The organism is Wujia sp. (genome assembly GCF_056872695.1).
Window position 1 is genome coordinate 57672 of the sequence record NZ_DBMFCD010000001.1, and the last position, 57671, is coordinate 115342.

Annotated in this window: 60 protein-coding genes and 1 tRNA gene (2 of these 61 cut by a window edge); 52 read left to right on the forward strand and 9 right to left on the reverse strand. The window is 45.5% G+C overall.

The genetic code is table 11. The features are described 5' to 3' along the window. A protein-coding gene (locus ACZQK9_RS00260; RefSeq protein WP_483269279.1) for a citrate/2-methylcitrate synthase crosses the window boundary here: on the reverse strand, nt 1–794 show its 5' portion. Its footprint begins 571 nt before the window's first position; only the first 794 of its 1365 coding nucleotides appear in the window; the start codon lies at nt 792–794; the stop codon falls past the left edge of the window. A 448-nt stretch (nt 795–1242) separates the two neighbouring features. Between ACZQK9_RS00260 and efp the strand changes: the two genes are divergently transcribed. From efp to ACZQK9_RS00395, 27 genes are all read left to right on the forward strand, one after another. Beyond that, nucleotides 1243–1803 carry an elongation factor P gene (efp, locus tag ACZQK9_RS00265; RefSeq protein WP_178016800.1) on the forward strand — a complete coding sequence of 187 codons (561 nt, stop codon included), beginning with the start codon at nt 1243–1245 and terminating at the stop codon, nt 1801–1803. Between the two features lie 174 nt (nt 1804–1977). Beyond that, complete coding sequence (gene spoIIIAA / locus ACZQK9_RS00270) at nt 1978–2940, forward strand: stage III sporulation protein AA (RefSeq protein WP_483269280.1); 963 nt, start codon at nt 1978–1980, stop codon at nt 2938–2940. Further along, a complete protein-coding gene (locus ACZQK9_RS00275) occupies nt 2937–3476 on the forward strand; it encodes a stage III sporulation protein AB (protein ID WP_483269281.1) in 540 nt (179 codons plus the stop codon). Before spoIIIAA ends, ACZQK9_RS00275 begins: the two co-directional genes overlap by 4 nt. Before the next feature lie 19 nt (nt 3477–3495). Next, nucleotides 3496–3690 carry a stage III sporulation protein AC gene (gene spoIIIAC, locus ACZQK9_RS00280; RefSeq protein WP_021985008.1) on the forward strand — a complete coding sequence of 65 codons (195 nt, stop codon included), beginning with the start codon at nt 3496–3498 and terminating at the stop codon, nt 3688–3690. A gap of 11 nt (nt 3691–3701) precedes the next feature. Continuing rightward, nucleotides 3702–4088 (forward strand): SpoIIIAC/SpoIIIAD family protein, encoded by a 387-nt coding sequence (locus ACZQK9_RS00285; protein ID WP_178016437.1) that lies wholly within the window; start codon nt 3702–3704, stop codon nt 4086–4088. A gap of 16 nt (nt 4089–4104) precedes the next feature. Beyond that, on the forward strand, nt 4105–5457 hold the full coding sequence (locus ACZQK9_RS00290; RefSeq protein WP_178016438.1) for a stage III sporulation protein AE: 1353 nt from the start codon (nt 4105–4107) through the stop codon (nt 5455–5457). Between the two features lie 2 nt (nt 5458–5459). After that, entirely contained in the window at nt 5460–5930 is a 471-nt protein-coding gene (locus tag ACZQK9_RS00295; protein WP_178016439.1) for a stage III sporulation protein AF, read from the forward strand. 4 nt (nt 5931–5934) lie between these two features. Next, nucleotides 5935–6330: a hypothetical protein gene (locus ACZQK9_RS00300; protein ID WP_178016440.1), complete on the forward strand. Its 396-nt coding sequence runs from the start codon at nt 5935–5937 to the stop codon at nt 6328–6330. Between the two features lie 10 nt (nt 6331–6340). Continuing rightward, on the forward strand, nt 6341–6976 hold the full coding sequence (locus tag ACZQK9_RS00305) for a SpoIIIAH-like family protein (protein WP_178016441.1): 636 nt from the start codon (nt 6341–6343) through the stop codon (nt 6974–6976). Between the two features lie 133 nt (nt 6977–7109). Then, a complete protein-coding gene (locus tag ACZQK9_RS00310; protein ID WP_021985002.1) occupies nt 7110–7472 on the forward strand; it encodes an Asp23/Gls24 family envelope stress response protein in 363 nt (120 codons plus the stop codon). A gap of 11 nt (nt 7473–7483) precedes the next feature. Continuing rightward, on the forward strand, nt 7484–7930 hold the full coding sequence (nusB, locus tag ACZQK9_RS00315) for a transcription antitermination factor NusB (RefSeq protein ID WP_178016442.1): 447 nt from the start codon (nt 7484–7486) through the stop codon (nt 7928–7930). Next, nucleotides 7927–9258, forward strand: a complete 1332-nt coding sequence (gene xseA / locus ACZQK9_RS00320) for an exodeoxyribonuclease VII large subunit (RefSeq protein ID WP_483269282.1) — start codon at nt 7927–7929, stop codon at nt 9256–9258. Before nusB ends, xseA begins: the two co-directional genes overlap by 4 nt. Before the next feature lie 15 nt (nt 9259–9273). Beyond that, nucleotides 9274–9471 carry an exodeoxyribonuclease VII small subunit gene (gene xseB / locus ACZQK9_RS00325; RefSeq protein ID WP_178016444.1) on the forward strand — a complete coding sequence of 66 codons (198 nt, stop codon included), beginning with the start codon at nt 9274–9276 and terminating at the stop codon, nt 9469–9471. Beyond that, nucleotides 9461–10348, forward strand: coding sequence for a polyprenyl synthetase family protein (locus ACZQK9_RS00330; protein WP_216507049.1), 888 nt, complete (start codon nt 9461–9463; stop codon nt 10346–10348). Before xseB ends, ACZQK9_RS00330 begins: the two co-directional genes overlap by 11 nt. Before the next feature lie 39 nt (nt 10349–10387). After that, entirely contained in the window at nt 10388–12262 is a 1875-nt protein-coding gene (gene dxs / locus ACZQK9_RS00335) for a 1-deoxy-D-xylulose-5-phosphate synthase (RefSeq protein ID WP_178016446.1), read from the forward strand. Between the two features lie 23 nt (nt 12263–12285). Then, nucleotides 12286–13125, forward strand: a complete 840-nt coding sequence (locus ACZQK9_RS00340; RefSeq protein ID WP_178016447.1) for a TlyA family RNA methyltransferase — start codon at nt 12286–12288, stop codon at nt 13123–13125. Next, complete coding sequence (locus tag ACZQK9_RS00345; protein ID WP_178016448.1) at nt 13118–13957, forward strand: NAD(+)/NADH kinase; 840 nt, start codon at nt 13118–13120, stop codon at nt 13955–13957. Before ACZQK9_RS00340 ends, ACZQK9_RS00345 begins: the two co-directional genes overlap by 8 nt. 1 nt (nt 13958) lies before the next feature. Beyond that, entirely contained in the window at nt 13959–14408 is a 450-nt protein-coding gene (gene argR / locus ACZQK9_RS00350) for an arginine repressor (RefSeq protein ID WP_178016449.1), read from the forward strand. Beyond that, on the forward strand, nt 14399–16084 hold the full coding sequence (gene recN / locus ACZQK9_RS00355; protein WP_483269283.1) for a DNA repair protein RecN: 1686 nt from the start codon (nt 14399–14401) through the stop codon (nt 16082–16084). The genes argR and recN overlap by 10 nt, the downstream gene beginning before the upstream one ends. A 129-nt stretch (nt 16085–16213) precedes the next feature. After that, complete coding sequence (locus ACZQK9_RS00360; RefSeq protein WP_178016451.1) at nt 16214–17290, forward strand: SpoIVB peptidase S55 domain-containing protein; 1077 nt, start codon at nt 16214–16216, stop codon at nt 17288–17290. A gap of 129 nt (nt 17291–17419) precedes the next feature. After that, complete coding sequence (gene spo0A / locus ACZQK9_RS00365; RefSeq protein ID WP_178016452.1) at nt 17420–18214, forward strand: sporulation transcription factor Spo0A; 795 nt, start codon at nt 17420–17422, stop codon at nt 18212–18214. Between the two features lie 126 nt (nt 18215–18340). Next, entirely contained in the window at nt 18341–19159 is an 819-nt protein-coding gene (gene spo0A / locus ACZQK9_RS00370) for a sporulation transcription factor Spo0A (RefSeq protein ID WP_178016453.1), read from the forward strand. Between the two features lie 40 nt (nt 19160–19199). Continuing rightward, complete coding sequence (locus ACZQK9_RS00375; protein WP_178016454.1) at nt 19200–19751, forward strand: hypothetical protein; 552 nt, start codon at nt 19200–19202, stop codon at nt 19749–19751. Nucleotides 19752–19886: 135 nt separating this feature from the next. Continuing rightward, nucleotides 19887–21392 carry a hypothetical protein gene (locus tag ACZQK9_RS00380; protein ID WP_483269284.1) on the forward strand — a complete coding sequence of 502 codons (1506 nt, stop codon included), beginning with the start codon at nt 19887–19889 and terminating at the stop codon, nt 21390–21392. 44 nt (nt 21393–21436) lie between these two features. Then, nucleotides 21437–22042, forward strand: coding sequence for an imidazole glycerol phosphate synthase subunit HisH (gene hisH / locus ACZQK9_RS00385; protein WP_117781003.1), 606 nt, complete (start codon nt 21437–21439; stop codon nt 22040–22042). 21 nt (nt 22043–22063) lie between these two features. After that, a complete protein-coding gene (hisF, locus tag ACZQK9_RS00390) occupies nt 22064–22825 on the forward strand; it encodes an imidazole glycerol phosphate synthase subunit HisF (protein ID WP_178016456.1) in 762 nt (253 codons plus the stop codon). Between the two features lie 31 nt (nt 22826–22856). Beyond that, nucleotides 22857–23282: a GNAT family N-acetyltransferase gene (locus ACZQK9_RS00395; protein ID WP_178016457.1), complete on the forward strand. Its 426-nt coding sequence runs from the start codon at nt 22857–22859 to the stop codon at nt 23280–23282. 55 nt (nt 23283–23337) lie between these two features. On the opposite strand, the gene ACZQK9_RS00400 is transcribed toward ACZQK9_RS00395, so the two are convergent. Further along, entirely contained in the window at nt 23338–23571 is a 234-nt protein-coding gene (locus tag ACZQK9_RS00400) for an HPr family phosphocarrier protein (RefSeq protein ID WP_178016458.1), read from the reverse strand. Nucleotides 23572–23706: 135 nt separating this feature from the next. On the opposite strand from ACZQK9_RS00400, the gene mtaB reads away from it, so the two are divergent. The 15 genes from mtaB to ACZQK9_RS00475 all read left to right on the forward strand — a co-directional run bounded on the left by mtaB (nt 23707) and on the right by ACZQK9_RS00475 (nt 40138). Then, nucleotides 23707–25029 (forward strand): tRNA (N(6)-L-threonylcarbamoyladenosine(37)-C(2))-methylthiotransferase MtaB, encoded by a 1323-nt coding sequence (gene mtaB / locus ACZQK9_RS00405; RefSeq protein WP_178016459.1) that lies wholly within the window; start codon nt 23707–23709, stop codon nt 25027–25029. A gap of 145 nt (nt 25030–25174) precedes the next feature. Continuing rightward, a tRNA-Glu gene (locus ACZQK9_RS00410) sits at nt 25175–25246 on the forward strand. A gap of 133 nt (nt 25247–25379) precedes the next feature. Beyond that, nucleotides 25380–26165, forward strand: coding sequence for a zinc ribbon domain-containing protein (locus ACZQK9_RS00415; RefSeq protein ID WP_483269285.1), 786 nt, complete (start codon nt 25380–25382; stop codon nt 26163–26165). A gap of 61 nt (nt 26166–26226) precedes the next feature. After that, a complete protein-coding gene (locus ACZQK9_RS00420) occupies nt 26227–29484 on the forward strand; it encodes a PD-(D/E)XK nuclease family protein (RefSeq protein WP_483269286.1) in 3258 nt (1085 codons plus the stop codon). Next, nucleotides 29454–33149 (forward strand): helicase-exonuclease AddAB subunit AddA, encoded by a 3696-nt coding sequence (gene addA / locus ACZQK9_RS00425; protein ID WP_483269287.1) that lies wholly within the window; start codon nt 29454–29456, stop codon nt 33147–33149. Before ACZQK9_RS00420 ends, addA begins: the two co-directional genes overlap by 31 nt. A 10-nt stretch (nt 33150–33159) precedes the next feature. Further along, complete coding sequence (gene queF, locus ACZQK9_RS00430) at nt 33160–33654, forward strand: preQ(1) synthase (RefSeq protein WP_178016463.1); 495 nt, start codon at nt 33160–33162, stop codon at nt 33652–33654. A gap of 33 nt (nt 33655–33687) precedes the next feature. Continuing rightward, nucleotides 33688–35007, forward strand: a complete 1320-nt coding sequence (locus ACZQK9_RS00435) for a bifunctional folylpolyglutamate synthase/dihydrofolate synthase (protein ID WP_483269288.1) — start codon at nt 33688–33690, stop codon at nt 35005–35007. Further along, nucleotides 35004–35189: a hypothetical protein gene (locus tag ACZQK9_RS00440; protein WP_178016465.1), complete on the forward strand. Its 186-nt coding sequence runs from the start codon at nt 35004–35006 to the stop codon at nt 35187–35189. Before ACZQK9_RS00435 ends, ACZQK9_RS00440 begins: the two co-directional genes overlap by 4 nt. Nucleotide 35190: 1 nt before the next feature. Beyond that, nucleotides 35191–36330, forward strand: a complete 1140-nt coding sequence (locus tag ACZQK9_RS00445) for a tetratricopeptide repeat protein (RefSeq protein ID WP_178016466.1) — start codon at nt 35191–35193, stop codon at nt 36328–36330. Between the two features lie 95 nt (nt 36331–36425). Then, nucleotides 36426–36776: an anti-sigma factor antagonist gene (locus tag ACZQK9_RS00450; protein WP_216507035.1), complete on the forward strand. Its 351-nt coding sequence runs from the start codon at nt 36426–36428 to the stop codon at nt 36774–36776. Next, entirely contained in the window at nt 36769–37212 is a 444-nt protein-coding gene (spoIIAB, locus tag ACZQK9_RS00455; RefSeq protein WP_178016468.1) for an anti-sigma F factor, read from the forward strand. Before ACZQK9_RS00450 ends, spoIIAB begins: the two co-directional genes overlap by 8 nt. 33 nt (nt 37213–37245) lie before the next feature. After that, complete coding sequence (locus tag ACZQK9_RS00460) at nt 37246–37950, forward strand: SigB/SigF/SigG family RNA polymerase sigma factor (RefSeq protein WP_253292158.1); 705 nt, start codon at nt 37246–37248, stop codon at nt 37948–37950. Between the two features lie 124 nt (nt 37951–38074). After that, nucleotides 38075–38716 carry a TetR/AcrR family transcriptional regulator gene (locus ACZQK9_RS00465; protein ID WP_483269289.1) on the forward strand — a complete coding sequence of 214 codons (642 nt, stop codon included), beginning with the start codon at nt 38075–38077 and terminating at the stop codon, nt 38714–38716. A 13-nt stretch (nt 38717–38729) separates the two neighbouring features. Next, complete coding sequence (locus ACZQK9_RS00470) at nt 38730–39461, forward strand: hypothetical protein (RefSeq protein WP_178016471.1); 732 nt, start codon at nt 38730–38732, stop codon at nt 39459–39461. Beyond that, nucleotides 39446–40138 (forward strand): hypothetical protein, encoded by a 693-nt coding sequence (locus ACZQK9_RS00475; RefSeq protein ID WP_483269290.1) that lies wholly within the window; start codon nt 39446–39448, stop codon nt 40136–40138. Before ACZQK9_RS00470 ends, ACZQK9_RS00475 begins: the two co-directional genes overlap by 16 nt. Before the next feature lie 25 nt (nt 40139–40163). Here ACZQK9_RS00475 and ACZQK9_RS00480 read toward each other — a convergent pair whose 3' ends face one another. Both ACZQK9_RS00480 and ACZQK9_RS00485 read right to left on the reverse strand, forming a co-directional pair. Further along, nucleotides 40164–41135 (reverse strand): methyl-accepting chemotaxis protein, encoded by a 972-nt coding sequence (locus ACZQK9_RS00480; protein WP_216507032.1) that lies wholly within the window; start codon nt 41133–41135, stop codon nt 40164–40166. Between the two features lie 22 nt (nt 41136–41157). After that, nucleotides 41158–42240, reverse strand: a complete 1083-nt coding sequence (locus ACZQK9_RS00485) for an FIST N-terminal domain-containing protein (protein ID WP_483269291.1) — start codon at nt 42238–42240, stop codon at nt 41158–41160. Nucleotides 42241–42464: 224 nt separating this feature from the next. On the opposite strand from ACZQK9_RS00485, the gene ACZQK9_RS00490 reads away from it, so the two are divergent. Then, entirely contained in the window at nt 42465–45365 is a 2901-nt protein-coding gene (locus ACZQK9_RS00490; protein WP_483269292.1) for a transglycosylase domain-containing protein, read from the forward strand. A gap of 125 nt (nt 45366–45490) precedes the next feature. Here ACZQK9_RS00490 and spoVAE read toward each other — a convergent pair whose 3' ends face one another. The 5 genes from spoVAE to ACZQK9_RS00515 all read right to left on the reverse strand — a co-directional run bounded on the left by spoVAE (nt 45491) and on the right by ACZQK9_RS00515 (nt 48584). Beyond that, nucleotides 45491–45850 carry a stage V sporulation protein AE gene (gene spoVAE / locus ACZQK9_RS00495; RefSeq protein WP_178016476.1) on the reverse strand — a complete coding sequence of 120 codons (360 nt, stop codon included), beginning with the start codon at nt 45848–45850 and terminating at the stop codon, nt 45491–45493. Nucleotides 45851–45954: 104 nt separating this feature from the next. After that, complete coding sequence (spoVAD, locus tag ACZQK9_RS00500) at nt 45955–47013, reverse strand: stage V sporulation protein AD (RefSeq protein ID WP_483269293.1); 1059 nt, start codon at nt 47011–47013, stop codon at nt 45955–45957. 27 nt (nt 47014–47040) lie between these two features. Then, complete coding sequence (gene spoVAC, locus ACZQK9_RS00505) at nt 47041–47493, reverse strand: stage V sporulation protein AC (protein ID WP_216507028.1); 453 nt, start codon at nt 47491–47493, stop codon at nt 47041–47043. A gap of 25 nt (nt 47494–47518) precedes the next feature. Further along, nucleotides 47519–47938, reverse strand: coding sequence for a stage V sporulation protein AB (locus tag ACZQK9_RS00510; protein WP_483269294.1), 420 nt, complete (start codon nt 47936–47938; stop codon nt 47519–47521). After that, nucleotides 47928–48584, reverse strand: coding sequence for a stage V sporulation protein AA (locus tag ACZQK9_RS00515; RefSeq protein ID WP_483269295.1), 657 nt, complete (start codon nt 48582–48584; stop codon nt 47928–47930). The genes ACZQK9_RS00510 and ACZQK9_RS00515 overlap by 11 nt, the downstream gene beginning before the upstream one ends. A 173-nt stretch (nt 48585–48757) precedes the next feature. On the opposite strand from ACZQK9_RS00515, the gene ACZQK9_RS00520 reads away from it, so the two are divergent. The 9 genes from ACZQK9_RS00520 to ACZQK9_RS00560 form a co-directional block, all read left to right on the forward strand. Beyond that, nucleotides 48758–49327 (forward strand): chorismate mutase, encoded by a 570-nt coding sequence (locus ACZQK9_RS00520; protein ID WP_483269296.1) that lies wholly within the window; start codon nt 48758–48760, stop codon nt 49325–49327. 266 nt (nt 49328–49593) lie between these two features. Next, on the forward strand, nt 49594–50913 hold the full coding sequence (locus ACZQK9_RS00525) for a dihydroorotase (RefSeq protein ID WP_483269297.1): 1320 nt from the start codon (nt 49594–49596) through the stop codon (nt 50911–50913). A 49-nt stretch (nt 50914–50962) separates the two neighbouring features. After that, nucleotides 50963–51889: an orotidine-5'-phosphate decarboxylase gene (gene pyrF / locus ACZQK9_RS00530; RefSeq protein WP_177983938.1), complete on the forward strand. Its 927-nt coding sequence runs from the start codon at nt 50963–50965 to the stop codon at nt 51887–51889. Nucleotides 51890–52254: 365 nt separating this feature from the next. Next, entirely contained in the window at nt 52255–53019 is a 765-nt protein-coding gene (locus tag ACZQK9_RS00535) for a dihydroorotate dehydrogenase electron transfer subunit (RefSeq protein WP_483269298.1), read from the forward strand. After that, the gene (locus tag ACZQK9_RS00540) at nt 53019–53921 is read left to right on the forward strand and encodes a dihydroorotate dehydrogenase (protein WP_178016484.1); all 903 of its coding nucleotides are present in this window, start codon (nt 53019–53021) and stop codon (nt 53919–53921) included. The genes ACZQK9_RS00535 and ACZQK9_RS00540 overlap by 1 nt, the downstream gene beginning before the upstream one ends. Further along, nucleotides 53922–54251, forward strand: coding sequence for a hypothetical protein (locus tag ACZQK9_RS00545; RefSeq protein WP_178016485.1), 330 nt, complete (start codon nt 53922–53924; stop codon nt 54249–54251). It begins immediately after the preceding gene. Nucleotides 54252–54278: 27 nt separating this feature from the next. Continuing rightward, entirely contained in the window at nt 54279–56375 is a 2097-nt protein-coding gene (locus tag ACZQK9_RS00550; protein ID WP_483269299.1) for an aminopeptidase, read from the forward strand. A 98-nt stretch (nt 56376–56473) separates the two neighbouring features. Further along, a complete protein-coding gene (locus ACZQK9_RS00555) occupies nt 56474–57313 on the forward strand; it encodes a formate/nitrite transporter family protein (RefSeq protein ID WP_178016487.1) in 840 nt (279 codons plus the stop codon). A 25-nt stretch (nt 57314–57338) separates the two neighbouring features. Beyond that, nucleotides 57339–57671: the beginning of a phosphopentomutase gene (locus tag ACZQK9_RS00560; RefSeq protein WP_483269300.1), read on the forward strand. 858 nt of this gene lie beyond the right edge of the window; only the first 333 of its 1191 coding nucleotides appear in the window; its start codon is at nt 57339–57341; the stop codon falls past the right edge of the window.

The window sequence follows — 57671 nt, forward strand, 5'->3', positions numbered from 1 at the left end:
GTATCTGTTCCGGAAGAGGTAACAACGTGTGTTGTAAATGTGGAGTTGTTACCACCGCCATGCTCAGCATGGAGCACGAGCGCTAAGTCGAGAACCTTTGCCTCGGTATCGGTATAAGATTTATCCTGACGCAGGAGACGCAGAATATTCTCGGCAGTGGAAAGTTCCGGCTTTGGCTGGTGGATATAAAGCCCCTTCCCGAGCTCGTAGTGGCGGTATGCCTGATACGAGTACACAGCAAGCGCCGGGAAATTCGCAATCAGCTCAATGCTCTGACGAAGGACGTTCGGGACGCTGACATCCATGGCGTTTGTGTCGTAAGAACTGAGTGTGAGGATATTTTTCGCAAGAGCATTCATGATATCGGGTGTCGGTGTTTTTAATATAATGTCTCTTGCAAAATAATGAGGCAGCTTTCGGTACGAACCGAGCAACGTGTTGAAATCTGTAAGCTCTTTTTGGTTCGGCAGCTCACCGAACAGCAGAAGATAGACAGTTTCTTCAAAACCGAAACGCTTCTCGGAAGTAAAGCCCCTGACCAGATCATAAATGTTAATTCCGCGGTAGTAGAGCTGGCCGTCGATTGGTATTGTGACACCGTTTACCTCCTCGGAGGAGATGATGGTGGAGATTTCCGTAAGGCCTGTCAGGACTCCTTTGCCGTCTAAATCACGCAGCCCGCGCTTTACCTGATATTTTGTATACAATTCGGGATCAATCACATCGTGGCTTTCGCATAATTTTGCCAAACGCTCAAACTCCGGTGTGACTGCTGAAAATTCCTGTTGATTCATATATTCACTTCCTTATCTGATATTTGTTAATGATGCATTGCAGACGCTGAAACCAGCAAATGTAACAATGCAATAAGTACATACTGATAGACAATGACACAGTCTGATAATTACACATATATGATATATGCGAATTTTATGCTATATGTTTATTGCGATTTTGCGATAACTTATATACTAGCATACTATAATTTCAATATTTTGGCAAACCATTTCCCATGAACAAATTGTGAAATTTATACAAAAAATGTAAATTGAATATAAAACATACGAAAAAAACAGCATAATTTGATGCATACAGAATGGTAAAATAGGGGATTTGATAGATTTTTAATGAAAAATTTTAGAAATTCCGGAAAAGTTATTGAAAATTTTTATTAGGTATATTAGAATAACAAAGATACTGAATGTATTTAATTTCGAATGTATATGTTATTTTAGGAGGATAATTATGGAAGCAAGTGATTTCAGAAATGGTGTGACTTTTGTATGTGATGGTCAGCCTTGTCAGGTAATAGAGTTTCAGCATGTAAAGCCAGGTAAGGGTGCTGCATTCGTTCGTACAAAGTATAAGAATATTATCACAGGTGCAATCAGAGAGACAAGTTTCAACCCTACAGCAAAGTTCGATTCTGCATATATCGAGCGTAAGGATATGGACTACTCTTACAGAGATGGTAATCTGTATTACTTCATGGATCAGGAGACATTCGAGATGATTCCTGTTGATGAGAGCGTAGTTGGTGACGCTATGAAGTTTGTTAAGGAAGGCATGACATGCAAGATTTCTATCTACGAAGGAAATGTATTCGCAGTAGAAGGTCCTGATTTTGTAGAGCTTGAGATTACAGAATGTGAGCCGGGTGTAGCAGGAAATACAGCTACAAACGCTACAAAGCCTTGTACAGTTGAGACAGGTGCTACATTGAATGTTCCTCTGTTCATCAATCAGGGAGAGGTTATCAAGATTGATACACGTACAGGAAAGTATCTTTCAAGAGCAAAGTAATTTGAAAATTACAAATTAAATCAGAATGATCAAAGGCACGTTCCGTTTCGGAGCGTGCCTTTTTGTGTAATATGTCGTCATGCAGAAATTGTGCGATCTGCGATCCGGATAAACCCCAAATTTCCAATCATATATTTCCGCATCCCGCATATATATATGGTAGGGGTGAATGCTGTGAAAAACGAAATCTTAAAATTACTCCCCCCTTGTATTCGGTACATAATTAATCAGATTGACATAGATTATAACTCCCTGATAGAGCTTCGGTTCCGGATCTGCGAGCCGTTGATATTGGTTTTTATGCAGGGAGAATATTTTGTGCAGAATTGTGGGGGACTGACACTCGATCGAAAAAAAGCATATCGTGTAACTGCGGATGATATCCGGGGGATTATCGATGCAGTGACCGATTACTCATTGTATGCATATGAGGATGAAGTGAGACAAGGGTTTGTGACAGTGTGTGGCGGGCATCGCGTCGGCGTTGCCGGTCAGGTTGTATTGGAGCATGGGAGAGTAAGAAACGTGAAACATATATCGTTTATTAATATTCGGGTATCCCATCAGATTAAGGGCTGTGCGGCCTGCCTGCTTCCGTATGTGATTAAGGACGGCAGGCTTCTGCATACGCTGATCATATCGCCTCCGGGGTGCGGGAAGACAACAATCCTGCGGGATCTGGTGCGGCTGATATCGGATGGGAACAGTTATTGTAGAGGGATGAATGTCGGCGTGGTGGACGAACGCTCAGAGCTTGCCGCCTGCTACATGGGAATTCCGCAAAATGATGTTGGGCTTCGCACGGATATCTTAGATGGATGTCCAAAGGCGGAAGGGATGTTGATGCTGCTTCGGTCAATGAGTCCGAAGGTGATTGCGGTGGATGAGATCGGAAGCCGGGAGGATATCGATGCAATCTCGTATGTCATCAATTGTGGCTGTGGGATTCTGGCGACAATCCATGGGGATTCCATCGACGATATCCGCACGCGTCCGGTGCTTCGGAAGCTGGTAGAGGAGAAGGTGTTCGAACGCTACATCGTACTTGGACGGAGCGCAGGGATCGGAACGGTTGAATCGATCTTTGACGAGAGGGGTAATGAGTTATACATTGGTTCACTGTCGGTTGCAAATTGATCGGAATCATCTGTGTGCTTGGTGGCTGCGTGGCTATGGGGATTCTTCGCGCGATGGCAATCCGCCGTCGCGTGAAAGAAATGCAGGAATATTCCCGCGTGCTTTCCGTTGCCACAGCGGAGCTTCGATACCGGAGAGATATTCTGGCACAGGTATTTGCCCGTGTTGCAAAAAAATGCCGTCCGCCATATGCCGCGTGGCTGTCAGAACTTTCACAGGCACTCAAGGAGGTGCAGCAGGAACAGGCATATTCTTATACGGAAGTGGCTGCCGATTTTGATCAGATCTGGAGAAAGCATGCAGACAGACTGTACGAAAGTTCCGGTCTAAAACAAGAAGATATGGAATATATATATAACCTGGGACAGACTATCGGATATCTGGATGTACAGGCACAGGAGGAAGGACTGGCGTTGCTGCAGGCAGATCTGGGACGACATATCCGAGAGCTTGAGACAGAGTCGAAGGACCGCATACGGGTATCGCTTGCGGTTGGGAGTGTCGCAGGTGTGTTGCTGATTATAATCTTGATTTAACAGATGCAGGGGAATGAAAATGACGATTCAGTTGATCTTCAAAATTGCAGCCGTCGGAATTGTCGTGGCACTCATCAATCAGGTATTAAAGCATTCGGGCAGGGACGATCAGGCGTATCTTGTGAGCCTTGCAGGTCTGATTATCGTATTGACATGGATTATTCCTTATGTCAATCAGTTGTTTCAGGATATCAACACATTGTTTGGATTTTAAGGAGGCGGAATATGAATCTGGGAGTGACGATGGTATTTACAATCGTGGCAGTGATCCTGGCATTATCCTTAAAATCCAGGAATCCGGAGTACAGTACATTTATCAGTGTGGCGGTGTGCATTGTGTTGTTGTTTGTCTGCGTGTCGCGGATGCGTGTCATGCTTTCCGGAATCCGCACATTGACGGACAAGATCCGGATGGACAGCACGTATCTGGTGATCCTGGTCAAGCTGATTGGGATTGCCTATATCTGTGAGTTTGCAGCGAGTATCAGCAAGGATGCCGGATACAGTGCGGTTGCATCCCAGATTGAACTGCTTGGAAAGCTTACGATGCTGGTTGTGTCGCTTCCGGTTTTTATGCAGGTTGTGCAGACGGTATTGTCGTTGATCGATTGATGGAGGAACCCGCCAAATGAGTCTGCGGTCTACACATACAACTACATATTTCACTTGCAGATGGCTGGTAGTTGTACTGGCCATTTTTCTTTTTACACATGTCTGTATATTGGCTGCTAAGGCGCAGGAACTATCAGAAGCCATGCAGGAGCTGGATGGACAGGCAGCCATGACAGAAGCTGCGCAGGAGGCGGAGAGACAGGCAGGTGCGACAGAAGCTACGCAGGAGCCGGGCGGACAGGCAGTCACGATAGAAACAACACAGGAACCAGACGATTTGCAGACAATAACAGAATCCGGTCTACAGACGAATCCGATTTATGAATCCATTTTTGAAGAACTAAATCTGGATGAAGTGGAACGTGCGTTGCAGCAGCAGGGGATTCAGACGCCCATGCCAATTACCGAGATGGTAAAAAAACAGGTGGAGGGTGACAACAAATCTGTGTTTTCTGCATTGCTTGCGACGATCAGCAGCGTATTTTTTGGTGAGCTGTCACAGAACAAAGGACTTCTCCTGGAGCTGGTAGGTATCGTCCTGATTGGAAGCATCTTCGTGAATCTGTCGAATTCTTTTGCGGGGGGATTTATCAGTGAAAATGGATTCTATATTACTTATATGCTGATGACATCGTTGCTGCTTACTTCCTTTTCCATGGCATATTCGATCACACTTGCCGCACTTGATAAGGTATTGGTTGCGGTAAGACTGTTAGTGCCGGCGTTTCTGCTGGTGCTACAGTTTATCGGACATGCCACGGCGGCTGGTGGCACATACAATCTGGTTCTGATCGGAATCTGGCTGATACAGGCGGTGATTATCCGGCTGGTGCTGCCCTTGATTGAATTTTATGTGATTGTGGCACTTGTGAACAACCTGCAAAGGGAGGACAGCTTTTCAAAGCTGTGTGAGCTTGTGCAGAGCCTGATCAAATGGATCCTGCGGACGATCATCGTAGTCGTGATCGGGCTGAACGTGATCAAAGGATTGCTGGCGCCGCAGATGGATATTCTTGGGAAAACAGCGGTGAACCGTGCATTGACGGCGATTCCGGGAAGCGTGGTATCGGTGCTTGCAGGTACCTATCTTGCCTGTGGCATGATCATAAAAAACAGTATTGGCATCGCAGGAATCCTGATTCTGTCCGGCATCTGCCTGATCCCGGTCATCAAGCTTTTTCTTCTGATGTTCACGGTGCGGATCACAACGGCACTGATCCAGCCGATGGGCGATAAACGATATGTGGATGGTACGACGGCACTTGCAAATGGAATTGGTATGCTGATGCAGGCACTTGCAAGTGCACTCGTTTTATTTATCATAACCCTTGCGATCATGTCGGGGGCAACAAACGGAACAGGAGGATAGCTATGTTGTTTGGCTGGATGAAAAGTCTGATTTTTTATCTGTTACTTGCGACGATTGTGACGCACATGGCGCCGTCCAATCAATATAAGCAATACATCCGGTATTTCATCGGACTGGTCGTGATCGTTTTACTTGCAAGTCCACTCAAATTTCTGTTTGATTTTGGCAGTGGGGAGTTGCAGGAGCTTTTGTATGAGATAGAGCATGTGGAAGGACAGGAGTCCGTCGCAGGTGTGGGGGGAAGCATCACAGACTATTATGGTATGGGTGTCCGGGAAGGCCTGAAAAAAGAGCTTGGCAGTTATCCGGTTGAGGATGTTGCAATCATAACGGATACAGACGGGACCTTGTTACAATGTACGATTTATGTGAATGGGGCAAGTGCGACGGTGGAGATGGAAAAAGAAATAAAAAAATACATTTCGGATGTCTATAATCTGGAGGATGCTCGTATATATGTAGTAAGACGGTGAGAATATGGAGTGGAAATTTAAGAAAAATGAAAAATGGAACAAGGTAATTCTGATTGTATTATGCGGGATTTTGCTGCTTGTGATCGTGATGCCACAGAAAACAGTACAGACCACGGTGGGGCAGACTGTTTCATCGTCTGATACAACCGCTTCGTATGAGGAGCGTCTGCGGGCACTGCTTGCGGATACTTACGGTGCGGACATGGTTGATGTTTTGATCTATGCGGGGGATCGCACACAGACGTATTATGGCTCTGCAGGCACTGAGACGATCACAGGTGTGCTGATCACGATAAAAAAGGAAGCAGTTACAGGTACCACAATTGCAGATATTACCTTGGCGGTATGCGCGCTCTTTGATCTGCCGGCACATAAGGTGGCGGTTTTGGTAAAAAATTAGGGAGGTTTTTATGAAGAAAAAAACCATGAAACGAAACCAGATTATTATCGGAGCACTCACAGTGCTGCTTGGTGTGGCAGGCTACATAAATTTTTCCGGTAATAAACTGGATTTAGCACCGGGCGAACTGGAACCGACAGAATCCGCCTTTGCAGAGGAACAGACAGTCACGGATGCAAAACCGGCGGAGATCGTATCCGGAGAGCTGACTGTATCAGAACTTCCGGAGGATGAGTATATTGAGCTGAATTCGGAGGAAGAAAAGATCGGGGAAGCGGTGCTGACCTCGGCAAATGCGGCAAATAACTTTGTGTCGATCAAATTAAACCGGGAACAGAGCCGAAGCCAGAACAAGGAGACACTGCTGGAGATCATCAACGGGGATGGCATGGATGCACAGGCGGTGCAGGAAGCAACCGATGCGTATGTAAAACTGACAGAGGATGCAGAAAAAGAACAGGAGGCGGAATCAATTCTGGCTGCGAAAGGTTTTGGAGAAGCAATCGTGTCGATTGGGGATTCCGGTGTAGATGTCATCTTGAACTGTACGGATCTGCCGGATGAAAAACGTGCACAGGTTGAGGATGTTGTGACGAGAAAAACCGGATGTACGGTGGACGCCATTGTTATTACTCTGGCACAGTAGTAAAAATGTAGAAATCAGCAGAAAGCCTTGCACAGATGCAAGGCTTTTTAGTTGCATAATATACATAAATTGGGTATAATATTTTACATATGCAATGAAATAAAACAAAGAGGAAGCAGACAAGGAGGCAATTATGAGCGATATGATAAATGAAGAAGAAAAAATCGGAAAGATCAGCATTGCGGATGGTGTGGTGGCATCCATCGCAGGAATCGCTGCAATCGAGGTGGAAGGCGTTTCCAAACTGACTGGAAATATCTCAAAGGAGCTTGTTGCAAAGCTTGGAAAGAAGAACCTTGCAAATGGCGTAAAGGTAGAGATCACAGATGGAAATGTAGTTGTAGACGTTTCGCTGGAAGTGGAATATGGTACAAGCATCAAGAAGGTTTCAGAGGGTGTACAGGAGAAGGTAAAGCAGGCTATCGAGAATATGACAGGACTGCATGTCCGCGTTGTTAATGTAGTGGTATCCGGTATTAAGATGAATAAAGAATAAGGCGGTTAATTATGACAAGACGAAGCATACGAGAAAATATTTTTCTGATCGTGTTTAAAGCAGAATTCAACAATCAGGAAGAAATGGAAGAACAGATCCGTTACTCAATCAGCAGGATTGAAGAACCGGAGGAGGATCCGGAGGATGTTGCGATAACGGAAATGGGAAAGGTAAAAGAGGATGACCTTGCCTATATTGCAGATAAGGCGCATAAGATACTTTCCATGCTTCCGGCACTGGACGCGAAAATCAGTGAAATTTCTGATGGCTGGCAGATTGGAAGACTTGGAAAGCCGGAGCTTGCTATCTTGCGTCTGGCTCTTTATGAGATGCTTTATGACGAGGAAGTACCATTCCGCGTAGCAATCAATGAGGCGGTGGAACTGGCAAAGAAATATTGTAATCCGGATGCAAGCGGATTTATCAATGCGGTACTGGCAAAGGTTGAGGAACCATGAGAGTAGAAAATGGAAAGAAAATTCTTTCTGTCTGTGAAGTAAATACTTATATAGGCAATATTATTAAACAGGATTACCTGTTAAAGAATATCTGTCTGGAAGGTGAGGTATCAAGTTTTAGCAAGGGACCGACGGGGCATTTGTATATCACACTCAAAGACTGTACGACACCGGAAGGACAGAATGAGACAGCATCTTATAAAGGAATTATCAAGGTGAATGTGTGGAGAAGCGTTGTGGAGAAACTGAAGCTTCCAGCCATTAATCAGGGTGATATTCTGATCGTAAGGGGAAGCTGTTCTATTTACGATGTCAAGAGTGAATATAGTGTCAATGCGGTCTCAGTGCAAAAGAGAGAAGAACGCGGCTGGCATGGCGATGCATATGCAGAGTTAAAAAAGAAGCTTGGACAGGAAGGTATCTTTGACACGGCAATCAAAAAGCCGATTCCGAAGTATCCGCGGAGGGTTGGGGTGGTAATATCAATTGGCACGAATGCATTCAAGGATATTATGAGTGTATCACATAAGCGTAATCCATATGTGCAGATGGTTGTCTGTGATGCCAGAGCACAGGGGGAAAATGCGCGGGAACTGATTGTGCGCGGAATCCGAAGACTTGATGCGATGGGCGTGGATACGATCATCATCGGACGGGGTGGCGGATCAAGAGAAGATCTGGAGGTCTTTGACGATGAGGCAGTTGTCCGTGCAATTTATGAGGCGAAAACTCCAATTATATCCGGAACCGGACATGAGGGCGATACGTCACTGGCAGATGATGCAGCAGATCTGCGAGTAGAGACACCGACGGCAGCGGCGACGGCAGCTGTGCCACTGGTTGATGATATTTTACGAACGCTTCATCTGCATATGCGGACGATGAATTATCACGTGACGAATAAAAAGAATTTATACCAGACACGGCTTGAAGCCAGTGCGCGGGAACTGCGGCTTCGTATGCAGGGGCGTCTGCAGGAAAAAGAGACAAAGCTGCAGATGTATATGCAGCAGATGGCAGCGTTAAATCCAAGAGCAAAGCTTGAAAAAAATCAGGAAAAGCTTGCGCAGTACCGAATAAATTTGAACCGCGGGATTACGCTCCGCTACAGGGAATATGAACACAGGCTTCATTTGCAGTTGACGCGTCTGCATGGAAATGCACCGACGGCGAAGCTGGTGGGTGGATTTGGATATCTTGAATCGGAAGGAAAACCTGTGATGGATGCAGGGCAGACGCAGGCAGGGGATCCATTGGATATTACCCTGCACGATGGCAGAATCCATGCAACTGTCGTTTCTGTGGAGACAGATATAAAAGGTGTGTAAGGAGAATAAAACAACATGGCAGAGAAAAAGAAAGAACTGAACATAGAGGAAGCATTTGCCAGATTGGAAGAGATCAACAAGCTTCTGGAAAATCCGGATACAAATCTGAAGGATTCTATGATGCTTTATACAGAAGGTGTACAGCTTGCAAATGCCTGTAAGGAAGAACTGGCTGGCGTGGAAAAGGAGATCAGGATATTAGATGAAGTATAATGCCAAAGCAATCGAAGAGATGATAGAACCGTATATGCCAGCGGAGGAGGGACATCAAAAGACGGTGCTTGCTGCGATGAATTACGCAGTCAGGGCAGGAGGAAAGCGCCTGCGCCCGATGATGCTCCGTTTATGTTATGAAATGTTTGCCAAAGAGCCGCAGGAGACGCTTGTGCGTCCATTTATGGCGGCGATGGAGATGATTCATACATACTCTCTTGTACATGACGATCTTCCGGCGATGGATAACGATGCACTGCGAAGAGGACTTCCGACTGTGCATGTCAGGTTTGGAGAGGATATGGCAATTTTAGCCGGAGATGCGTTGCTCAATTTTGCTTTTGAGACAGCTTGTCAGGGATTTTCAGTGAAGCCGGGGGATGCCAATGTGGAGAAGGCATTTGCTGTGCTTGCAAAAAAGGCTGGTATCTATGGCATGGTCGGTGGTCAGGTGCTCGACGTGGAACGAGCAGGGCAGCTGATGGATGAAGATCAGCTGGCGTTCATCTATGAGAATAAAACAGGCGCTCTGATCGCGGCGGCATGTATGTGTGGTGCATATCTTGCGGGTGCGGAAGAAGCTGTGGTTGCACAGCTGGAGGAGGCTGCCTATGCAGTGGGACTCGCATTTCAGGTACAGGATGATATTCTGGATTTGACCGGGGATGAACAGGTGCTTGGAAAACCACTTCATTCGGATGATAAGAATCATAAGATTACATATGTGACATTGCATGGCATGGATGCAGCAAAGCAGTATGTGGCGGATATGTCTGAAAAGGCAGTTCGCATATTGGAGAATATAAGCGTATTCGACGAGGGAGCAAAGGCGGATCTGATGGAGCTTGTAAAAAGCCTGATCAACCGAGACCATTAACCGGATTGTGTACGCTGTTATATAAGACAGGGTAAGGCAATGCAGATGTTAGAGAAGATAACAAAAGAAAATGATATTAAACAGATAGATAAGCAGGATTATCCGGCACTGGCAGCAGAAATCCGGGAATTCCTGATTGAAAAGGTAAGTGAACATGGCGGACATCTGGCTTCAAACCTTGGTACAGTGGAGCTTACAATGGCGTTGCATGCAGTGATGAATTTCCCGGAGGATAAGCTGATCTTTGATGTGGGGCATCAGTCTTATACGCATAAGATTCTGACTGGCAGGAAAGATGCCTTTGAAACACTACGCCAGTATGACGGGTTGAGTGGATTTCCAAAACGAAACGAAAGCCCGTGCGATGCATTTGATACCGGACACAGTTCTACGGGTATTTCTGCGGCGATGGGATATGCGGTTGCCAGAGATTTGAGAGGCGGCGACGAAAAGGTCGCTGTTGTTATTGGGGATGGATCCCTGACCGGTGGAATGGCGTATGAAGCATTAAATGGACTCGCTCAGCTTAAAACCGGGTGTGTCGTTGTTATCAATGATAACAACATGTCCATAGGTAAAAATGTCGGAGGATTATCCAAATATCTGAATGAAATTCGACTTGGAAATGCATATAATGAGTTGAAAACCGGTGTCGAAAGCAGTCTGATGGGATCAAAGGCAGGAAAGAAGATTGCAAAAGTTTTGAAACGGTCAAAAGATAATATCAAGCAGTTTTTTGTACCGGGGATGTTTTTCGAGGAGCTTGGAATTACGTATGTTGGTCCGATTGACGGACATGATATCAATCAGATGATTACGACCTTTCAGCATGCGTTTCGCCTGGATAAACCAATTATTATACACGTAAAAACAAAAAAAGGAAAAGGCTATGGACATGCCGAACGGCATCCGGATTATTTTCATGGAATTGCACCATTTGACCAGTTGACAGGTAAGGTACTTGCTACGAAGAAAACGAGCTGTTATACCGATATTTTTGCAAAAAAAATGGTGAAGCTTGGAGAGACGCATGAGGACCTTGTGGCGATAACAGCCGCGATGGCACAGGGAACCGGATTGTCCCGGTTTGAGGAAGCATATCCGGCACGGTTCTTTGATGTGGGAATTGCAGAACAGCATGCAGTGACATTTGCGGCGGGGATGGCGGCGGCAGGCATGGTTCCGGTTGTGGCAATCTATTCTTCGTTCTTGCAACGTTCATATGATCAGATCCTGCATGATGTATGCTTACAGAAGCTGCATGTGATTTTTGCAATTGACCGCGCGGGGCTGGTCGGACAGGATGGAGAGACGCATCAGGGTATCTACGATCTGGCGTATCTGTCTCATATGCCACATATGACGGTGCTGGCTCCGAAGAACCGGTATGAGTTAGAGGCGATGCTTGATTATGCCTATGCTTATGATGGACCGATTGCAATCCGTTATCCGAGAGGCAGTGCATACAAGGGACATGCAGATGTACAGACACCAATCGTCTATGGAAAAAGCGAAGTGATACAGGAGGCTTCCGGTGTGGCAGTGCTTTCCTGTGGACATATGATGGAGGAAGCAGACAGGCTGGTAGAACAATTACAGGCAATGCAGCTTCCTGTGACGCTGGTAAATGTGCGGTTTCAATCGATGCTTGATACAGAGCTTCTGGATCGGCTGATGAAGACACATACCGTGTTTGTAACATTGGAGGATACGATCGTGCAGGGAGGCTATGGCGAGAAGCTGCATGCGTATCTGGCGGAGAAAAACTGTCCGGAGCAGTATGCATTTATCAGTGGTGCGATTCCGGTTCCGAGTGTGCCACAGGGCACGATTGCGGAGCTTCGGAGTCATATGCAGATTGATGCCGGACATCTGGCGAAGCAGGTAGCAGAGCAATATCAAAAGCATTTGTAAGAGTAAATGATAGAGGAAAAAAGATGGAAAAGCAGAAGAAACAACGTCTGGATGTATTGCTGGTAGAAAAAGGACTGGCACCGTCAAGGGAAAAGGCGAAGGCAATCATCATGGCTGGAATTGTATATGTGGATGGCAACAAAGAGGATAAGGCCGGAACGACGTTTCCGGAGAATGCGGTAATTGAGGTGAAGGGGAAAACCCTGCCATATGTGAGCCGCGGTGGTCTGAAGCTGGAAAAGGCAATGCAGAAATTCCCGATCACATTGAATGGAAAGGTCTGCATGGATGTTGGCTCTTCGACCGGTGGATTTACAGACTGTATGCTGCAAAATGGAGCAGTCAAGGTGTATGCCATCGATGTCGGACATGGACAGCTTGCGTGGAAGCTTCGGAATGACGAGCGGGTAGTCTGTATGGAAAAGACGAATATCCGTTATGTCGTACCGGAGGATATTGATGAACCGGCAGCATTTTCTTCGATTGATGTGTCGTTTATTTCCCTGACCAAAGTATTGCTTCCGGTGAAGAATCTGCTGACGGAGGATGGACAGGTAGTCTGTCTGATCAAGCCGCAGTTTGAAGCGGGCAGAGAAAAAGTTGGGAAAAAAGGGGTTGTACGTGACCGGGCTGTGCACGAAGAGGTAATCCGCATGGTAATGGATTATGCAGCATCCATCGATTTTTACCCATTGGCATTGGATTTTTCTCCGGTGAAAGGACCGGAGGGAAACATTGAGTATTTATTATTTTTATCAAAAAATAAGAAAGATCAGGAAATCGTGGATGCTTCATCCATTGATATAAAAGCAGTTGTTACAGCTTCCCATGATACGTTAGATAAGGAACAGGGCAATGAATAAGTTTTTAATAGTCGCAAATACTGACAAAGATATCAATTTAAAACTTTCCCAGGATATCGTTGCCTATATCAATGAAAAAGGGGCGAAGGCGGTGGTCGTAAGTGATATGCAGCAGCATTATAATGGAACTACGATCAAGCCGGAATATTTGGAAGATGTAGAGGCTGTGATTGTGCTTGGCGGAGATGGAACCATGCTTCGTGCAGCACATAGCATTGGAACTTATCAGGTTCCTTTACTGGGCGTGAATCTGGGAACACTCGGTTTTCTGACCGAAGTGGAAGAGTCAAACGCCTATAAGGCAATCGACCGTCTTCTGGCGGACGATTACAGCATAGAGAAACGGATGATGATTGAAGGACGTACAGGAGATACTTCGTTTTCCTGCCTGAACGATGTGGTGATCACTCGTGCGGGATTTTCCCGTATCATCGGACTGAATATCTATGTCAATGAGCAATTGTTAGACACATATGAAGCAGATGGTGTTATCGTTGCGACGCCGACTGGTTCGACCGGATATAACTTGTCTGCCGGTGGACCGATCATCAGCCCAAAATCCAAGGCAGTTGTTGTGACACCAATCTCGCCGCATTCGCTTACCTCCAAGAGCGTCGTGTTTGACAGTGCTGACCGTATACGGATTGAGGTTGTCAAGAAGCGGAGAACACAGGAGACGGAGGCAATCGTATCCTTTGATGGAGCTGACAATGTTGAACTATCTGCCGGTGAGAGCGTGGAAGTGACCTGCTCAGAACGGGAGATTCAGTTAATAAAAATGTATGATGTCAGTTTTTACAGTGTACTTCGGGAAAAAATAGGAGGCGCTTAACATGAGTAAGCAGAAACGCCAGCAGGCATTGCTGGAATTGATATCAGAATATGAGATTGATACGCAGGAAGAGCTTACCAGACGATTACAGGCACTTGGATTTGAGACAACACAGGCAACCGTGTCCAGAGATATACGGGAACTGAAACTGGAAAAGGTTTCTTATGGAAGCGGAAAACATAGATATGCTGCAAGTCTGGAGCCGGATATTGGAACGCATGCATCGTATCAGCATGTGATGACCTCCTGCATTCTTTCGATTGAGGCGGCACAGAATATTATTGTAGTGAAAACTGTGTCAGGTATGGCGATGGCTGTAGGAGCTGCAATCGACAATCTTCAAATCGAAGGCATCATGGGCTGTATTGCAGGGGATGACACATTGTTTCTGGCAATCCGGGATGGGCAGCAGGCAGAACATATAATTGGAGAGATAAAAAAATGTTGTTGACAATGCACATAAAAAATATAGCACTGATTGAGGAAATTGATATAGATTTTCATGATCAGCTAAATATCCTGACCGGAGAGACAGGTGCCGGTAAGTCTATTATTATCGGTTCTCTGGGGATCTGTCTGGGAGGTAAATTTCCAAAGGAATTGTTGCGGGATGATGCGAAGGATGGGCTTGTAGAACTTGTTTTTTCAGTAGAACAGCCTGCAATTGTGGAAGCGCTTGAAAAGCTGGAGGTAACACCGGATGAGGACGGTACACTGTTGATATCCAGACGGCTATCGCCGAATGGAAGGACTGTAAACCGTGTCAATGATACAACCGTCACAATCACCCGTTTGAAAGAGATTGCATCGTTGTTGATCGATCTGCATGCACAGCATGAACAGCAGACACTGTTAAAACCGGCAAAGCATCTGGAGATATTAGACCGCTTTGGTGGTGAGGACATTCAGAAGCTGAAAAAACAGGTGCAGGAAGATTATCATATCTACCGGGAACTCGAAGCAGAAAAGAAAAAAGGCAACATGGATGAGGCTGAGAAGAATAAGCGGATGGATTTCCTGCAATATCAGATAAAGGAAATTAAGGATGCGAAGCTGGTTGATGGTGAGGATATCCAGCTGGAGCGACAGTATAAAAAGGCAGTTAATGCAAAGGAAATCCTGCAATATGCGAATGACATCTATGCACTGACCGGATACGGAGCAGCATCGGCGGCGGAACAGCTTGGACGCGCAATTAAAGATATGCGCAGACTCACAGAGCTGGATGAGGAGCTTATCGATGCTTCCGGCATATTGGAGGATGCAGATGGGCTGCTATCTGATTTCAACCGCGAGATCAGTGAATATATGAAGGACATGGAGTTTGACGAAGGTCAGTTTCATGAGATGGAAAGCCGGCTGGATCAGATTAATTCCTTAAAGGCAAAATACGGAAATACCATTTCTGCAATTATCGAGAGCCTTGCGTCATTTGAAAAGGAATACGAAGCACTTTCTGGCTATGAGGCACATATGCAGGAAGTAGAAGTGCAGTGGCAGAGGCAGAGAGCAAAGCTGGAAGCAAGCTGCCGGGAATTATCTGAACATAGACGAGCCTTGTCTGAGAAGCTCTGTAAGAAGATACGTGAATCGTTGGAGGATATGAATTTCAACATGGTTCGATTTGAGATGCGTTTTGAGACATCTCCAAACTATTCTGCAAATGGTTATGATGATGCATGCTTTTATATTTCCACGAATGTCGGAGAAGCGATGCGGCCATTGCATGAGGTGGCATCCGGCGGTGAACTGTCGCGAATCATGCTGGCGATGAAATCCTGTCTTGCGAACCAGGATGATACACCAACGCTTGTGTTTGATGAGATCGATGTTGGTATCAGCGGCAGAACGGCACAAAAGGTAGCAGAGAAGATGTCGATTTTATCAAGGCATCATCAGGTCATCTGTATCACACATCTTCCGCAGATTGCGGCGATGGCAGACGCACATTATCTGATTGAAAAAAATGTGGAAAATGAGAAAACGATTTCCAGTATCCGGCTTCTTTCCAAGGAGGAAGAAATCGAAGAACTTGCAAGACTCATCGGTGGCGCAAAGATTACAGAGACAACCATTCATACGGTTACTGAAATGAAAGGATTGGCAGAACAGGCAAAAATAAACTGAATTACATACATTGAAATATTCGATACTAAGAGTACATGGTGGAATCTATGTACTCTTTTTTATATCAAAAATTATAAGAAATAAAATGATTTGAAATAAAGAAATGAAATCAGGAGAGGAGGAAACGATGTGAGAAGGTATCGAATATTTTTAGTTGCATGTCTGTTGGTGGTGCTTGGTATCCTTGGATATCATAACCGTGAATATCTGTTTGCAAAACAGGAGTCTGCAACAACGGCAGAACAGACAGGTTCTCTGCCGGTCGTATCCAATGAGGGAGAGACAGAGTGTATGGTCAGTCCGTCGGGAGAACCCGTGGGAATTTATGTGAAAACAAAGGGCGTTATGGTGATCGGGGTAAATGCTGTTACGGATGAAGATGGAAATACATGCACGCCTTGTGAAAATCTTCTGGCGCCCGGAGATTATGTGATGCGCATCAATGGGCAGAGTGTGGGGGATAAAAAATCTATGATGGAGCTCGTGCAACAAAGCGGAGGACGGGAAATGCTTCTGCGTGTCTGTCGGGAAAATGATTATCGGACGGTTCGAGTCACACCGGTCAGGAAAAAGGATGGTGGATATGCGATCGGACTTTGGGTAAAAGATGATATTTCAGGTATTGGAACAATCACATATACGGATGGTACACGGTTTGCGGCACTTGGACATAGCATCAATGATAACGATACCGGAATTATGTTTCAGGTGTCGGATGGTGCGGTGTATGAAACGACAATTGTGCGGATAAAAAAACCGGAGACAGATAAACCGGGCAGACTGGAAGGAATTATCAATTATACTGGACGGTATGTGATCGGGCGAGTGGAGGAAAACAGCGCTTATGGGATCCATGGCTATCTGACAAAACGACAGCAAAAGACGCATATACAGGATGTGCAGGTGGCAATCGGACGCAAGGAGGAGGTTCATGTCGGAAAAGCGTATCTGTTATCATCCGTATCAGGAGAGTCGAAACAGTACGAGGTCGAAATTGTGTCGGTAGATTCCGGAAATGAGAATGGAAGATGTATGGAATTTAAGGTAACGGATTCAACATTGCTGGCTCTGACAGGGGGGATCGTGCAGGGGATGAGTGGTACGCCAATCCTGCAGGATGGCAGGCTGATCGGGGCAGTGACGCATGTATTTGTTAATGATTCGACACGCGGCTACGGCATTTTCATCGAAGAAATGATGCAGTAAAAAATGGGAAAATTTGACCGAAAATGCTGTCAATATTTACTGTCGCAACTTGCGTTTTATTATGTATTGCCCTCGCAAAATAATGAAACTATAATATCTTTGATATCAAGATTAGAGGGGGATAGTTTTATGAAGACAAAAGTGCTTATCATAAAACATGATACGAAGGCAGCGACGGAATTAAGACAGCAGCTTGCAAGGAATAAGGATATTTGCGTGTGTGATATTATTTCAGACGGCGGAAACGCAGTTTCGGCAATCCGCACACAAAATCCGAATGTCATATTGCTGGATTTTCTGTTGCCGAATCTGGATGGACTGGCAGTGATGGAGGAAGTGAACGGCTGGGGAAACCGTGGATACCGATTCCTGTTGCAGGGGAATGCGAGCCAGATTCGATTTGCACAAAATACATGCCGGGAGAATGTAGATCATATTTTTGTCCGGTTTATTGATGAAGAATGTAATGATCCGGATCTGGAGAAAGAAATCCTGACACTTGCCCGCTGCAAGCAGACGGGAATGAGTGTATGCCAGGCGGAGGATGCAGGGGAGGAGCTTCAGACGAAACTGGAGGTCAAAGTAACAGAGATCATCCACGAGGTAGGAGTACCGGCACATATCAAAGGATACCAGTATCTGCGAAGTTCCATTCTGATGGCAGTGCAGGATATGGACATCCTCGATTCCATTACAAAACAGTTGTATCCGTCAATTGCGAAGGCATATGCAACGACACCATCGCGGGTGGAACGGGCAATCCGGCATGCAATCGAGGTAGCATGGAGCAGAGGAAACTCGGACACAATGCACGAATTGTTTGGATATACGTTACAGCAGGGGAAGCTGAAACCGACGAATTCGGAATTTATAGCATTGATTGCCGACAAAATACGACTCGAATCGAAGATGAAAAGCGCTTAGACAAAATTATCCACAAAAAGAAAATTTCTGTGGAAATGCGCTTGACAATGGTATTTTGAAATTATATCATCTTCCTATGGTTAATTTAGATTGATAGGAGGTTGGTTCCAAGAAGGGGAGGATAATATGAATACGGAGAGAATCAGGGTGATGATTGCGGATGCCGGCTATGAGATGCTGGGACGGCAGTTAGAAGCCTATAATGGGGAAAGATTCGAGATTGTTTGCTGTACAGCGGATGGCAACGAGGTTTATGATCAGGTGCTGCAGACGCAGCCGGATGTATTGTTGATGGATGTTTTCATTACCAACGTAGATGGGCTGGAGGTATTGGAACAGTTGCGGGAGAATGCATCACTTGTTGATTTAAAGATTATTTTTTTATCAACGGTGGGATCGAGCCGGATCATTAATATGGCATTTAATTTAGGTGCTGATTATTATGTGATGAAGCCTTGTAATCCGAAAGTACTGGCGAAGAGAATTATTCAGATTGCAGACCTTGCAAAGGTTGGGGAGCCGATGGAAGGAAGCGAAGAAGAGGATACCAAACTGCCAGCAGATAATGTGTATGATTATGGTATGCATTCCATGGAGAATGATGTGACAGAGATCATCCGGGAAATCGGAATTCCGGCGCACATCAAAGGATACCAGTACATACGGGAAGGTATTATGATGGCAGTCAATGATATGAATATGCTCAATTATATAACGAAGCTGTTATATCCAAGTATAGCCAAAAAGTACAAGACAACGTCCAGCAGTGTGGAGCGTGCGATCCGCCATGCAATAGAAGTGGCATGGGGAAGAGGTAAGATCGAAGTAATCGAGGACATGTTTGGTTATACGGTAAGTGCAGGAAAAGGAAAGCCTACAAATTCCGAATTCATTGCCCTCATCGCGGACAAGCTTAGAATTGAGTATAAAATGCATGCAAGCTAAAAAATAAAATCCATGCAAAGTTACGAAAGGAGATAAAGACGTGGCAACGGAAGGAACAAGAGAAGGTGGTTCCAGCATGAACAGAGGACAAGGAAAATATTTTGATCGGGAGAAACGACCAGGTGGAGGAACAAGATTCCAGAAGTCGGATCGTTCTGGTGCACCGAGGGGTGACCGGAAAACAGGTGGAGACAGACCACCGCGTGGAAATGGAAACCGATCATCTTATGGAGAGAAATCATACGGTGACAGACCATATGGAGACAGACCACCGAGAAATGAGCGTCCAAACCGAAACTACGGAGGTGCTCCTAAGTTTCCGAAAAAGGATGAGGATGAGGAAGACAGAGGCAGAAGAAGTAAACCATCCCGTCCAAAGGAGAATAAACCGACGATGGCAATTCCGGACAAGAATAAAGTCCAGATGCGCTTAGAGAAGGAACAGAAATCAGTAAAAAAGAAGCAGAACAATAAAAAACGGGAATCCAGTCGTCCGCAGCCAAAGCAGAAGCGTTCCAGCAACATCAATTATACGAAAAACTATGCAAATGGCGCATATGATGATTATGAGGATTTTGATGATTGGGAATAAAAAGCGCAGGCACCATACAGCAGTTGTATGGTGCCTTTTTGCGTGTTTGTATGCATTGGTTTTACTTGTGTTGGAGAAATGAATGTGATATGATACTTTTATCTGTGGAATTTGTGATATACATGGAGGAATATTTTGGACGAGAATAATCTGGATAGTCTGTTGGATGAATTATCAGCCATGGACGGAGAATTGAATGAGAATATCGATATAGATTCCGGCGTGGATGTCGATGCAGATGATATGGACGACATTTCTCTGGATGAACTTGATCATCTGGATGGCATGGATCTGGGGGATCTGGACTTTGATGATATTGACTTTGATGATGTCGATATCACGAACCTGGATGCGGGTGCCAATCCGGTTATCAAGAAGAAACCACAGGTGAAAGAGCCGGAGGATATGAATCTGGATGCACTGATTGAGAAAGCAAATCAGGAGAGTGTGAAGCCAGAGCCACAAAAAGAAGAACCGGCAGAACCAATGGACAATACAGATGTCTTTGGTGAAGCAGATTTGCAGATGCAGGAGGATACTGCACTGCCGGAGGGCGTGTTTGATGATGCGTTATTTGGTTCGATGGATATGGGAATGCAGGAAGAACCGGGGCAATCAGAGAAAGAAAAGAACCCATACACAGCGGATGAGGACAGCCTGGATGCGTTGTTGCAGTCATCTATGGCAGAGAGCCTGTTGAGCGGGGATCTGGCAGATATCGAGGATATCGGTGAAAAACCGGAGAAAACGGCAAAAAAGAGCAAGCAGCCAAGAAAAAAGGCAGAAAAGAAGAAAAAAACGGAGATGGATGCAGATGAGACAGACCACAAGAAGAAAACGATTTCCGAGATCCTTTTTGGTGAGCCGGATGAGGATGATATAGAAGAGGAAGCTTTATTCAAGGAGAAGAAAGCGAAGAAGGAAGCAGAAAAGAAGAAAAAACAGGCAGAACGGGAAGCAAAAAAAGAGGAAAAAGATGCAGCCAGACAGGAGATGCTTACCGCGAAGCAGGCGAAGGATAAAGCAAAGCAGAAGGAAAAAACCGACAAAAAACGACAAAAAGATGAAGCTTATGCGGCGGAGCTCGAAGCGGAAAAAGATCAGAAAAAGGTTTCGACACCGACCGTCATTGTCGTATTTGTGCTGTTTTTTGCGCTAGCAGCCGGTGTTGTACTTGGTACGAACCAATTTAATTATTCGCAGGTAATCAAGAAAGCGACGAATTATTTCGAACGGCAGCGATATCGTCTGGCATATGACGAAGTATCTGGTGTGGATGTGAAGGAAAAGGATCAGGATCTGAAAGATCGTATCTATACTGTCATGTATGTGGAACGGCTCTACGAGTCCTATGAGAACAACATGAAGCTTGGCAGGTCGGACAAGGCACTCGATGCGCTGCTTCGTGGCATAGAGAAATATGATGAGCATTACGATGAGGCGGTAGAGCTTGATATCGTGAAGGATATTGATTCCTGCCGGGATAAGATTATAAATGCACTGTGGAACACGTATGGTATCACAGAGGATACGGCATATCAGATCTTAGCGATGGAAGGACAGGAGTATACCAAAACCTTGTCGGAGCTTGGCGCAAAAGCAGCGGAGACAGAGACGCCGACGGATGCGCAGGGAAAGTAATAAATGCAACTATTGACTGTATGAATGTGACAGAGGATGAGACGATGATAGCAATTTTAGATTACGATGCAGGCAACATTAAAAGTGTAGAAAAAGCAGTGCATTATCTGGGCGAAGAGGCCGTGATCACGCGGGACAAGGATCTGATTTTGTCTTGTGACAAGGTGATCCTGCCGGGCGTGGGAAGCTTTGGTGATGCGATGGGTAAGCTGCGGGAGTACAAGCTGGACCAGGTCATCTACGATGTGGTAGATGCGGGGACGCCATTCCTTGGAATCTGTCTCGGCTTACAGCTTCTATACAAGACGAGCGAGGAAAGTCCGGGGGCAACCGGGCTTGGAATCCTGGATGGTGAGATTCTCCGGATTCCGGATGCACCGGATTTGAAGGTTCCGCAGATCGGATGGAATTCACTCGATATTACACCGGGCGCGAAATTATTTGCCGGTGTGGAGGAACATCCATATGTATATTTCGTCCATTCGTATTACCTGAAATCGAAGGATGAAGCAGATGTTGCAGCCCGGACACACTATTCTGTGGATATTCATGCTTCCGTGGAGAAGGGCAACGTGTTTGCATGTCAGTTCCACCCGGAGAAGAGTTCAACGGTAGGACTTAAAATATTGGATAACTTTATACACTTATAAGAGACGAGGGAGGAAGAGAGTATGCATACAAAGAGAATTATTCCTTGTCTGGATGTCAACAATGGCAGGGTTGTAAAGGGTATCAATTTTGTAAATTTAAAAGATGCAGGTGATCCGGTTGCGGTTGGCGCTGCCTATGATAAGGCAGGGGCAGATGAGCTTGTATTTCTGGATATTACGGCATCTTCGGATTCGAGAAACATCGTGATTGATATGGTGCGGAAGGTTGCAGAGACCGTGTTTATTCCGTTTACCGTTGGTGGCGGTATCCGAACCGTCGATGATTTCAAGGCGATTTTGCGCGAGGGTGCGGACAAGATCAGCATCAATTCATCTGCCATCAATACACCACGTCTGATCAGTGATGCCGCAGACAAGTTCGGCAGCCAGTGCGTGGTTGTTGCGATCGATGCGAGAAGAAGAGAAGATGGAAGTGGCTGGAACGTATTTAAAAATGGCGGACGTGTCGATACAGGACTCGATGCGATCGAGTGGGCGATGCAGGCGGACAAGATGGGTGCAGGTGAAATCCTGCTTACCAGCATGGATTGTGATGGTACAAAGGCAGGTTATGATGTGGAGCTGACCAGACTGATCGCGGAAAATGTATCTGTTCCGGTGATTGCGTCCGGTGGTGCAGGAACAAAGGAGCATTTCTATGATGCTTTGACGGAGGGAAAAGCAGATGCAGCACTTGCAGCATCCCTGTTCCATTACAAAGAGCTTGAGATCATGGATCTGAAAGCATATTTGTCCGAACGTGGAATACCGATGCGTATGTAGGCTCATATGACGGTAGAAGAAGGACGAAACAATGATTACACTGATAGAAAATGAAATCTCGCGAGAGGAATATCTGTCACTTCGTGAGCAGGTTGGATGGAAAAAACTGACAGACAGGCAGGCGGAACAAGCTCTTGCAAATTGTCTGTATAAGGTTAAAGCAGTGACGGAGAACGGACAGGTTGTCGGTATGGGACGTGTCGTCGGAGATGGCGCCGTGGTCTGTTATGTTCAGGATCTGATTGTGATTCCTCAGGTGCAGGCACAGGGGATTGGCTCACAGATTATCCGGAAACTGAAAGCATATGTGGAATCTCTGCGGGAAGAGGGAAGCACGATGATGTTATGTCTGATGTGTGCCAAGGGCAGAGAACCTTTCTATGAAAAACATGGATTTATGCAGAGACCGACAGAAGCACTTGGCCCGGGCATGATTCAGTATCTGACAGAAAAATAAGACAAAAAAACCTCCCGGTCTGGGAGGTTTTTGTTTACCGAATTCAGTGAATTAATTACTCAGCAAGATAAGGCTTTAATGCTGCCATGATGTCTTCTGTATTCTTGTCTGTATGTACATTTAAGTCGATTGGCTTGGAAATATCCAAACTGAAAATTCCCATGATAGACTTTGCATCAATAACATAACGACCGGATACCAAGTCAAACTCAGCATTGAAACCGCTGATATCGTTTACAAAGCTCTTCACCTTATCGATAGAGTTGAGAGAAATTTTAACCTTTAACATATAGTAACCTCCTTGTATATTATGAAAGCGAAAAATAATCTCAAAAATATATCTTTCGCACTTTTTTTATCTATGTTACTATAATAAAAGTTTACACTATAAAAGTCAAGAATCAGCAGGAGAAATTTGCGTAAAATGTATGTGAATATTTTAAATAAAAAAGTGGCAGTTTGCACACTTGGATGCAAAGTGAATCAATACGAGTCAGACAGTATGATGGATATACTGAAGAAAAACGGATGTGAGATTGTACCATTTTCACAGTTTGCAGATATCTATATCGTTAATACGTGTTCGGTCACGAATATGGCGGAGCGGAAGTCGAGACAGATGCTGCACCGTGCGAAAAAAAAGAACCCGGAAGCGGTGATTGTGGCAGCCGGATGTTATGTGCAGGCAGCTGAGGAGGTATTGGCAAAGGATCTCGGTATTGACATTCTGATCGGAAATAACTGCAAGAAGGATGTTGCACGTATTTTAAGTGAATATTATGAGGATACCTCCATGCATGAAGTCGTGATCGATATCAATCATACGAATGAATATGAGGAAATGACGCTGGTAAAGCCGAATGAACGCTGTCGTGCCTATGTCAAGGTGCAGGATGGCTGTAATAATTTCTGCACATATTGTATTATCCCGTATACACGTGGCAGAATCCGCAGCCGGAAGCTCGCCGATGTTGTGCGTGAAGTGGAAGGACTGGCAGCAGAGGGCGTGCAGGAAGTTGTAATCACAGGTATCAACCTGTCTTCCTATGAGGATGAAGATGAGGCATCGCTGCTGATGTTGTTACAGGCGGTTGCCAAAGTGGAAGGTATCCGGCGGATCCGGATGGGGTCGCTGGAGCCACGTGTGATCACAGAGGAATTTCTGGATGGCATTACAGCGCTTGACAAGGTATGTCCACATTTTCATCTGTCATTGCAAAGTGCCTGCAATGAGACGTTAAAGCGCATGAACCGGAAATATACGATCGAAGAATATATGGAAAAATGCGAGATGATCCGTAAGGCATATGACCGTCCGGCGATAGCAACAGATGTAATCGTAGGATTTCCGGGCGAGACAGAGGAGGAATTTGCAACAACTGTGGCAAATCTGGAGAAATTGAATCTCTATGAGATGCATATCTTTAAATATTCGAAGCGTAGTGGTACGATTGCGGCGACAATGGAGCACCAGGTGAGTGATGCAATAAAGGAGAAGCGGAGCAATGTGCTGTTAGAGCTGACAGCAAACCAGAAGGCAGCATTTGAAGCACAGTTTTCCGGAGAATTGCTTCCGGTATTGATAGAAGAGTATGACTGTATTGACAAGGATGGAAATCCGGTGTATGTCATGAAGGGACATACCGATCGCTACATACTTGTGAAGCAGGAGACAACGAGAGAGGTCTGCGAGCAGAGTATCAATTCATTTGTGGATGTGCTTTACCGTCCGGAGAAGTCAAAATAAAAAGGCAGGAACTAGCAGATACGATTATGGCATATTGTCGTGCTTATTTACGAAAATATGCCATAATTGAAAAAATATTTAAAAATTTAAAAAAAGTTGTTGACAAACATCCATATGTTTGTTATAGTAACAAAGGTTTCAAGATGGTTCGTTGGTCAAGCGGCTAAGACGTCGCCCTCTCACGGCGAAAACAGGGGTTCGATTCCCCTACGAACTGCTTTTAAAAGGATACAGGTTGTATCCTTTTTTTTTGCTATTTTTTCCTTTTATTAAGAAAAGAATCACTTGAAGAAAAAGGCTGTGTGAGATATACTATACTACATATGATACAGAAGAAAGGGGTTAGTAGTATGGCTGTATGTGAATCATGTGGAGCAAGGGTGCAGGATGGAATAACAATCTGTCCGGAATGCGGACGCCCGGTAGTAAAGATGAAGACAAGTCTTGGCTTAAAAGGTGAGAACGGAAAGAAGCCGGTACAGCAGAGGGCATTCACACCGACAGATGATTATGGTGATATCTATGACGGAAACAGTATCGGGGGATCAGATCCTGTCAAGATTACAAAAGAAGATGTAAAGGAATACAAGGAGCAAAACAGAAAACAGGGCGGCGGAAGCGGCGTCGGAAAAGTATTTGGCACAATCTTCAAGTTCATTATATTTGCGGCGATTGTTTTTGGCATTTATCTGTTTGTAACAAAGGTTGTTTTGAAACCGGCTGGACCGGAGACCTATGAAGAAGCTGTCACAGCATTCCAGACGGCGGTAAATGAGAATGATAGTGAGAAATTACAGGCGTTAGTACCAAATTACATAACGGCCAATAAAGCTATGGTAGAGAATATGCTTCCGTATGTCAAGGAAGCAAATTATACATCTGTTAAGATCATAAAGGCAACAGAGTGGAACAGCGCGCAGGTGGATGAATTTAATGATAAGATTCAGGCGCAGCATGGTAAGACGGCTGATGCAAGAGAAGGAGCCACTTTGAAGCTGGGACTGCGTGGAAGTATGAAGGATACTAACGGAGTATTGAGACAATATATGGAAGTAAATATTGATTTCATAAAGATTAAGGGCGTTTGGTATCCGGATATAGAACAGGTACAGACGCAGTTGTTTAATCAGGAATAAAAAGATTGTATAAATAGCCGGGAGCAGAAACTTCCGGCTTATCTTTTAGTTGGAGGCGTACATGGCGTTACAGTTTATTCTTGGCCCAAGCGGGGCTGGCAAATCAGAATATGTCTATGATGATATTATACGGCGGACGATGCAGGATGAACGGAAGAATGTGATCGTACTTGTGCCGGAACAGTATTCTCTTGAAATTCAGAGAAAACTTGTACAGAAGCATCCACGGGGAGGCAGTTTTCAGATCGATGTTATCGGATTTAATCGTCTGGCATACCGGATTTTTGATGAACTGCATATCAAACCGAAAAAGGTGCTGGAGGATTTTGGTAAATCTATGCTGCTCCGGAAGGCTGCGCAGGATCATAAGGATGAACTGGCTTTGTATGCCGGAAGTCTGGATAAGGCAGGATTTATCGATGAAGCAAAATCGCTGATGTCCGAGATTTATCAATATGATGTTCCGCGGGAACGGCTGCGGGAGGCGTTGCAGGAGCTGGATGATTCTGAGGAATCTCGTGTACTTGCGAAAAAATTGCAGGATATGCTTGTGATTTTTGATGCGTTTGAGGAGAAGAAAGGACAGTCCTTCATCGTCGCAGAGCAGATGCTGGAGCTTTTAACTGCGGCGGCAGGACAATCACAGCTGATTGCCGGAAGTGAAATCATACTGGACGGATTTACCGGATTTACGCCGATCCAGTTGAATCTGATTTCGGTATTGCTGCGCAGGGCAAAAAAAGTAACAATTGTCCTGACGATTGATGCTGCAGCTTATGAGAAAAAGCATGTGGGAGAACATGAATTGTTTGCGCTCACAAAACAGACGATAAACAGGTTGCTTTTAACTGCGGAACAGGCACAGGTGGTTGTGGAACCAACGCTTTTTTTAGGGAGGGATGGCTGCAAACGATGGAACAGTGGACATCCGCTTGCGCATCTGGAGAAGAATCTGTTTCGTTATCCATATCATGTTGGACAGGATGAGGTGCAGGCAATCACAATTACGGCATATGATACGCCGGCACAGGAATTAACCAGAGTGGCGGAGCAGATCCGGACACTTGTGATGTACCAGGGTTACCACTATCGCGATATCGCGATCGTAAGTGGTAATCTGGAAGAAACAGCGGAGTTTGCAAAGCGTATATTACCACAGTATGAAATCCCATATTTTATAGATATGACAATGCCGGTAAAAAATCATCCTTGCGTGGATGCACTGACACATGTGTTGCGGGTGGTAGATGAAAATTTCAGTTATGACAGTGTATTTGCGTTTTTAAAATCCGGGGTGGTAAAAACATTGGAGTCCTCAGAGATTGAAACACTGGAGAATTATGTCCTGGCGCGGGGGCGAAAGGGAATTCGAAGCTGGAGTCAGACTTTTCAGAATGGCGATGATGAGACTGTGGATGACTTGCGGAAGGTCGTTATGGAAATTCTGCAGCCATTTTATAAAGCGGTTTCCAGAGGAAGAAAGAAGATAACTGTATTTGTCGATGCGATCTATGCATTGATGGATACACTTTCGATGGAGGAGCAGTTTGAGGATTCCGGACTTTATGAGAAGGTGTGCCAGATCTTTGATAAGATGGTAGAAATCATGCCTGAGGATGTAGTCAATGTGCAGGAGTTCGAAGAATTATTTGCGGTTGGCATGAAAGATGTCAGTCTCGGAATGGTGCCGCCGACGTTGGATATGCTTGTAGTTGGAGATATTACGAGAACCCGGCTGGGGGACATTCGGACACTGTTCATCGTAGGGGTGAATGATGGTGTCATTCCGAAAAGAACGAAACGCAGTCAGATTATCAATGACCGGGAGAAGGAACGCCTGGAGACATTTGGAATTCATATGGCACCCACGGAACGCGTAAACAGCTATACAGAACAGTTTTATCTGTATCAGAACATGACCAAGCCAAAGGATAGCCTGCATTTGTCGTATGTGTGTATGAGTGCACTGAATGACACGATGCGGCCATCTTATATTTTAGATCGAATCCGGAGGATATTTCCAGATAAGAAGGAAGTGCAGGGGGCACAGATGGAGAACCGGATCGTGACGAGAAAGTCCGGGCTGGAGGTATTGATTCTTGGAATCCGGGAGTTGCTGGAAGGCAATCATAGTCATGAGGCGGAAACCCTGCAGTTATATAAGCTGTATATGCAAACTGGAGATGCAGATATACTGGAACGGATGCAACAGGCCATACAGTACCAGAACCTTCCAGAGAAGCTTATGAAACAGGTTACAAAGCTGATTCAGTTACAGGACATGGCAATGTCTGTGTCAAAGCTGGAGCAGTATGCAAACTGTGCATATGCATTTTTCCTGAAGTATATACTGCATCTGGAGGAACGGCAGATACATGGGATTGATAACCGGAATGTCGGTATGATCCTCCATGGGGCGATGGAGCAGATGTTTTGTTATGTGCGGGATCAGCGGGATAATCAATGGGAAACGCTGTCAGATCAGGAACGGGATGCAAAGACAGAAGAATTTGTGAATGCAAATTTTGAGAAAGAATATGCCGGGCAGGAGTTGGAGCATGGACAGTATGAGGTTCTTCGAAAAAGTCTGGTACGGATTGGAAAGCGGACTGTACAGAAATTACAGTCGTTGATGGAAGATGCTTATAAGCCATGTTATTTTGAGTATGCATTCCGTAAGAAGCTTAAGGTCGGTGATGAGAAGCTCACACTGGTTGGTGTGGTAGATCGTGGAGATTTGTATGTGAATGAGTCAGAGCAGACGATTTCACTGCGGGTGATTGATTATAAATCAGGAGCACATGAGTTTGACCTTGGCGATCTGTATGAAGGTCTGGAACTTCAGCTTGCAATCTATACGGATGTGATGCTGGAACTGGTTGATCAGGATTGGAACAAAAACCGGGCGGAGGCAGACAGATACAAGATTCTGACAGACAGTATGTATTATTATCATATGCAGGATCCGTATGTGCAGGCGGAAAATGAGACAGAGGCAGAGGAGATAAGAAAAAAACAGTTCACCTATAAGGGGCTTGGACGTGAAGACGCAGAGGAATTTGATACCGTGCTTGCGTATGCGGAGTATAAGGCTTCCGCACTTGCCGCACAGATCAAGAATGGTGTGATCGATAAAAATCCGATGCGGGAGGCAAATAAAACTGCCTGCGATTATTGTGCATATAAGGATGTATGCCGGTTTGATGAAAAATACGGAAACAACCGTTATCATGATACAAAACACAGCGCAAAGGAGAAAGAGCAGTTATTGGAGGAGATGCAGAAGCTATGCCGTGGACAGAAAAACAGGAACATGTAATTAAAGAGAGAGACAAGACAATTCTCGTTTCAGCAGCGGCAGGTTCCGGAAAGACTGCCACGCTCGTGGAACGGATTTATCAGAAGATCATTGATACAGAGCATCCGGTTGATATCACTTCTTTTCTCGTTGTGACATTTACGAAGGCGGCAGCTGCACAGATGAAAGAGAAGCTTTTGAAGAAACTGGAGGAGGCACAGGAACAGTATCCGGAATCGGAACATATTGCGAAGCAGAATATGCTGATTCAGAGTGCAGATATTACAACGATTGACAGTTTCTGTCTGAATATTGTAAAAGAATACTTCAGTTTTCTGAATCTGGATCCGTCCGTTGGAATTGGAGATCCGGGTATGCTGGAAATGTTGAAATATGATGTTATGACAGAATTGTTTGAAACGAAATATGCACAGCTGCAGGAACAGCCGGATACAGAATTTGGACGTTTGCTGGAGTTGTTCTGTGATGGAAAACGGGACGACAATCTGAAGGATGTAATTGACAAAATCTATCAGCAGATTACGAGTTTTCCGGATCCGTCCCGATTTCTGGAGGAAGCACGGGCGGCCCTTCGGATTGAGACGGCGGAAGATCTGAATCGTGCTGCATGGATGCAGGCAATGCTTGATATCCTGCATAAAAAGGCAACGGCATCCATCCTGTTGGCGCAGAGATGCCTTGCGCTATGTGGGGAGGCGGATGGACCGGAACAATACCGGGAGCAGATTGTATCTGATATAGAGAAGCTTCAGGCGATTGAACAGGCGGATCGTTATGCTGCGATGAAGCAGGTTCTTGATACCAAATGGGCGACACTGTCAAGAAAGAAGTTTACCGGTGATAAGGAATTACAGGAAGCCTGCAAGGCACTTCGGAAGGAATATAAGGATGAATTTGACAGCAAAAAGCTGGATGGGTTTAAGCAGTCAGAGACAGAAATATTAGAGGATATGGCGCTGTTAAAGTCTTATCTGTTACCGTTGTTGTCACTCACAGAAGAATTCATGACGTTGTTCATGGAAGAAAAGCAGAAGCGGAAGATGCTGGAATTTTCAGATATTTCCCATATGGCATATCAGCTTGTGTGTGCAGGGTATGATGCGGATGGCTGCGCGATTCCGACGGAGATTGGGAAGACAATTTCCAACCGATATGAAGAAATTTACATTGATGAATATCAGGACAGTAATTATTTACAGGAAGACATCCTGACCGCAGTGTCTGGAAAATCGCGTGGCGATTATAACATGTTTATGGTTGGTGACGTCAAACAGAGTATTTACCGGTTCCGTATGGCGCGACCGGAGATATTTGTAAAAAAATACAACCGTTATCAGGAGACGGGGAAAGAGATAAAAATAGAACTCAATCATAATTTCCGCTCCCGTGCGGTTGTGCTTCGATCCATCAATTATTTCTTTTACCAGTTGATGGGAAGTGATCTTGGTGGAATCACATACGATGACAGGCAGGCACTCGTGCCGGGAAAACAGTTCCCGGAACCACCAGAGGGTATTTCGGTTTCTGATCATACGGAGCTCTTGCTCGCGGATGTGGATGATATTGGCAATCTGAGTGAGGATGCACTCCGGCAATATGGATCCCCGGATAAGGATGCCTTAGAGGGTTATCTGATTGCCAACCGGATTCGTGCCATGATGGATGCAAAGACGGGAATGCAGGTCTATGATGAAGAACTAGACCGGTATAGACCGGTACAGTATAAGGATATTGTCATTCTGGCAAGAAGCTTGAAGGATTATGGAGACAGTCTTTACAATGCGTTGATGGCGCAGGGAATTCCGGTATATCTGGAAAAATCCAAAGGATATTTTCAGGCAGTGGAGATTCAGGTGATTATGTCGATGCTGTCGGTGGTGGATAACAGCAGACAGGATATTCCATTATCTGCGGTATTGCTGTCTCCGATTGGCGGGCTGAATGAGTCTGAGCTTGCAGAAATCTGCACATCTGTGCGCAATGCCGTATCAGAGAAGCTTTGTCTGTATGAGATCTGTGAGTATTATGCGGAAGACTGTGAGGAGACCGTGCTTGGAGCAAAGCTTTGCCGTGTGCTTTCTTTGATTGATGAGCTGAAAGAAAAAAAACAGCACTTGTCTGTGTCAGACCTGATCTGGGTGCTGTTACAAAAGACCGGATATTATGAGTATGTGACAGCGATGCCGGCGGGAGATATCCGCAAATCAAATGTGGATATGTTATTGCAAAAGGCAGTTCAGTTTGAAAATGGATATTATAAGGGTCTGTTCCATTTTCTGCGTTACGTGGATAAGCTCAAGCTGATGGAAAAGGATGAGGGCGAGGCAAGCGTGCTGAGCGAGGATGCGGATGTTGTCCGGATTATGAGTATCCATAAGAGTAAGGGACTGGAGTATCCGGTTGTGTTTGCAGCTGGTATGGGACGACAGTTTAACCGCATGGAGTTAAAGGACAATGTGCAGGTGCATCCGGATTATTATCTGGCGGCAATGGCTATGTATACAACAGGACGGTATAAACATAACACAACGATCCGAAGCATCTATGCTTCTTTGGAGGATGTGGAGATGATGGCGGAGAATCTGCGTGTTCTTTATGTCGCAATGACGCGTGCAAAAGAAAAACTGATACTCACGGGAACAGTGCGCGGAGCGGACCGCCTGCTTGCGAAATATGCGTATGTTGCAGATATGGAAGCTATGCTGCTTCCTTACAATGTCCGTAAAAATGCGGACTGTTATGCAAAGCAGCTGTTTGCCTGTATGATGCGGTACAATCAGCTGGCGGATGCTTATAAGGTACAGGGGGCAATTCGGATGGAGATTTTAAATCAGGAGGAAATCCTGACAGCGATGCTTCCGATGCAGATACAAAGCCGGCTACAGGTGGAAGAGATTCGGCGCATGGCACAGCAGACAGAGGAAAGCGTATTCTATAAGAAAAATGAAGAAAGCTTTTCTTTTGAGTATCCACATATGGCGATGACAACTCTTGGGGCAAAGCTTTCCATCTCAGATATCAAGAAGATGAAAGCGTATGATGGAAAGGGCTACGATATCAGTACAGAATTTGCGCAGCCGGATAGTGGCAGGCAGGCAAATACGAAACGGACAAACAAACAGGAAGTACGACCGCGAGGGACACTCACAGGCTCCGAGCGGGGAACCATTGTGCATAAGTTTATGGAATTGCTGCCGTTTGAAGCGGTAAATGCAGATGACGATCTGGATACATTTATCAAACAGCAAAAGGTGAATCTATATCAGCGAGGGATACTGGAGGAACGGGAGCTTGTGGCAATCCGGGAATCTAAAATCAGGAAGATGTTGCAATCTGCACTTGGATGCCGTATGATAGAAGCTGCGCGCCTGGGTAATCTGTACAAGGAACGGCAGTTTTCGGCAGGTATTCCGGCATCGGAGGTTTATGATGTTGCGGAGATGGACATGCTTGTTGTACAGGGTATTATTGATGCGTATTTTTATGAGGATGATGGTGTCGTTGTCATGGATTATAAGACAGATGCTGCGGATGAGGAGACTCTGGTTGGAAGGTACCGGGCACAGCTTGCAGCCTATGCAGAGGTGCTGGAACGATTGACGGGGAAAAAAGTGAAGGAACAGGTGATCTATTCCTTCCATTTAGATAAAATGATTCGATTATGAGGTGATAGAGATGGCTAGAACAGAGGAAGAACAAAAAGGAATTTCTTTGCTGGGAAACCAGCATGTGGCATATCCGGCTGATTATTCTGCGGATATTCTGGAGACGTTTATCAACAAGCATCCGGACAATGATTATTTTGTAAAATTCAATTGTCCGGAATTTACGAGTCTTTGTCCGATTACCGGACAGCCGGACTTTGCAACGATTTATATTTCCTATGTGCCGGATGTACGTATGGTAGAGAGTAAATCGCTGAAGCTGTATCTGTTCAGCTTCCGGAATCATGGCGATTTTCACGAGGATTGTGTGAATACGATCATGAAAGATCTGATCAAGGCGATGGATCCGAAGTATATCGAGGTCTGGGGAAAGTTTACACCACGTGGCGGTATTTCCATTGATCCGTATTGCAATTATGGACGTCCGGGAACAAACTGGGAGCAGGTCGCATATGACCGTCTGGTTCATCATGATTTGTATCCGGAGAAAGTGGATAACAGATAAGAATACTGCGAAGCAAAAAGGAAGTAATAGGTTATGAACAACAGTTTAAAAGAGGCAGAAGATTATATTAACCAGATTCCACTGTTTGGTCCCCACACAGAGGGAAGAAATAAATCCGGAAATGAAAACTTAGAGGCGGTCATGGCATTGCTTGGCAATCCACATCGTGTGCATAAAGCAATCCATGTGGCAGGTACAAACGGAAAAGGTTCTACGGTCCAGTTTCTGCGTGCCCTGCTTACGGAAGCGGGATACCACGTGCGGACGTTTACATCGCCGCATCTTGTCTCTATCACGGAACGGATCGAGGGCATATCAGATGAAGATTTTGTGTCGTGTTATCAGATTGTCAGACAGGCGTGTGAGCAGGCAGAACAGCAAAACCTGCAGCATCTTTCTTATTTTGAATTCCTGTTTGCCATGGCGGCGGTATATTTTTCCAGGCTGGAGCTTGATTTCGTAATCTATGAAACCGGGCTTGGCGGAAGACTGGATGCGACAAATGTACTTGTGCCGGTGCTGACAATTATTACAGAAATCGGGCTGGATCATACCAAATACCTTGGAACAACGATTGAAGAGATTGCAGGGGAAAAGGCGGGCATCATCAAAACCGGAGTTCCCGTTGTATACAATACCGGAAGCATCGAGGCAGATACGGTAATTCGTTCGCGGGCGGAAGCTCTTGCGGCAGAAGCAATAAATGTCGCAAATGTGGAGTATATTATCGATGAAATTACAGATAAAACCATTGATTTTTCAATGAACAATCGCTATTATAGTTACAATGGTTTGCGGCTTGATAGTGTGGCCACCTATCAGGTAGACAATGCTGTAACCGCAATTACGGCGTGTGAGGTATTGTTGGGCAGGCAGCTTGCACAGGAGAAAATACAGCTTGCACTGGATGCATTTTTCTGGCCGGGCCGGATGGAGAAGCTTGCGGACAACATCATCATTGATGGAGCACATAATGTGAGTGCAATCGAACGTTTTACCGAGAGTGTGAACGCTGGGTATGCGGATTATAAGAAAACATTGCTCTTTGCGGTTGCAGGAGATAAGGATTATGAACCGATGATTGCATATCTGATGCAGAATCTGGATGTGGAATCTGTTTATGTGACGTCTCTGGATTCGGATCGTGCGATCTCTGCAGAATACATTGCAGCACTGTTTCGTGATTGTGCAAAAAAGGTAGAGCGTGTTGTACACGTCTATGCAGATAATGACATCCGGGGCTGCTTTGCAGAGGCATATGCATCTGTGGAAGCACATGGTGGCGTGCTGTTTGGCGTTGGCTCTCTGTATTTGATAGGAAAGATAAAAGACATATGGGAGGAAACCGTATGATAAATTTTGAAGAAGAATTAAAGCGTTTCACGCCGATTCCGGAGGTGAATCAGGCGGAGGAAGCGATTTACAGTAATGATTTGAAGGATATCAGTGATATTGTCTTGCAGATGACACAGGATTTGAGAAATACAGGCAGTATACTGGATAATGCAGTATCCGTACGAGCAAGGAGAAGATAAGATGGCAACAACAATGCGACCAGTGTTGTGTCCACATTGTGGTGCACAGGTTCGGAAAAATGGATATTGTTCAGAATGTTATCTTCCTCTGTCCATGCTGAAGAAAGCACAGAATACTTCCAATTACTATTATAATATTGGATATGACCGTGCATCTGCCAGAGATCTGTCGGGGGCGATAGAATCGCTGCTGCAGTCTCTTCGTTATAACAAACGAAATGTACCGGCACGGAATCTGCTTGGACTCATCTATTATGAGATGGGTGAGGCGGTGCAGGCGATGAGTGAATGGGTTATGAGCATCAACTATCAACGGGAAAATAACCTTGCAACGAAATACCTGAAGGAATTGAAAAAAGATCCTGCCCGGTTAGAGAGTGTCGACCAGCTTGCGCGAAAGTTCAATATGGCAATCCAGTATGCACATAGCGAGGATTATGATCTTGCAATCCTGCAGCTCAAAAGTGCACTCTCAGACAATCCGCATTTTGTCAAAGGATATCTGTTACTGGCGCTTTTGTATATTGGAACAGATAACTATGAGAAAGCAAGGGTGACACTGCGCCGTGTGCTGAAAATTGACAAGGCAAATTCACTGGCAGTACATTATCTGCGGGAAATGGGAGACACTGAGGAAAACATCATTGAGATGCGGAAGCAGAATGTGGATAACGATGGACTCTTAGATGATGATTATCTTGAGGAAATTGTCGTGACAGAGGATGGCAGAGCCCCTAAAAAGATTGAGAAGAAGAGTCTGTTTCAGGAGATCAAGGCAAAGAAGGATACGAGTGTTGTACGGACGGGACAGTTTGGACAGGTCAGTCTTGCCAGGTATTCCGGATTGTATATGTTGCTTGGACTGGTGTTTGGCGTTTTACTTTTCTGTTTTTTTATCCTGCCGGGGCAGAAAAAGAAGCTGCGGGTGGAAAATGAGCAGTTGATCAAGACATACAGTGAGGAGCTTGCAGGAAAAAACTCCACCATCGACAGCCTGAGTGCAGAGGTGGATAATCTGACAAAGCAGATTGACACATTGCAAAATGGAGCGGCAAAGGGGGAGACGGATCTCCCGGATTATTCCAATGTCGTATCGGGCATGTCAGATACAGATTTACAAAATATGATAGACAAAGAGTAATCGATGATTATTCGGACATACGAAAGAAAGTGAAAATTATTTCACTTTCTTTTTCTTTGCATTTTTTCTGGATATTTGGATATAGGAGGCAGTTTATGGTGTATGAAGTGGCAAATGGTGTGCTGATTTATTACCTTCCGGAGGAGCTGGATCACTATGCGGCAGATATGCTCAAACGAAAGACGGCACATGTGTTTGATGAGGAGGAAATCCGGTATTTAATCTTTGATTTTTCGAGGACACAGTTTATGGACAGTTCCGGTATCGGACTGATTACCGGACGATTCCGAATGGTGCATGACAAGGGGGGAAGTGTTTTTGCAGTACATGTAAATGAAACAATAGACCGTATACTTTTGATGTCAGGAATTTACCGGATTTTAAAAAAGATGGACTCGCTGGATGCGATAAAAAAGGAGATGGTAAAGGGAGGATATTATGAATAGTGCAAACGAAATGAATGTGGAATTTGACAGTGCAGCGAAAAACGAAAGTTTTGCCCGTGTGATCGTGGCGTCGTTTATCACATCGACGAACCCGACACTGGAGGAAGTCTCAGATATTAAAACAGCGGTTTCGGAGGCTGTTACCAATGCGATTATTCATGGCTATGAAAAAGGTTCAGGAAAGATTCATATCCGGACGGTCGTGGAAGACCGTTCAGTATACATAGAGGTAAGGGATAACGGAGTCGGAATAGAAAATATCCGACAGGCGATGGAACCACTTTTTACAACCAAACCGGAGGAAGAACGTTCCGGGATGGGATTTTCCTTTATGGAGGCTTTTATGGATCGACTGGAGGTCGAATCGAAGCTGGGAGAAGGAACTGTGGTAAAAATGTGGAAGGAGATCGGTGCACCCGCACCACATTATGAATAAATGAATGAATGGGAACTATTTCAACAGGCACAGATGGGGAGTAAGGCTGCAAAGGAAAAAATAGTTTCAGATAACACCGGACTTGTGTGGAGTATTGCTCGTCGGTTTGTGAATCGCGGTTATGATCTGGAGGAGTTATATCAGATTGGATGTATCGGTCTGCTCAAGGCATGCGACCGGTTTGAAAGCCGGTATGGGGTACAGTTTTCCACATATGCCGTTCCGCTGATCGCCGGAGAAATCAAACGGTTTTTGCGGGATAACGGTGCGATTAAGGTGTCACGTATTTTAAAACAAAATGGGTATCAGATCAGCAAAGCAAAAGAAGCATTGCTGCATAAATATGGAAGAGAGGCCACACTCGATGAATTGGCAAGCTATACGGGACTTTGTGTGGAGGATATTGTGATGGCAACGGAGGCAAACCGGGAGGTGGAATCCATCCAGCAGACGATCTGCGGCAAGGATGGTACACAGGTCAGTCTGGTGGAACGGCTGGTGGATGAAGCCGAGTCAGAGGTGGCAGCTGAAAACATCATGAACCGGATTTTAGTCGGACAGGCGATGGAAAAGCTGGGGGAGACGGAACAGGAGCTGATTCATCTGCGGTTTTTTGAGGATAAGACACAGACAGAGGTTGCAAAGGTGCTTGGAATCAGTCAGGTACAGGTCAGCCGGTTAGAGAAAAAAATACTGATTCAAATGCGTCAGAATCTGGATTATTATAAATCAAACTAGAAGTACGATTTATATATAAAAAGTATGATTATAGAAATAAAAGTAGAATAATAAAACTTGTAGTTGAAAAAACAAACTTCACGTTGTATAATGTCAACAATAGTTGTATTTGGCGGGAGAGTATATGGGAGCACGCAAGAAGCTTGCACTGGAACAGTTTAATCGCGACAATATTTTGACGGCAGCGAGAGAGTTATTTGAGACGAAGGGTGTCCAGGACACAACGATGGACGATATCGCGTTGCAGGCAGATTACAGTAAGTCGACGATTTATGTATATTTCCGGAGTAAGGAAGATATCTATAATTCCATAGTAGTTGATTATCTCGATATCCTGATCGGTGAGATGATGGTGTATATCGAGGGGGATACCTCTTTTGAGGACAGCTATTACAAGCTATGTGAGCGGCTGGTTTCTTTTTGTGAACGATATCCGAAGTATTATGCTTCTTTGATGTTTGAGGAGAAAGCAACAAACAGCCGGAAGCAGGGTACAGTAATTCTGCCGGAGATGCTGCAGGAACTATATGGATTGATGGAAGCGCTCGTCCAAAAGGGAAAGAACACAGATGTGTTACAGAAAACACTCGATACAAAGCCGACGGTTTTGTATCTATGGTCATCCTTAAGCGGAATCATCCAGATTTCCGCACAGAAGAAAAAAGAGATCACGAAACAGACCGGGATGACAATGGAAGAATATCGAAGCTTTGCTTTTCGTACATTGTATGAATCACTTGTGCAAAAGAAAGCTTCGGGAGAGTAGTGGGAGGATACAAATGAGGGGTATGGAATGGAAGAATGACATGGAGGAGACACGGAATTATATATTTTATGTGTCTGACTATGTGGACGTGTCTGCGGGACATGCATGGAAGATGGACTGCCGGCAGGCGATGACAGAGCAGATGGTTCAGAATCTGCCGAATTGTAAAGTAATGAAATATACAGAATATCATGGTGAACGTCTGGATGCGGACAGTGTGGGAATTCTCTTTCCATCGAAGATGTGGGGTATTTCCCTCGCTGTATATGCTTTTTTGCAGAATCTGAGGGTATCTGCATCGACTTATGTGTATGCAGTTGCGATGGGAGAGGTTTTATCTGCCGAGGTAAACGGAACTGCAAATGTACGGATGGAGACACTTGGACAGTTTCAGGATATCTTTGAGCGTCGGAGACTGGGGAATATCTCGGATATCTATATTCGCTGTATTGATTACAAGCGGGAATTTACGACGACAGAGGAGAAGCTGATGTGTTCGGTTACAACAGCAGAGCGGATCACGAATGTGATGGAGGGACTGCTTTTTTACAGTATGAAAGCGGTGAAAGAACAGAAGCTGCAAATCGTGACAGATAAGCGGATGCCTGTGCGGGTAAAACATGCGGCAGAGAAGAACGAAAAAGCACCGGTTGTACAGACAAAGATTCTTCCTATGCCGAACATCAAAAATGTATTTCTGGATGATGATCTGCTATCGGAGGTTCGGATATGCCAAGCTATGTGATACATTTATCGTGTGCGGAGCGCGCGCTGGAGTTATTGCCGGAGATGGATGCACGGGAGAAAAATATTTTTTTCCTTGGAAATATGATTGCAGATATGTGTCAGGATAAGCATTATACCCATTTCTGGAACGATGCGACGTATGACAAGCTTGTGCGCCGGCCGGATCTGGATTGGTTTTTACAAAAGTATGGTGATGCGCTACAGGAACCATATGTGCGGGGGTATTATGCACATTTGTTATTGGATTATAATTTCCTGGATCTATACTGGGACCGGCATTTCCGGTTTTACAATGAGAAAAAACAACCGGAAACCTTATATGATGCGGTTACTTATGTGGAAGTGCTGGAGCAACAGCGGATATATGACCGGCAGGAATTTTTCTCCCGAAAATGGTATTACGGTGATTACGACCGGATGAATTCATATTTTGCAAATAAATATAATGTAGAATTTCCGAATTTGAATCTGGCTGAGGAAGAATGGAATCAGGTACAGCGGATCACGGAAATTGACTGGAGGTATGCACCAGACGCTATGGGGAAAGCCAGAATACAGCTATCACAAAGCATTGCGGGTGCAGAGCCGGGAATGATTCCACGGTTACAGATATTTGATCTTCCCGAACTGGAACGGCTGGTGGAAGAAATCGCAAAAAAAGTGGCAGAGATTTAAAATCCCTGCCACTTTTTTATAGACATTAAATATTGATATGTGATTTTTGAACTTCCTCAACAATCGGATCGACCTGATCGAGGAGGTTGATCATATTTTCATACAGCTGATTCTTCCGAGTGATATCTCCGGATAACTGGTTGACTGTCTCGGATACGCCAACGTAGCCATCTCTGGCACTTAAGATATCTTCCTGAATCTGGTCTGCGGTTTCGTTACAGGTGTCGACAGCAGCGGCAATCTGCTGCTGTACCTCGATTACACCGTTGACAGAATCCTTAATATTGCCGAACAACTCGGTTGTCTTTTTTACCTGCTCCTGTTCATGTGAGAGCATCCGGTTTGCTGTTTCCATCGAAGCATTTAAGTTCGAAGCATCCTCCCGGAGCAATGCCATATTGGCATTTACGGTATCGACCAGTTTCTTGATTTCAGCCGAGAGTGTACTGACCTCAGTTGCGACAACGGCAAAGCCAAGTCCATGTTCGCCGGCACGGGCAGCCTCAATCGAAGCATTCAGGGAAAGCATGTTTGTCTGGTTGGCAATGCCGATAATACCGGACATGGTTTCCTGAATCTCATCAAAGCTGTTCTGGAATTTATTTAAGACTTCTACGACATGCTGGAAGTCTTTTAATACGTTGGAGGAGCTTTCCTGTAAGCTGTCGACATTTTCATTTGCCTGATCAGTTGCGGAGAGTACGCCGCTGACACTTGTCTCAATCTGGGAAGAAACTTCCACGATATTGGAGAATTCCTGTTTGATGGAATCCATGCCGGAAGCAACCTGGTCGGACTGGGCAAGGATCGTATCGAAGGAACCCTGAATATCGGAAATCTGGCTTGCGGTCTGCATTTCTTCTTCAATCAGGGATTTTCTGTTTTCTTTCAGACTTTTCGTAATCTGGGTAATCGGCTCTAAGCTTTGCTTTAAGGCAAGACCGGTTGCGGTTTCCGTTGGAACTCCATGTATTTCTGTTTTCTTTTTAAACATCATTGTTTATACCTCCTGAGTGTAATTATTCAAATGCGGCAAGCACAAGTGTCTGATTCATATGCTGGTTGTTATACTGTTGTCCGTCTCCGACAAAAATTGCAGCAGGTGTAGCCTTGCTGAATGAAGCGGCATAGTCTGTCAGGCAGCCATCCTCTGCAAATAGGTTCAGACGGTTTGCGCTGTCAAAGCCAAGCAGAAATGAGACAGGGGATGCCTGTATCGTGTTAAGCAGTTCTTCATGGATCTGCCAGTAGTCGTCGACATCCATGATATAGATGCTATCGTTCTCATAGATTGCTTTGCCGTTGAACATGACACCGTTTCGGTCAACAGACATCGCCTGGATAATACAGGTATCATCACCGAGAGCGCGGCCAAGTGGATGACGCGGCATGGCAGAGAGGATATCTTCAGGCTGCACACCAGTTTCCTCCTGGTAAAGCTCTAATGCAGGGACTCCGTCTAACTGGAACAACGTTTTTGTTCCGGGTTCCACCAGATTGGCAAAATGTGCACGACGGCTCTGTCGTTTGTAGATATTTTCCTTATAGAGGTGGATCTTGCCGCCTTTATTTTTAACAAATGCATATGCACAGCTTCGTGTATGGACTTTCCCGTTTAAAACCACACAGTGTTTCTCACCGAGCAGAACGCCATAAGCACTGGCACCGATCAGAGGAACTCCGGCTTCCTGTAAGGAATCATGGATGGTTGAAAGGACACGCTCTTCACATCCGGTCATAAATTCCAGACAGATTGTATTAGAATCACCTGGTTCGATCGTTTGCAGATTTTCAAGAAATGTGTGCATGGATTTGACTGGAGTTGTACGGACATTCTCAATCACACCGGTACATACTTCGACGCCTGCAAATCCGATTACAATGACCGCCTGTGTCAGGCGCATCTCTTTCGCAATACCGTCCCCGCTGGTACCGATCATCGGTGTGCCCGGATATTTTTCACCGAGCAGGGTGGCAGCAGATTCTATTTTTGAAAAGGGAGCAATCAGAATCAAGAAATCTGCTTTTTTCAATCCTGTAGTTGCTTCCGTTATGGCTGTTTCTACATGGTCCGCGCGACCAATGCCTACAAAACCTTTCATCTTAAGCCTCCGACTGCGACTATACTTATAGGGCATGTAAATGCGCAGTGAATTTACACGCGGAAATTCCGCGGCACCTAAATTTATTCTACCAAAAAATGGAGAAAAAGAATAGAGGAAAAGAAAAATGTTTAGAATAGGTAATATCTTGTATTTGCGGTAAAAGTTTGTTATAATGGCGTTTATCTGGATACTTATATGCTTAATTAAAGGGAGGTAGCTCGATGGGCTATTCAAAAGCGGAAACCGAAAAGAAACAGAGAAAACTCGTTTCCAAAACACAACGAAATACAAGAAAAGTGCTGGTTATACTTTTCAAAGTTATATTGGTTGGTATCATTGCAGTTATTATAGCCGGAGCCGGAGCCGGATTCGGTATGATGAAGGGGATTTTGGACAATGCACCGGATACCTCCAGTATCAATATTGTTCCGCAGGGATATCGGTCGAATATCCGGTCACAGGACGGTACGGTAGAAAAAGAGATTTCCACAATCGATTCGAACCGTGTTTATGTATATTATGACCAGATTCCGAGGGATATGGTCAATGCTTTTGTTGCGATTGAGGATCAACGGTTCTGGAAGCATAATGGTATTGATGTGCGAGGGATTTTCCGTGCGTTTGCGAAAGGTGCAGCAAGTGGTAATTTTAATGAGGGAGCATCAACACTCACGCAGCAGCTGATCAAAAATCAGGTATTCAATGTCGGGCTGGATGAGACGACATTTATGGATAAGCTGGAGCGAAAGATTCAGGAGCAGTATCTGGCAATCGAACTGGAAAAGCAGTATACAAAGGAAGAAATCGTTGAGTATTATCTGAATACGATTTATCTTGGACGTGGTGTCAGTGGTGTTCAGGCAGCCTCGGAGAAATATTTCGGTAAGGACATGACGGAGCTTACAATTTCTGAAATCGCAGTTATTGCAGGTATTCCACAGAACCCAAGCCGTTATGATCCGGTTGCCAATCCGGACGAGAACAAGAAACGGCGCGCAGAAGTTTTGAAGAAGATGCTGGAACAGGAATATATCACACAGCAGCAGTATGATGAAGCAGTTGCAGATGATGTATATGCAAGAATTGATGCAGAACATGAAGTACAGCTTGCAGAGTCTGACGTGAACAGCTACTATCAGGATGCGATTATAGATGATGTGATAGCTCTGTTTATGGATATGTATGGCTGTACAAAGGCAGAGGCTGAAAACAAGCTGTATACAGGTGGTTACGAAATCTATTCTGCACAGGATAAGGCAATTCAGAAGATATGTGATGATGTAATTAACGATCCGGAATATGTGGGTAATAGCACAAAGGTAGGTTTGAGTTACAAGCTGACGCTTCTGGGGGCTGACAAAGAAACAAATTACAATTACAGCATTGGGGATCTGACGAATTATTTCGCAGAACAGACAGGAAATTCAAAGTACAACAATATTTATCCGAGTGAACAGGATGCGAGGGCCGCAGCGGATACGTTTAAGGAAGCGATGCTCGAAGAGACAGGCGGAACGTATGTTGCAGAGGCATTCTCTGTATCACCGCAACCACAGTTTTCTTTCACAATCATGGATCAGCACACCGGATATGTAAAGGCGCTGGTTGGCGGACGTGGTACGAAGACAGTAAACCGTGCATTTAACCGTGCAACCGAGGGAGAGCGTCAACCTGGTTCTACATTCAAGATTGTTGCGGCCTATGCACCGCTGATTGACAGTGGTAAGGCGGGGCTTGCTACTTCCTTTAATGATGAACCATATCAGTATGCAAATGGCAATGAGGTTCGAAATGCCGGTGGCGGACATAGTGGATATTGTACGATTCGGAAGAGTATTGCAAGCTCTATTAACGTCTGTGCAGTAAAGGCAATTACAGAGGAAACACCGGATGCAGCATTTGAATATCTGCTGAAGTTTGGATATACAACTCTGGTAGACCAGGAGGTAGACAGCAATGGAACTCTGCTGACCGACAAGACGCAGGCGTGTGCACTGGGTGGTTTAAGTTACGGTGTCACAAACTATGAAATGACAGCTGCTTATGCATCCATTGCAAATGGCGGTGTCTACAATAAGCCGATCTTATATACGAAGATATTAGACCATGACGGAAACGTCGTGGTGGACAATACAACACCGACTTCCCACGAAGTAATCAAGGCGACAACGGCATGGCAGCTGATTGAGGCGATGAAGTCGGTTGTCACAAGTGGAACAGGTACGCCGGCGAGATTGCAGTCAGGTATGACATGTGCGGGTAAGACAGGTACGACGTCAGAAAACTATGACCTTTGGTTCTGTGGCATGACACCATATTATACAGCATCCATCTGGATGGGATATGACAGCAATGTCGACATGGGTGGACAGAATACACATAAGTATATGTGGCGTGATATCATGGATCAGATTGTGGAGTTAGAAGGACAGGACACATCCGCAGATTTTGAGAGACCGGAAGGTATTACAACAATCAGTGTGTGCGAGATCACAGGCTTGCTTCCGAGTGAAGGTTGTCCAACCTCTTCCGATTATTATGCACAGGCAGACATTCCATCACAGAGATGTAGCGGGCATGAAGCGATTGAATTCTGTACTGAATCACATAAACGGGCAAACAGTGGATGTCCTGAGAAGGTATCATTTACCGTAGAAATCGATAAGGACGGAAATAAGAAGCTGGTAGGCTCTGATGGTGAATCAGCAGATGGATATATATACACAGATGAAATATGTGATATCCATACACCATTGGAAGAGGGGGAGATTGAGCTTTCATCTTCTGCAGGAGAAGGAGGAACGATTTCACCAACAGTTAAGGTTGCAAAAGGTTCGAATGTGACATTCTATATTACGCCACATAATGGGTATCGAATTAAAGATGTACTTGTAAATGGAATGAGTTATGGCGCGATTTCAAGCTTTACATTTAATGATGTACAGGGAAATGGAAGTATAAGTGCTATATTTGAACCGGTTGGGGGAACAACTCCGGTAATACCGGATCCTGCACCGACGACGCAGGCACCAACAACGCAGGCACCGGAGCCATCAACACAGGCACCAACAACGCAAGCATCGGATCCTGCGGCACAGGTGCCACAGGTGCCACAGACATGATATAATGGAGCATACTGATGTGTGCGCAGGTCATCACGCTATCGCTTGGTGACCTATAATAAAAGAAGTATCTGAGAACAGTTTTATGACTGCTATCAGATACTTCTTTTTGTAAAAGGGAAGCTTCAATTCTTTGGCATCTTCGGAGAGAAGATGAGGGAAGCGAAGTAAGAAAAGATCAATGCTGCGGAGGTTCCGACAGCTGCCATTTTGAAACCACCACGGAACAGGCCGAGAAAGCCATCTTCGTTAACTGCATCCTTGATTCCTTTCCACAGATTGTAGCCGAATCCGGTCAATGGTACAAATGCCCCGGCTCCTGCAAAATTTATAAAAGGCTCGTAAATGCCAACCGCCCCTAAGATTACGCCCAGGCAGACTAAGATCACCATGACACGTCCGGGCATAAGCTTGGTTGTATCCATCAGAATCTGCGACAGTACGCAGATGATACCCCCAATGACAAATGCAAGAATATAGTCCATATAGAAAACCTCCTGTCTATGATATAATGAAGCACGCAGATGCGTGCGCAGGTCATCACGCTAACGCGTGGTGACATATGATATAATGAAGCACGCAGATGCGGCTATGAGTCAATGTGTTCAATTACAACTGCATGCGCAACACCGGGAATCGTCTGTCCTTCGTTGAAGCTGACCGTAGAAAGTAAGGCGCCGGTAGGAACAAATAACACACGCTTCCATTCGTCAGCCTCTAACTGATGCAGGATATAGCCGGCAAGAGTGACAGCCGCACAGCCACAGCCACTGCCTCCGCTGTGGGTATCCTGTTCCTCGTTGTCAAAGATACAGACGCCACAATCCATATGCTGTTTTTCAATATCATAGTCGTTGTCCCGCAACAGCTTTATCAGAATCTCACTGCCGACTTTTCCAAGATCTCCGGTAATAATTCTATCAAAATGGGATGGCTTGACAGTAAGATCTTCAAGACACTGGTAGATGACATCTGCCGCGGCTGGTGCCATACAGGCGCCCATGTTCATGTTGTCACGTACCCCGTAATCTACGATTTTGCCCGTTGTTACGGAAGTGATGCGTGGATATTCTTTCATCGGCTGATCCGGGGTGGTTGCAGATACAAGGAACGCCCCGCTTCCGGTCACTGTCCAGGTGGAAGAGAGTGGACGCTGGTTGCCGTATTCCAATGGAAAGCGGAACTGCTTTTCTGCACCGCCGAAGTGACTGCTGGTCACAGCGATGACATGAGAGGCATAGCCTGCATTCACAGTCATGGCTGCAAGTGACAATGCTTCACCGCAGGTGGAGCAGGCACCATACAGACCGAAAATCGGAATCTGGAAATCCTTCAGGCCAAATGTAGAACCGATCAACTGACCGAGCAGATCGCCACCGAAGATATAACGGATATTCTCCTTGGCAATGCCGGATTTCGTGATGGCAGTCTGTACCGCCCTGCGCACCATTTCGGATTCACCTTCCTCCCACGAGTCCATGCCGAAGGCAGGATCTGGTTCAATCTGGTCGAAATAGGAGGCGAGAGGTCCTTGCCCTTCCATGTCACCGACGATGGAGGCACGGCTTAAAATTGCTGGCGGATAGGCAAAACGTATGGTCTGTTTGCCGACAGCCTGATTTAGTTTTTCTTGTTCGTTCTGATTCATAGTAACTCCTTTCTGGATAATCTGTTATTACAGCAGTCTGAAGATCCAATAGATGAAACCGGCGACAAAGCTTACTACGATACCGAATAGGATAACCGGTCCGGCAATCGTGAACACTTTGACACCTTTTCCGAACACCTCGCCCTCTTTTTTATATTCAATCGTTGGGGCGGCAACGGAATTCGCAAATCCGGTAATTGGAACCAAAGCGCCGGCACCACCATATTTCGCGAGTGGCTTGTAGAGGTTTAACCCCGTAAGCAGGACGGAGAGAACTACAAGCAGGATCGAACAGACGCTCATTGCATCCGCCTCGTCATAATGAAACTGTGTTGTACATACATTGAAGATCACCTGACCGAGCAGACAAATGCATCCGCCGACAAGAAAGGCATGCAGGCAGTTTTTGAAGCAACTGTGCTTCGGTGTGATCGCTTTGACATAACGGTTATACTCCTGGTCATTTTGCTTTACTTTCATAGAGATAAACTCCTTTCATTATAGTTTAAGATGGGAAAAACAGAATCTGCCAGGCACATCCGAGCGCCTTCCCCAGAGCAGCTGCGGCAATCACGTAAGGCAGCCACGTCCGGACCCCTAAGCGGCGGGATAAGATTGGCATGACCTGCAAGGTTTCTGCCAAAGCGCCGGCGAGACAGCCGATGAAGATTCCGCCGAACAGGTTGAAGATGCTGAAGCCTGCAAGACCAGCCGGAATCCGGAGATTGAACAGATAAACAGCATTTCCAACCGTGACACCTGCGATAATCAGAGCTTCAAGCCGGTGGATGCTTTTGCCGGATTTCATCTGTTCCGCCAGCTTGTCGAAGATACCAAGCATCGTAATAAACGCAACAAAACCAGCAGAGACGGCGCTTCCGGCGCAGATACAGAAGAAACAGTAGGCAATTGTTTTAATCAACATCAAGACTTGTTCCCTCCCGTGCGCTGTCGACAACGATCGCGTCGTTGACATCCCGCTCATATAATCGCATCTGCACCTGCAGAGGTGTCGGATCATCGGCTTTTTTGTGGTTTAATCCGTGATTGAAGAAGAGCAGCATGCCGAAGAACAGTCCGACGCAATAAGATAATATGCCGAATTTGTATCCGGCATCGGTCGTGCCGGCATCCAGACCGGTAAACATAAAATACAAATCCTGCAGCAAATCGATTGCACCGACGTCTCCGTTGTAGGACATGATAGAATAAGCGGTCCCGAAAAAAGCGAGTACCATCAGAAATAAAGCTTTGATTTTCCCGGTGCGTTTATGTCCGTCATTTAAGTTCCGGTAATAGACGACACAATCCTGACTGCCGATGTTCTGGACGGTCACGGTTTTATCGTATTTCAGGATTTCTCCGATCACAGCGAGTGCATTGACAACGGATTGCCCCTGTTCATTGTCGTGAAATGTAAACAGTTTAATTTTCTTTACATTGTGCATAATATCCGGCTGGCTGCAAAAGACGGATGCGATATCTTCGATGTGTACTTGCTTAGACGCAACCATTGTACTTGCATCGAGGGAAAGATATATGGTTGTTTCTGCTTGCTCTGTATGATTCATAATGCATTCCCTTCCGTTTACTGATTGATTTGATATATATGGATAGTATGAGAATTTTTTGCAGGTATATCCTGTTAAATTCTAGCAAGAACATTTCTTTTTTTGTCGAGTTATGGTAGAATGAAAAATAATTATGGTTTGAAATTGATTCAGGAAGGAATACAAATCAGAATATGGAATTAGAACAGATACGAAAAAGGATCAATGAGGTAGATGATGAGATGCATCATCACTTTGCCGATCGTCTGTGGTACTCAGAAGAGGTGGCTGAAACAAAGCTGCAAACAGGGGATAGTGTCTATAAGCCGGAACGGGAAAGACAAGTGTTTGAGCGTTTTCCAGGTGAGCAGGACGAAGAAAAACTGTATCGCCTGTATGTGCGGAAGGTCATGCAGTTATCGAGGTATCATCAATACGGGATTTTCCTCAAACAGGAAATCGTGGATGCAGAGTTCGAGACCTTGTATACCGCAGTGAAGACAGCACTCGGCGAATCCGGCAACACGGATGTATGTGTAAAAATCGAATTGACACCCGATCCGCAGAGGAAACAGGGAATGTCTATACAGGATATGCTTTCCATACTCGGAGACTTCGGAACCGAAGTTACCGCAGTGGAATACGAAGGTAAGAAAGTAAGAGTGACCGTGCGTGTGACCGGCATAGATTCCCTCGAATCACAACGAAGGTTATTCTACATGTTATACAAGGAAAGTGTGACGTATAATATGTGTGTTGTTTAATTGTATGGGATATGTATATTAGGATAATTGCGAAATAAGTATCGTAAATATAAGTTATATATCATTACAATTCTTAAGCAGACCATTGAAGCACGCCGGTACTTAATGAACTGCAAACTTGTTTGCTGTGAATTTAGTACCGCTGCGTGATGAACTGAGCGAGAGCGTGTCTGCGTAGAATTTGTAATGATATATAACTATTGGTATGTATATATTTCGCAATTATCCGGATTTTAGATGATTATTAACATAATAGGAGGAACACAATGCTTATAATGGATGGTCACGTCGTCGATCCTGCAACCGGATTGCATGAGATCGCAGACGTATTGATTGAACAGGATTGTATAAAGAAGATATATGTGCGAAGCCGCGGTGAGCAGGCAGATTACCATGAAGCACAGGTAAACGGACATCTTGTGATTGATGCAAAAGGTAAATATGTCATGCCAGGATTTATCGATCTGCATGTGCATTTTCGGGATCCGGGACTGACATACAAGGAGGATATCATCACCGGATCGCGTGCGGCAGCAGCGGGTGGTGTGACAACTGTCTGTGCTATGCCGAATACAAAACCGGTTGTCGATAATGTGGAAGTGCTGCAGGATATTTTAAAACGTGCGGAGCATGCGTATGTGCATGTGAAGCAGCTTTCCTCCATCACGAAAGGCATGGAGGGAAAAGAGCTTGTCGATATGGAAGCCATGTTAAAGGCAGGTGCAGTTGCATTTTCCGAGGATGGCAAGAGTGTTATGGATATCCGCGTGTACCGCGAGGCGATGAAGAAAGCTTCTGGGCTTGGTGCTGTGATCATGGCACACTGCGAGGATAAGGATCTTGTTGGAAACGGCGTGTTAAATGAGGGTGTGGCATCGGAGAAGTTCGGTGTGCCGGGAATCCCGAATTCCGTGGAGGATGTCATCACGGCACGTGATATTTTCCTCGCACATGAGACAGGGGCGAAGCTTCATATCTGCCATTGTTCGACGATTGGTACCGTCGAGCTTATGCGGATGGCGAAGCGGCTTGGCGCGCATGTCACAGCGGAGGTCTGTCCACATCATTTCACATTGACGGATGCAGATATCAAGGAAGCGGATAGCAACTACAAGATGAATCCGCCACTTCGGACGGAGAAGGATGTAAAGGCGCTGGTGGAAGGCCTGGTAGATGGAACGATGCCGGCAATCTCTACCGATCATGCGCCACATTCCGCAGAAGAGAAGGCTCAGTTCTTCGATAAGGCACCATTTGGAATCGTCGGATTAGAGACGTCTGCCGCACTTACGTATACAGCACTCGTAGCGCCGGGTCTTATGGATATCATGGATATGGCAACGAAGATGAGCTACAATCCGGCGAAGATCATCGGCATCGATGACAAGTACGGAAGACTGACACCTGGAGCGAAGGCGGATATCGTAATCTTCGATCCGGAAGAAACCTGGGTGGTCGATCCGGTTAAGTTTGAATCGAAGGGACACAATACCCCATATACCGGACAGACATTGGTTGGAAAAGTTCTGACGACCATCGTAGATGGTGAGCTCCGCTATAATGGGGCAATTATAGAAGACCAGTAGGAGACCGCCGAACGAATGTGAGGGCACAAATTATTAGGAGGACAAATAAATGATTAACGAATTAGTAGCACAGATTGAGAAGAAGGACGCACCAATCGTAGTTGGATTAGACCCGATGCTTTCCTATGTACCAGAGTATATCCAGAAGAAAGCATTTTCTGAGTATGGAGAGACCTTAAAAGGTGCAGCCGAGGCAATCTGGGAGTACAATAAAGGCATTATCGATGCAACTTACGATCTGATTCCGGCAGTAAAACCGCAGATCGCAATGTATGAGCAGTTTGGAATCGAGGGACTTATCGCATTCCACAAGACATGTGCGTATGCAAAGGAGAAGGGACTTGTAATCATCGGTGACATCAAGCGTGGTGACATCGGCTCCACATCCACTGCATATGCAGTCGGACACCTGGGAAAAGTTCAGGTTGGAAGCAAGGAATATGCCGGATTTGATGAGGATTTCGTGACTGTCAACCCATATCTTGGAACCGATGGTGTGAAGCCATTTGTGGATGTATGCAAGCAGTATAACAAGGGTATTTTTGTACTTGTGAAGACCTCAAACCCATCCTCTGGTGAGTTCCAGGATCAGCTTATTAATGGCCGTCCGTTGTACGAGCTTGTCGCTGAGAAGGTCGTTGAGTGGGGTGAAGCCTGCATGGGCGATACATACAGCAACGTCGGATGTGTGGTTGGTGCGACATACCCGGAGATGGGGAAGGTACTCCGGAAGCTGATGCCGAAGACATACATCCTCGTACCGGGCTACGGTGCGCAGGGTGGTAAGGCAGCAGATCTCGTACATTACTTCAATCCGGATGGACTTGGCGCAATCGTCAACTCTTCCCGTGGCATCATTGCTGCTTACAAGCAGGACAAATACGCATCCTTCGGTGAGACCGGATATGCGGATGCGAGCCGCCAGGCAGTGAAAGATATGATCGCCGACATTAACGGCGCCAGAGCAAACCGCTAATAAATAAGGCAGCAGATTTATCGATACATTTTAGTAGATGTGTATAAATGTAATTGTGAAACTGATTCATAATGTAGATTGCATGTGTTTTCATACACATTCATGACATATATCATATGTTTGGAACTTAGAAGTTCTTGATGTTCTGGATGTAACAGCAATGTTTGAACACGATGTTCAAACAAGCCGCCACTGAGCCAAGGATGGCGAATTGGCGGCGGTTGCGTACGGTACTAATAAATGAATCAGAACATCTAGTACTTCTTAGTTCCAATACATGATATAGGAATGAAGTGTATGGAAATACATGCTTTGGAACATGTGCAAATCAGTTTCACAATTATAGAATATAAGAGGAGTCGAAAATGGGAAAGATAAAGATGGAGGCGAAGATCGTCCGTCAGGACGAGATCGCCACAGACATATATTCAATGGTAATACAGGCACCGGAGATTGCCGGTCAGGCAGTACCGGGACAGTTTATTGACTTGTATTCCGCAGATGGAAGCAAGCTGCTTCCACGTCCGATCAGTCTGTGTGAGATTGATCGTGTAGCAGGTACACTCCGGATCGTATATCGTATTGCGGGAAAGGGCACAAAGGAATTCTCGATGCTTACCTCCGATCATACGATCACGATACTCGGACCACTCGGAAACGGATTTACGAAGAAAGATAAGAAGGCAATCCTGATCGGCGGCGGAATCGGTATTCCACCGATGCTGCAGCTTGCGAAAGAGCTTACATGCGAGAAGTCCATCGTGCTTGGATTCCGTGATGAGGAATTCTTATCCGAGGAATTTGAACCATATGGAACAGTTTACAAATCCAGCGATAACGGCGCGATCGGTGTCAAAGGAACGGTTATGGATGCAATTCGCGAGTACGGCATCGAGGGTACAGAAATCTATGCCTGCGGACCAACACCGATGCTTCGTGCGATTCGGAGCTATGCACTAGAACATGGTATCGAAGCACAGTTATCCTTAGAAGAGCGTATGGCATGTGGTGTGGGTGCCTGCCTTGCCTGCGTATGCAAGTCGAAGGAGATTGACGACCATTCACAGGTGAAAAATAAGCGTGTATGCAAGGATGGCCCTGTATTTTATGCTGAGGAGGTGGAGCTTTGATGAATACAAAGGTAAGTATTGCAGGTGTGGAGCTTAAGAATCCGATCACCGTTGCATCCGGTACATTTGGCTCCGGTATGGAATACGACGAGTTCGTAGACCTAAATCTCCTTGGAGCGGTAACGACAAAGGGCGTAGCGAATATTCCGTGGCCGGGAAACCCGACCCCGCGTGTGGCAGAGACTTATGGTGGCATGATGAATGCGATTGGGTTGCAGAATCCGGGAATTGATACATTTGTGAAGCGGGATATCCCATTCTTAAAGGAGAAGGATACGAAGATTATCGTCAATGTGTGTGGAAAAAGCACCGAAGATTATCTGGACGTTGTGGAGCGGCTTGGCGATGAGCCGGTTGACCTTCTGGAAATCAACGTATCGTGCCCGAACGTGAAAGAGGGTGGTATTGCATTTGGACAGGATCCAAAAGCCCTGTATGATATCACGAAGGCAATCAAGGCGAAGGCGAAGCAGCCAATCATCATGAAGCTTTCTCCGAATGTCACAGATATTACGGAGATGGCGAGGGCAGCTGAGGCAGCCGGAAGTGATGCACTTTCCCTGATTAACACCTTGACCGGAATGAAGATTGATATAAAGCGCCGTGCATTTGCAGTTGCAAACAAGACAGCGGGTGTGTCCGGTCCGGCGATTCATCCAATCGCGGTGCGTATGGTATATCAGGTGGCAAATGCCGTGAAGCTGCCGATCATCGGTATGGGCGGCGTGATGAATACCGAGGATGCATTGGAGATGATCATGGCCGGTGCGACTGCAGTTGCGGTCGGAACAGCGAATTTCCACAATCCATATGCAACGGTTGAGATTATAAAAGGAATTGAGGAATATATGCAGGCAAACGGGGTAGATGATATCAACACCCTGATTGGCTGTGTAAAATAAATGATTATGGGTTTGTTCAAGAAACGAAGATATTATTTTACAGATTCATCGTTTGCGGGCGATACGATCATCGCAGACTGCATGGGTGGAATCGCACTTATAATCGAGGTTGTCAGTGTGATTGTGTCCATTGCGACGGCGGGACATGTGCCGGAGGTGTTCGGCGTGCTTTACATCATCGCCATGCTGCTGTCCATCGTTGGAGAGATCTTTGCACGCATGGGTCTGCAGTCCCAGAAGGGCGGCGTGCGTGGCAAGCGAATCTCCATCTGGCTGAACATCGTATCCTTTGTGGTTCCGGTCATAATCATTTTATTAGGCAGATTTTAAAGTCTTCGGACGAGGTAGGAGGAAACTATGAACGACGCAGATTTGCAGGAGCGTATGCAGCTTGCGATAGAACGAGTCAGTGAAATAAAGGAAGAGGATCAGCCAATCTGGGACACACTTGCCAAGATGGATGCAGGCGCGCAGAAGCTTAAAACGTATTTTGACAGTGTGGCGGAATTCATTCTGTATGTGTATGACGTGTACGAGATCGTGTCACAGCCGGGTAAGATCGACCTTCCGCTTTCAAAATTACAGGAGATCAATCACAATTTATATGCGGATATTTTACCAGAACATTACGAGGTAAGCTTTGCGAACCCGGATTATGCGGTGGAAAAACTTGGTGAATATGGCAAATATTTATGCATGTTATACGCGGAGATCCGTGCTATGATTGCGTACGCGTATGAGGATGAGATGCAGGCGATGGTTTCCCTGATGGAGCTTTTCTTAGAGGTGTATGGAATTTTTACCGCATCCGGGGATGAGAAGCTTCCGGACGAGAAGGAGATCAAAGAAGCTATCTATTATTATATGTATGACTATGCGGATGTGCTTGTATCAAGAAGAATCCGGGAGACGGTTACATGCGTGAACCCATTTGCATATGACGTCATCATGCAGAGTGATCTTATGACACCGGATTATCTGTATGCGTATGGTGAATATATCGGTGAAAATGAACTCCGGATGGCACAGTATTTAGCGAGGCTTCCGGAGGAGAAAATCGAAAGTCTGGCACGCACGTACGTGCAGGGCTTTATCAAGGGCTTTGAGACGATGCGAATCGATATCAGCCCGAAAAAAACTGTCAATATCCGCTATGCGATCGGACAGGAGCGCATGGTGAAAGCGGCAATCCGCATGTTCGAGCAGGAAGGATTGTCTGCGATTTTGTTCCGGTATCCGGTCAGCCGTATGAACCGGAAGGGAACAATCCGTACCGGATACGCTGCGACGCCGGCGAACAAGCAGTATGAGTATGACCATGCGGGCGATGATGCAGTCTTCTTTGACCGTGCGTACATGGAGCGTAAGCTCGAAGTCATGGAGCAGACCTATGAGCAGGAGAAAGAAGCTGCCCGTGTCTATGCAGGACCTGCGGTCATTGAAGTGTTCGGCGAAGAGCCGTTTGCTCCACAGACGAAGCCGACAGTCTGGAAATTATCCGACAAGCAGCAGAAGATGTCTGTGGAATATGGGTCGAAGGCAGCGGAGATCACAAACCGCTACATTCCGCACGATCAGTACAGCTTCACGATCATCGCATATCCAATCCAGGAGATTGGTGCGGATTTCGAGGAGATCTTCGATGCTGTTGTGGAAGTCAATACGCTTGATAATGAGAAATACAAATCCATCCAGCAGACGATGATCGACTGCCTTGATGACGCGCAATACGTGCAGGTGCTTGGCAAGGATGGCAACCAGACGGACATGAAAGTGATGCTGCACAAGATCGACCGCAAGACACAGACAAACTTCGAGAACTGCCTGGCAGATGTGAATATCCCGCTCGGCGAAGTATTTACTTCTCCGGTACTCAACGGCACGGAGGGAACGCTGCATGTGAGCCGGGTATATCTGAATGAATTAAAATACACAGATCTGAAACTTACCTTCAAGGACGGAAAGGTCGCGGATTATACGTGTAAGAATTTCGCAGATGAGACAGAAAATAAACGGTTTATCAAGGAGAATCTGCTGTTCCATCATGAGACACTTCCGATCGGAGAATTTGCAATCGGTACGAACACGACAGCGTATGCGATGGCAAGAAAATACGAAATCTTATACAAGCTCCCGATTCTGATCGTAGAGAAGATGGGACCGCATTTTGCAGTCGGTGATACCTGTTACAGCTACAGCGAGGACAGCCGTCTGTACAATCCGGATGGCAGGGAGATCGTAGCCAAAGAAAATGAATGTTCCGCACTCCGAAATTCCGGGGACAAAGAGGCACGGGCAGGTGCGTATTTCAACTGCCATACCGATATTACGATCCCATATGAGGAGATCGGCGGAATCTATGCAGTAAAATCGGATGGCACGAAGACGGCAATCATTGAAGACGGAAGATTCGTGCTTCCGGGTACGGAAGCGTTGAATGAAGCATTGCAGTAAGCGCGTTATGACAGGAATTTTGTCAGGAATCAGTCATGGACTCCTGATGGAAGTTATAGAAACATTACAAAAATAAAAGACACAGGAAGGAAGAAAAAATGAGTACGAAAAAGATCGGTGATCTGATTACAGATAACATGGGGGTATATGAAGGAAAAACAAAGCTTTCGTTCGGAAAGCTGGTATTGCTCGGTATGCTGGCAGGTGCTTTCATTGCGATTGGTGCATCAAGCAGCAGCGCGGCGGTTTACGGAATCAGCAATACAGGACTTGCGAAGTCGTTAGCAGGTGCAATCTTCCCGGTGGGACTGATGTTTGTTGTGCTGATTGGCGCAGAGCTTTTCACAGGTGACTGCCTGATGTCATTTGCTGTATTTGACAAGCGGATCAAGCTTCTTGATATGATCCGGGTATTGGTAGTTGTATTTATCACGAATCTGATTGGCGCGTGCATCGTGGTTGTTCTGGTCAATCGTTGTGGACAGCTTGACTATGGAAACGGCGCACTTGCAGCAGCGACAATTAAGACCGCTTATAATAAGATGAATTTAAGCTTCATGAAAGCATTTACATCCGGAATCATGTGTAACATCCTTGTATGTCTGGCAGTGCTTCTGGCAGGTGTATGTCAGGATGCGATTGGAAAGATCTTTGCATGTTTCTTCCCAATCTGGGCGTTCGTGATTGCAGGTTATGAGCACTGTGTGGCAAATATGTACTATATTCCTGCAGGACTTCTTGCAAAGCATGGCGAGGCATACTATGATGCGGCAATTATGGCAGGCATGACACAGGATCAGCTTGATTCGATGACAGTTGGTAAGTTCTTCCTGAACAACCTCCTTCCGGTCACACTTGGAAATATCGTCGGTGGCGTCGTATTCGTAGCGTTACCACTGTATCTGATCTACAGAAATAAAAACAAGGCAGAAGTGTAAATCTTCTGCAGAAAGGACGTGAAATATGGCAAAACGTGTAATATGGATCGTACTTGACAGTGCAGGAATCGGAGCGGAACCGGACGCAGATAAGTTCGGCGATGTAGGTTCCGATACATTTGGACATATTTTAGAGACATATCCGGATGCAAAATTCGATAATCTGACGAGGCTTGGACTTCGGGCGATTGAGAAAACATCGTTTTACGATGCAGCAACAAAGAACGATGTGATTGGTGTGTATGGAAAGGCACAGGAGTTATCGAATGGCAAGGATACGACAACCGGACACTGGGAGATGATCGGGATTCACACGAAGCACGCATTCCCGACATATCCAAATGGATTCCCACAGGAG

What these genes read in the sequence shown, in the direction of transcription:
- ACZQK9_RS00475 (WP_483269290.1), top strand. Translation starts at nt 39,446, where the DNA reads ATGCCAAGCTATGTGATACATTTATCGTGTGCGGAGCGCGCGCTGGAG.
- ACZQK9_RS00525 (WP_483269297.1), top strand. Translation starts at nt 49,594, where the DNA reads ATGCTTATAATGGATGGTCACGTCGTCGATCCTGCAACCGGATTGCAT.
- ACZQK9_RS00435 (WP_483269288.1), top strand. Translation starts at nt 33,688, where the DNA reads ATGAACAACAGTTTAAAAGAGGCAGAAGATTATATTAACCAGATTCCA.
- ACZQK9_RS00490 (WP_483269292.1), top strand. Translation starts at nt 42,465, where the DNA reads ATGGGCTATTCAAAAGCGGAAACCGAAAAGAAACAGAGAAAACTCGTT.
- mtaB (WP_178016459.1), top strand. Translation starts at nt 23,707, where the DNA reads ATGTATGTGAATATTTTAAATAAAAAAGTGGCAGTTTGCACACTTGGA.
- addA (WP_483269287.1), top strand. Translation starts at nt 29,454, where the DNA reads ATGCCGTGGACAGAAAAACAGGAACATGTAATTAAAGAGAGAGACAAG.
- ACZQK9_RS00420 (WP_483269286.1), top strand. Translation starts at nt 26,227, where the DNA reads ATGGCGTTACAGTTTATTCTTGGCCCAAGCGGGGCTGGCAAATCAGAA.
- ACZQK9_RS00290 (WP_178016438.1), top strand. Translation starts at nt 4,105, where the DNA reads ATGAGTCTGCGGTCTACACATACAACTACATATTTCACTTGCAGATGG.
- ACZQK9_RS00340 (WP_178016447.1), top strand. Translation starts at nt 12,286, where the DNA reads ATGGAAAAGCAGAAGAAACAACGTCTGGATGTATTGCTGGTAGAAAAA.
- ACZQK9_RS00330 (WP_216507049.1), top strand. Translation starts at nt 9,461, where the DNA reads ATGAAGTATAATGCCAAAGCAATCGAAGAGATGATAGAACCGTATATG.
- ACZQK9_RS00300 (WP_178016440.1), top strand. Translation starts at nt 5,935, where the DNA reads ATGGAGTGGAAATTTAAGAAAAATGAAAAATGGAACAAGGTAATTCTG.
- recN (WP_483269283.1), top strand. Translation starts at nt 14,399, where the DNA reads ATGTTGTTGACAATGCACATAAAAAATATAGCACTGATTGAGGAAATT.
- ACZQK9_RS00445 (WP_178016466.1), top strand. Translation starts at nt 35,191, where the DNA reads ATGGCAACAACAATGCGACCAGTGTTGTGTCCACATTGTGGTGCACAG.
- ACZQK9_RS00400 (WP_178016458.1), bottom strand. Translation starts at nt 23,571, where the DNA reads ATGTTAAAGGTTAAAATTTCTCTCAACTCTATCGATAAGGTGAAGAGC.
- ACZQK9_RS00485 (WP_483269291.1), bottom strand. Translation starts at nt 42,240, where the DNA reads ATGAAAGGTTTTGTAGGCATTGGTCGCGCGGACCATGTAGAAACAGCC.
- ACZQK9_RS00470 (WP_178016471.1), top strand. Translation starts at nt 38,730, where the DNA reads ATGAGGGGTATGGAATGGAAGAATGACATGGAGGAGACACGGAATTAT.
- xseA (WP_483269282.1), top strand. Translation starts at nt 7,927, where the DNA reads ATGAGAGTAGAAAATGGAAAGAAAATTCTTTCTGTCTGTGAAGTAAAT.
- queF (WP_178016463.1), top strand. Translation starts at nt 33,160, where the DNA reads ATGGCTAGAACAGAGGAAGAACAAAAAGGAATTTCTTTGCTGGGAAAC.
- ACZQK9_RS00535 (WP_483269298.1), top strand. Translation starts at nt 52,255, where the DNA reads ATGGGAAAGATAAAGATGGAGGCGAAGATCGTCCGTCAGGACGAGATC.
- ACZQK9_RS00465 (WP_483269289.1), top strand. Translation starts at nt 38,075, where the DNA reads ATGGGAGCACGCAAGAAGCTTGCACTGGAACAGTTTAATCGCGACAAT.
- hisF (WP_178016456.1), top strand. Translation starts at nt 22,064, where the DNA reads ATGCATACAAAGAGAATTATTCCTTGTCTGGATGTCAACAATGGCAGG.
- ACZQK9_RS00540 (WP_178016484.1), top strand. Translation starts at nt 53,019, where the DNA reads ATGAATACAAAGGTAAGTATTGCAGGTGTGGAGCTTAAGAATCCGATC.
- ACZQK9_RS00550 (WP_483269299.1), top strand. Translation starts at nt 54,279, where the DNA reads ATGAACGACGCAGATTTGCAGGAGCGTATGCAGCTTGCGATAGAACGA.
- spoVAD (WP_483269293.1), bottom strand. Translation starts at nt 47,013, where the DNA reads ATGAATCAGAACGAACAAGAAAAACTAAATCAGGCTGTCGGCAAACAG.
- ACZQK9_RS00440 (WP_178016465.1), top strand. Translation starts at nt 35,004, where the DNA reads ATGATAAATTTTGAAGAAGAATTAAAGCGTTTCACGCCGATTCCGGAG.
- ACZQK9_RS00450 (WP_216507035.1), top strand. Translation starts at nt 36,426, where the DNA reads ATGGTGTATGAAGTGGCAAATGGTGTGCTGATTTATTACCTTCCGGAG.
- ACZQK9_RS00480 (WP_216507032.1), bottom strand. Translation starts at nt 41,135, where the DNA reads ATGATGTTTAAAAAGAAAACAGAAATACATGGAGTTCCAACGGAAACC.
- nusB (WP_178016442.1), top strand. Translation starts at nt 7,484, where the DNA reads ATGACAAGACGAAGCATACGAGAAAATATTTTTCTGATCGTGTTTAAA.
- spoIIAB (WP_178016468.1), top strand. Translation starts at nt 36,769, where the DNA reads ATGAATAGTGCAAACGAAATGAATGTGGAATTTGACAGTGCAGCGAAA.
- spo0A (WP_178016452.1), top strand. Translation starts at nt 17,420, where the DNA reads ATGAAGACAAAAGTGCTTATCATAAAACATGATACGAAGGCAGCGACG.
- ACZQK9_RS00395 (WP_178016457.1), top strand. Translation starts at nt 22,857, where the DNA reads ATGATTACACTGATAGAAAATGAAATCTCGCGAGAGGAATATCTGTCA.
- spoVAE (WP_178016476.1), bottom strand. Translation starts at nt 45,850, where the DNA reads ATGGACTATATTCTTGCATTTGTCATTGGGGGTATCATCTGCGTACTG.
- spo0A (WP_178016453.1), top strand. Translation starts at nt 18,341, where the DNA reads ATGAATACGGAGAGAATCAGGGTGATGATTGCGGATGCCGGCTATGAG.
- ACZQK9_RS00345 (WP_178016448.1), top strand. Translation starts at nt 13,118, where the DNA reads ATGAATAAGTTTTTAATAGTCGCAAATACTGACAAAGATATCAATTTA.
- spoIIIAC (WP_021985008.1), top strand. Translation starts at nt 3,496, where the DNA reads ATGACGATTCAGTTGATCTTCAAAATTGCAGCCGTCGGAATTGTCGTG.
- ACZQK9_RS00310 (WP_021985002.1), top strand. Translation starts at nt 7,110, where the DNA reads ATGAGCGATATGATAAATGAAGAAGAAAAAATCGGAAAGATCAGCATT.
- dxs (WP_178016446.1), top strand. Translation starts at nt 10,388, where the DNA reads ATGCAGATGTTAGAGAAGATAACAAAAGAAAATGATATTAAACAGATA.
- hisH (WP_117781003.1), top strand. Translation starts at nt 21,437, where the DNA reads ATGATAGCAATTTTAGATTACGATGCAGGCAACATTAAAAGTGTAGAA.
- ACZQK9_RS00555 (WP_178016487.1), top strand. Translation starts at nt 56,474, where the DNA reads ATGAGTACGAAAAAGATCGGTGATCTGATTACAGATAACATGGGGGTA.
- ACZQK9_RS00415 (WP_483269285.1), top strand. Translation starts at nt 25,380, where the DNA reads ATGGCTGTATGTGAATCATGTGGAGCAAGGGTGCAGGATGGAATAACA.
- ACZQK9_RS00515 (WP_483269295.1), bottom strand. Translation starts at nt 48,584, where the DNA reads ATGAATCATACAGAGCAAGCAGAAACAACCATATATCTTTCCCTCGAT.
- xseB (WP_178016444.1), top strand. Translation starts at nt 9,274, where the DNA reads ATGGCAGAGAAAAAGAAAGAACTGAACATAGAGGAAGCATTTGCCAGA.
- ACZQK9_RS00285 (WP_178016437.1), top strand. Translation starts at nt 3,702, where the DNA reads ATGAATCTGGGAGTGACGATGGTATTTACAATCGTGGCAGTGATCCTG.
- ACZQK9_RS00520 (WP_483269296.1), top strand. Translation starts at nt 48,758, where the DNA reads ATGGAATTAGAACAGATACGAAAAAGGATCAATGAGGTAGATGATGAG.
- pyrF (WP_177983938.1), top strand. Translation starts at nt 50,963, where the DNA reads ATGATTAACGAATTAGTAGCACAGATTGAGAAGAAGGACGCACCAATC.
- ACZQK9_RS00295 (WP_178016439.1), top strand. Translation starts at nt 5,460, where the DNA reads ATGTTGTTTGGCTGGATGAAAAGTCTGATTTTTTATCTGTTACTTGCG.
- spoVAC (WP_216507028.1), bottom strand. Translation starts at nt 47,493, where the DNA reads ATGAAAGTAAAGCAAAATGACCAGGAGTATAACCGTTATGTCAAAGCG.
- ACZQK9_RS00510 (WP_483269294.1), bottom strand. Translation starts at nt 47,938, where the DNA reads ATGTTGATTAAAACAATTGCCTACTGTTTCTTCTGTATCTGCGCCGGA.
- ACZQK9_RS00305 (WP_178016441.1), top strand. Translation starts at nt 6,341, where the DNA reads ATGAAGAAAAAAACCATGAAACGAAACCAGATTATTATCGGAGCACTC.
- argR (WP_178016449.1), top strand. Translation starts at nt 13,959, where the DNA reads ATGAGTAAGCAGAAACGCCAGCAGGCATTGCTGGAATTGATATCAGAA.
- ACZQK9_RS00460 (WP_253292158.1), top strand. Translation starts at nt 37,246, where the DNA reads ATGGGGAGTAAGGCTGCAAAGGAAAAAATAGTTTCAGATAACACCGGA.
- ACZQK9_RS00545 (WP_178016485.1), top strand. Translation starts at nt 53,922, where the DNA reads ATGATTATGGGTTTGTTCAAGAAACGAAGATATTATTTTACAGATTCA.